Source organism: Bacillus cereus group sp. MYBK195-1, from assembly GCF_051916605.1.
GTDB classification, from domain to species: Bacteria; Bacillota; Bacilli; order Bacillales; family Bacillaceae_G; genus Bacillus_A; species Bacillus_A cereus.
Window position 1 is genome coordinate 1 of record NZ_JBQAGZ010000006.1, and the last position, 56,153, is coordinate 56,153.

The following is a 56,153-nucleotide window of genomic DNA, read 5'->3' on the forward strand; positions in this document are numbered from 1 at the left end:
CGCAGGTTCAAATCCTGTCCCCGCAACCAAATGGTCCCGTGGTGTAGTGGTTAACATGCCTGCCTGTCACGCAGGAGATCGCCGGTTCGACCCCGGTCGGGACCGCCATTTATGTTGGCTCGGTAGCTCAGTCGGTAGAGCAGAGGACTGAAAATCCTCGTGTCGGCGGTTCGATTCCGTCCCGAGCCACCATTTTTTTATGCCGGCTTAGCTCAATTGGTAGAGCAACTGACTTGTAATCAGTAGGTTGGGGGTTCAAGTCCTCTAGCCGGCATCATTTAGGGGCATAGTTTAAAGGTAGAACTGAGGTCTCCAAAACCTCCAGTGTGGGTTCGATTCCTACTGCCCCTGTAAAGTATATGGGCCTATAGCTCAGCTGGTTAGAGCGCACGCCTGATAAGCGTGAGGTCGATGGTTCGAGTCCATTTAGGCCCACCATATATTATTCCGCAGTAGCTCAGTGGTAGAGCTATCGGCTGTTAACCGATCGGTCGTAGGTTCGAGTCCTACCTGCGGAGCCATGGCCCGTTGGTCAAGTGGTTAAGACACCGCCCTTTCACGGCGGTAACACGGGTTCGAATCCCGTACGGGTCATACAAAAAAGAGTCAGCATTATGCTGACTCTTTTTTATTTTGTTAATCCTTTTTATTACGTTACTTTCCAGAAATAAATAAAGGAATTTTGGAAAAGCTATGGTATGTATAAAAAGGAGGAAATCATAATGACACGAGTTAGAGACTTAATGAGTACCCATATTGTACATTGTACACCGCTAGACAATGTATATGAGGCAGCTGTTAAAATGAAGGAAGAATCAGTTGGATTAATTCCTGTTGTTGAAAATGAGCAAGTTGTTGGGCTTGTTACTGATCGTGATTTAGTCGTTCGAGGGATTGCTGAAAAACATCCTGGATCTAATAAAATTACAAATGTAATGACAACAAATATTATCTCAGTTTCTCCAAATGATTCTATTGAAAAAGCTACAGAGCTAATGGCACAGCATCAAATTAGACGATTACCAGTAGTTGATAGTGGTCAACTTATTGGCATGTTAGCACTAGGAGATTTAGCTATAAGGGAATCAGCAGATGATCAAGCTGGATTTGCCTTGAGCGAAATCTCAGAGCATACAGAGTAAATTGAAACTTTAATTAACCGAGAGTCTAATGGTCACTCATAAAGAGCTAAATTATATATAAAGTTCAGATACATTATTCTAGCATATATGGATTAAACTAATATGTTAGCGTGATGTATCTGAGACATTATATAATAAGGATACGGTTAATAATTTCGACAGTTTTTTTTAATTTCTTATTCTTCATTTTTAATAAGAGAAAAGATGATATACTGATAGATATAAGTATTATGAGAGATTTTGAATATAACAATATTAATTTTTAGTGGTGCGATAATAAATTAATATTTCCTACATAGATGAAAAGGGAAGGGGAATTATATGAAGGCTGTACAGGGCGATCCAAATTGGAATTTGGTTACAGATACATATATAGAACCAAATAATTTCGCTGAATTATTTTCTTTGCTTGTACCTTGTCACCCAAAAGGTGAGGGGAAAGAACGAACTATATTAGTATGGAAAGAAAAAGAATTTTATAAAGAAGAAAATTTAGCGGCATTTATCGTATATGGCATGAATAAAGCAAAGAAATTACCGCAGTTTCATAAAGATGAAATTCCAACTTTAGTGCGTATTCTTCGCTTATGCCAAGAGATTGGTTGGTATGAAGAGGCAAATGATTTTATGATAGCGCAAGGATTAGCTGAGTTTGTTCATACTTCATTGGAATATGAAACATGGGATCTTTTGACACAATCAGTTGCTTTAAATTATTTAATTATTAAATATCGTATAGGTGAATTGACAGATAGGGATATTGAAATTTGGGATAGAGTTAAATTTAATGAGAAGTGTATAACCGATTGTAAACATTTATTATCTCATAAAGAAGTATTGGAATTTACATTCTTTTATATGTGCAAGAGAGCGAAATCATTATCAAAAGAGCAATTAAATAGTGATATGATGAGTTTAGCAATGTATTGTAATACTTTTGTATATGATTTGTATACACATGATTTATTACGGAAATATCGTAAGTGTACAGATTTCCTATCATATTATGGACCTAGTCAGGCAGTTTTAGCATGTCAAAGAGCTGTATTATCTCAAATTTCCGATCGCTTAGACCCATTAAAGACAACGCATGTAGATGATTATTTATATGTGATGAAAGAAATGATGGAGCATATGACGATAGGAGTAATGGATCGATACGGTCATTTTATTGGAAAGCTACTATCTTATGTGCCATTTTTCGAAATGATACAAGTTCCACAGCATGCATATTATTGTGAAGAATTACTGTATATTTGTAAGGGCATTGAATATAAAGAAGAAATACTACGCAATTATATATTTATACAATTACATGATTGTTTACCATCATTCTTTAGGCTATTTCTTAAAAATAAGCGTTACGCAACGATTCATGATATTCTTTTCTATTGGTGCGATGACGAACAAAGAATGAGCTTAGAGAAAAAATATAATCTGAGCTTTATTTATGAAAAATATGCTTGTGGATAAACAATATTTCCGATATGAAAAATTAATATAAATTAAAAAGGATCTCCAGTTTATGTGAGATCCTTTTTTGTTAGTAAAACAAGGAGAAAGTGATTAAGACAAGAAACAACATTCCATATAGGAGAAGTTGTTCAGTATAACTTCCTTGTATACCAAAAAAAGTATTGGCTTTCTTATACAAATTCAATATGTATTTTATTGGAGTATCTTTGAAAGATTGGTACACAGTGTCTCCTCTTTCTAAGCTTCTTGTTCTTGTTTTTGTTTATAAGGGACATTAATATATCTAGCTACAAATAATAAAACAGCCATAAAGAATACTGGAAATACAGTAGATAAATAAAAGCCATTACTAATTATATTTGTTATGAGAGCACTCAAAAGAAAAATAGCATTATAAATATGGGCAATTTTTTGTTTTAGTTGCACTTGAAATGATTCCATCATAATTTCTAATGCAACAAAAGCAATAATAATAGATAAAAATACAATGTTTGTATTGTAAATGATTAAACAGCAGATTAAACCTAAAAAGGCTACGTATTCAATTATAAGAGGTATATTGCGTGGCATACAATTTACCTAACTAAATATGGCAGTGGATTTACTGCATTTGTTTTTTCAAAATTCCATTCTCCATTATGTAATTCAAAATGAAGATGTTGCCCGTATGAATGACCTGTGTTTCCCATATGACCTATTAATTGTCCAGTTTGTACTTGATCACCAGCTTGTACAGTGCGATCCTTCATATGAGCATAAACAGTTGTATATAATTTCCCATTGATTTGATGCGCAATGAAAACAACATTGCCATAGCTAGCTGAATAATAAGATTTCACAACTTTACCTGCAGCAGCAGCATGGATAGAGACGTTTCCTGGAGCGGCAATATCTATACCATAATGCATTTGTTCCCAGCGTATATCAAAGGTTGAGCTAATTCTTCCTTGAGCAGGGAATTTGAAAGCAGCTGGAATTGATGAAGGTTGATCTGTTTTAGCTTGTGGTTGATTTTGTACTACATAGTGTTTTGCTACATATCCGTATCCTGTGCCAAAACGAATTTTATACCAAGTTCCTACAGTTTCTACTACTTGTACTTGTGTACCGTTTTGTAATGAACCGAGTAGAGCGCTACTTGTACTAGCGTTGCTACGTACATTTAGATTAGGTGTTGCAACAGTATATTTTGTATTATTTTGAACGGTGATTCCTTTTACTAAGGGTTGTGAACCATTAGAGATGAATGTTTTTTGTACGTAACCTGTTTGGCCATTATGCGATATTTTATACCATTCGCCTTGATCTTCTTGAACGGTAATAAACTTGCCATTTGGTAATACATCTAAAATGGAAGATTCTAAATTAGGTTCAGAGCGAACGTTTAATGCATTAGCATTAACGATGTATTGATCATTAGAATGAAGTTTGTTTTTTAGTAAAATAGCATCTTTTTGTACATAACCTACTTTATTATGAACAGATACTTTATACCACTCATTAGTTGTTTCAAGGATGTTCACTTTTGTATTAAAGCGAATTGTATCAATTGATGTGCTTTTTACGTTATCTTCTGTATGTAATGCTACTTGATCGACTTTGACATACCCAGTTTTAATATTAGATAATTGTTCAGCGTTTGCTTTTTGTACATTTGTTTCACCCATAGAAGGAAGTAAAGAAGCAATCGCTACAGTAGTTGCTGTTAAAGCAGCAGCTTTCATATTCATGGAATAGAGACCTCCTCTAGTTGTATAGTTGTAATTTTATTATAGTATAAAGATATAATATAGTGGGTGTATTCACATAAATGTAATATGAAATCAATATAAAAATAAATTTTTTGAGGATAATGATTCCTTTTTATACAATTAATTGGGGTTTTATTTTCTAAAATAGAATGTATGTATTGTATAACTTTGATATTTTGTTAATAATTAAGAAAATTAAAAAAGTTGATGATGTCTTATTAGGGTGTTATACTGACAGTGATAATTTTATAGTTTGCTAGGAGAGCTGGTGTTGCCAGCTGAGAGTAGGCCGTAAGCCTTTGATCCTTTTTATTACCTGATCTAGATTATGCTAGCGTAGGGAAGCAATTCGGACACTAACAATGAGTCCCCGTTTCTTTGCGTATAGAAACGGGGCTTTTTTATTTGAAAATTTCATATTGAAACCACTAGGGGTGCTTGATTTGCTGAGAGAGGAATAATCCTTAACCCTTACAACACCTGATCTAGGTAATACTAGCGAAGGGAAGTGGAACATCGAATAAATGTATAACTTTATTTGCTGTAACCACTTCTTATATATAGAAGTGGTTTTTTATTTAGATACATATATTGAAAGGGGATAGAGAAATGAAATTTTGCGATAGATTATTAGAAACTGTGCAACCGGTTTGGGAGATGAGTCATAATCATCCGTTTGTAGTGGGTATGGGAGATGGCACGTTAGAAAAAGATAAATTCCAGTATTATATTATTCAAGATTATTTATATCTGCTAGATTATGCAAAGTTATATGCGATTGGTGTTGTAAAAGCAACGAATCCACAAGTAATGGGAAAGTTCGCTGAACAAATTGATGGAATATTAAATGGCGAAATGACAATCCATAAACAATATGCAAAAAGACTTGGAATTTCTATAGAGGAGATAGAGTCTGCGAAACCATCTGCTAAAAATTTAGCTTATACAAATTACATGATGTCTGTATCTCAAAATGGCACACTTGCGGAATTAATAGCAGCGCTTCTTCCATGTATGTGGAGCTATTGGGAAATTGGAAAGCGTTTAAATGATATTCCTGGAGCAAGAGATCATGAGTTTTTTGGTGAGTGGATTCAAGGATATAGTTCGGAAGAATACGGTAATCTTTGTATTTGGTTAATAGATTTATTAAATAAAATGGCAGTTGGAAAGTCTGAGACAGAACTAGAAAGATTAGAGGAGATTTTCTTATATTCCAGTCGATTTGAATATTTATTCTGGGATATGTCCTATCGTAAGGAGATGTGGGGATTTGAGGAGCAAGAACATACTACAGTTTCATAATGTTTCTTTTCATTACGATGAGAAACCAATCATCCATGAATTAAATGCTTCTATACATGAGAAAGAGTTTGTCAGTATTATCGGACCGAGTGGATGTGGGAAAAGTACTTTATTTCGCCTTATTACAGGTCTAGAAAAGGTAAGTACTGGACAGATAGAACTGACAGAAACAAAGCACCATCCTGTAGGATATATGCCGCAAAAAGATATGCTTTTGCCGTGGAGAACAATTATTGAGAATGCTGCCCTGCCGCTAGAGTGCCAAGGTGTACAGAAGAAAGAAGCACAAGTAAAGGCAAAGGAACTGTTACATAAATTTGGTTTGCAAGGGTATGAGAAAAAATATCCGAAAGATTTATCTGGTGGTATGAGACAACGTGTATCTTTTATTCGAACTTTATTAACAGGCGGGGAAATATTGCTGTTAGATGAACCATTTAGTGCGTTGGATGCTTTAACGAAGACCTCTTTGCAAGAATGGTTGTTTGAACAATGGCAAGAGTGGGAAAAAACAATTTTATTCATTACTCATGATGTTGAAGAAGCGTTATTTCTTTCAAACCGAGTTTTAGTAGTGGAACAGCAGCCGATAACGACTTTGACTGAGCGGACTGTACCGCTTGATCATAACAGAACACGAAAAGATTTATATAAACCGGAAGTATTAGCGCTGAAAGATGAGCTTCTTAGTATGTTACAAAGGCAGGTACTTGTGTGATGAACCGATTGAAAGAATTAGTTCCTGCTATTACACTTTCTAGTATTTTACTAGCTGTGTGGGAAATAGGAGCAAGAATTGTAGATGAGATGTACATTTTACCGTCACCTTCTGCGATTGTAATGAAGATATGGAAACTAAAAGACATATTATTTACAGTTCATTTACCTGCAACGTTATACGTCGTTTTAATAGGTGTTGTTATCTCTATCGTATTAGGTGTAGGGCTAGCGATGTTAATGAATGCGAGTACATGGATGGAGAGAGCATTTTATCCATTATTAGTTGCTTCACAAACGATTCCGATTACTGCGCTTGCTCCGCTATTTGTTTTATGGTTTGGATACACAATTTGGAGTAAGGTTGTTGTCACAGTTTTAATTACGTTTTTCCCAATTGCGGTCAATACGTATGATGGACTGCGTAGTACGAAAAAAGAATGGGAGGAGCTCTTAGTTACATATGGAGCAACAAAAAGAGATATTTTTCTTAAATTAAAGTTGCCGTCTGCTCTTCCTTATTTTTTCTCAGCTTTAAAAATTGCAGTTCCGCTTAGTGTTATCGGAGCAGCAATTGGAGAATGGCTCGGTGCACAAGCTGGGCTTGGATATTTCAGTAAGAGAATGATGACGCAGTTAGATGGAGCTGGCGTATTTGCACCTATTGTATTGTTATCATTATTAGCTATTTTCTTCGTCGTAATTATTTCCATATTAGAAAAGAAATTCATTAGTTGGAGGAAGTATTCATGAAATTTTTAAAGCGCATCTTTGTGTTTACATTATTAATTGCAATAATTGCAGGATGTTCGAGTAATTCAGCATCAGACAAAAGTAAAAAAGAGAAAGAAATAACAGTCATGTTAGATTGGTATCCAAATGCGGTACATAGCTTTATCTATGCAGCAATTGAAAAAGGATACTTTAAAGAAGAAGGTGTAAAGGTAAATATTAAATTCCCTTCTAATCCGACTGATCCATTAACGCTGGCAGCAGCAGGGAAGGTGACAGTTGGCTTGTATTATCAGCCAGATGTTGTTATGGCGAGAGCGAATGAGCAAATTCCAGTGAAATCAATTGGAGCTGTCGTACGTTCACCATTAAATCATGTTGTATCACTGAAATCAGCGGGCATTCAATCACCGAAAGATTTAGAAGGAAAAACAGTAGGATACTCTGGAACACCTTTAAGTGAGATGTATTTAAAAACGATGGTAAAAGAAGCTGGTGGTAATCCTGATACAGTGAAAGTAGTTGATGTTGGCTTTGATTTAGTACCAGCATTAATTACGAAGAAAGTAGATGCGGTGACAGGGGCATATATTAACCATGAAGTACCTGTTATGCGTCATGAAGGCCATGAACCAGCGTACTTTAATCCAGCTGATTACGGAGTACCAAACTACCATGAGCTTGTGTTTGTAACAGGTGATAAAACGTTGAAAAAAGATAAAGAAGCGTTGCAAGCTTTCTTACGTGGTACGAAAAAAGGCTATGATTTCATGAAGAAAAACCCAGATGAAGCATTGAATATTTTATTAAATCATCAAGAAAAAGAAAACTTCCCACTTGTGCCAGAAGTTGAAAAGGAAAGTATGAAAATTTTATTAGAGAAGATGGAAACGAAAGATGAGCCATTTTTATCAGATTCAAAAGAATCTTGGGAGAAACAAAATAAGTGGCTGAAGGACAAAGGAATGACGAAAGAAACCGTCCCAGCCGATGAACTATTCGAAAATATTTTAAAGTAGGCGAATGAATATGAAAAATGAGCTCCACGTAATCTCAAATGGCCATATGCCATTCGAAGAGTTAGTGAATGTAGCGATGCAAATTGAGAGTGAGATTGATTATTTGCATATTCGTGAGCGTGAGAAGAGTACAAAGGAATTGTATGAAGGTGTGGAAAGTCTTTTGAGGAAAGGCTTTCCAGCATCGAAAATAGTGATAAATGACCGAATTGATATTGCTATTTTATTAAACATTCCGCGCGTGCAGCTAGGATATCGAAGCGCAGATGTAAGGTCAGTGAAAGAAAAGTTTTCTTATTTGCATGTCGGTTATTCTGTGCATTCTTTAGAAGAGGCGATCGATGCATTTAAGAATGGGGCGGATTCACTTGTCTATGGCCATGTATTTCCGACAGATTGTAAAAAAGGTGTGCCAGCGAGAGGGCTTGAAGAAATTTCAGACATTGCAAGGTGTTTATCTATACCGATTACAGCAATTGGAGGAATTACCCCAGAAAACACAGTGGATGTTCTTACTGACGGTGTAAGTGGTATAGCAGTTATGTCTGGAATTGTAAGTAGTAGTAACCCGTATAGCAAAGCGAAATCTTATAAGGAATCAATAAGAAAGTGGGCGGAAAAACATGTGTGAGAAGTATGATGTAGCGATTATTGGTGGTGGTGTAATTGGCAGTTCAGTTGCACATTTTCTAGCAGAAAGAGGACATAAAGTAGCGATTGTGGAGAAGCAAAGTATTGCATCGGAAGCTTCCAAAGCAGCTGCTGGTTTACTTGGTGTTCAGGCAGAATGGGATGTGTATGATCCGCTATTTGAACTTGCTAGAGAAAGCCGAGCTATATTTCCACAACTTGCAGCAGTTTTACGTGAAAAGACGGGTATTGATATTGGATATGAAGAAAAAGGAATTTATCGTATTGCTCAAAATGAAGATGAGAAGGAAAGAATTCTTCACATTATGGATTGGCAGCAGAAAACAGGTGAAGATTCTTATTTTCTAACGGGAGACCATGTGCGGGAAAAAGAGCCATATCTATCCGAATCTATTATAGGAGCAGTATATTATCCGAAAGACGGTCATGTTATTGCACCAGAGCTTACGAAAGCATTCGCACATTCTGCGGCAATTTCCGGTGCTGATATATATGAACAGGCAGAAGTATTTGATATCCGTATTGAAAATAATAAAGTGACTGGAGTTATTACAAGTGAAGGTATTGTCACATGTGAGAAAGTCGTTATTGCAGGAGGTTCATGGAGCACGAAGTTACTCAGTTATTTTCACCGTGATTGGGGTACATATCCAGTTAAAGGAGAAGTGGTTGCGGTAAGAAGTAGAAAACAACTTTTAAAAGCACCTATTTTTCAAGAAAGATTTTACATTACTCCAAAGCGCGGTGGACGTTACGTAATTGGGGCAACAATGAAGCCACATACGTTCAATAAAACTGTGCAGCCAGAAAGTATAACTTCTATATTAGAGCGTGCTTATACAATATTGCCAGCTTTAAAAGAAGCAGAATGGGAAAGCACGTGGGCAGGATTACGACCACAATCGAATCATGAAGCTCCTTATATGGGAGAGCATGAAGAAATAAAAGGTTTATATGCTTGCACGGGCCATTATCGAAACGGTATTTTATTAAGTCCTATTTCTGGCCAATATATGGCTGATTTAATAGAAGGAAAGCAAGAGAATCATTTGCTAGATTCATTGCTTTCTAGAAGAGTTTAGAAAGGGGATGGAAGTTTGAATTTAAAAATTAATGGTAACCAAATTGAAGTGCCAGCGAGTGTAAAAACAGTAGCTGAGCTACTTACACATTTAGAGTTAGATAACAGAATTGTTGTAGTAGAGCGTAATAAAGATATTTTACAAAAAGATGATCATACAGATACATCTGTTTTTGATGGAGACCAAATTGAGATTGTAACTTTCGTAGGAGGCGGTTGATTATGTTAAACATTGGACCATTTTCATTTCATTCTAGACTTTTATTAGGAACAGGTAAATTCCCTGATTTTGACGTACAGCAAAAGGCAATTGACGTTTCTGAAGCTGAAATTTTAACGTTTGCAGTACGTCGTATGGATATCTTTGATGCAAAGCAACCTAATTTATTAGAGAAACTTGATGTGAAAAAATATACGTTATTACCAAATACAGCAGGAGCAAAAAATGCTGAAGAGGCTGTTCGTATTGCAAAATTAGCAAAAGCTTCTGGGCTTTGTGACATGATAAAGGTAGAAGTTATTGGTGATGATAGAACGTTATTACCTGATCCGGTAGAAACGTTAAAGGCATCTGAAATGTTACTGGAAGAAGGATTTATCGTACTTCCGTATACATCTGATGATGTTGTATTAGCACGTAAATTACAAGAGCTTGGCGTGCATGCGATTATGCCAGGAGCATCTCCAATCGGATCAGGACTTGGTATTGTAAATCCATTAAATTTGGGCTTCATTATTGAACAAGCGACAGTACCAGTTATCGTTGATGCCGGTATTGGTAGCCCAGCTGATGCGACATTTGCAATGGAATTAGGAGCAGATGGAGTGTTATTAAATACAGCTGTATCAGGAGCAAAAGATCCTATTAAAATGGCACAAGCAATGAAATTAAGTATTGAAGCAGGCCGTTTAGGATTTGAAGCAGGTCGTATTGCACGTAAGCGTTGTGCAACTGCAAGTAGTCCTTTAGAAGGAATGAGCGTAGTTGAATAATCGATATTCTCGCCAAGAACTATTTTCTCCAATTGGAGAAGAAGGACAGCAAAAGATAAGAGAAAAGCATGTGCTTATTATCGGTGCAGGTGCATTAGGTAGTGCAAATGCAGAGATGTTTGTAAGAGCAGGTGTTGGCAAGATAACAATTGTTGACCGTGATTATGTAGATTGGAGTAATTTACAAAGACAACAATTGTATGCAGAGAGCGACGTAAAGAATAATCTTCCAAAAGCTATAGCGGCTAAAAAACGTTTAGAAGAGATTAATAGTGATGTAACAATAGAAGCTCTCGTTCAAGATGTAACAGCTGAAGAGCTAGAAGAACTTGTTACAAATGTTGATGTAATTATTGATGCGACTGATAATTTTGAAACACGCTTTATTGTGAATGATATAGCACAAAAATATTCTATTCCATGGATTTACGGTGCATGTGTAGGTAGTTACGGTCTTTCTTACACAATCCTTCCTAGTAAAACACCATGTTTATCATGTTTATTACAGTCGATTCCGCTTGGCGGGGCAACATGTGATACAGCGGGTATTATATCACCTGCTGTATCTCTTGTCGTTTCTCATCAAGTAACAGAAGCTCTTAAACTGTTAGTAGAAGATTACGAATCACTTCGAGATGGGCTTGTATCGTTTGATATGTGGAAGAATGAGTATTCATGTATGAATGTGCAAAAACTTCGCCAGCATAATTGTCCTTCATGCGGAGAGAATGCATTATATCCGTATTTAAATAAAGAGAACACATCAAAAACAGCAGTTTTATGCGGGCGAAATACAGTTCAAATTAGACCACCTTATAAAGATGAAATGAATTTTGAACAATATAAAGAGTTGCTGGAAGGTCGCGTGAATGATTTAAATATAAATCTATATTTATTATCATTTTCTGTTGAAGACAAGAGGTTAGTAGCCTTTAAAGATGGCCGTGTGCTCGTACATGGAACGAAAGATATAAGCGAAGCAAAAACGATTTATCATCGCTATTTTGGATAGAAAAGGATGAGTGGGATGAAAGTGAATAAAGCTTTAACAATTGCAGGGTCTGATAGCGGCGGCGGTGCTGGAATTCAGGCAGATTTAAAAACATTCCAAGAGCTTGGTGTATACGGAATGACGGCTATTACGGCAATTACTGCTCAAAACACGCTTGGCGTTCAAGGGGTATATCCTGTTCCGTTAGAAGGTATTACAGAACAGCTGAATTCAATTGGTACGGATTTAACACCAGATGCAGTGAAACTAGGAATGTTATTTAGTAGTGAAATAATTCAAATTGTTGCAGAACAAATTAAAAAGTTTGGCTGGAATAATATTGTGCTAGATCCCGTTATGATTGCAAAAGGCGGTGCATCATTATTACAGCAAGAAGCAGCTCAAGCATTAAAAGAATATTTATTACCAGTAGCAACTGTTATAACACCGAATGTCCCAGAAGCAGAAGTGTTAACTGGGATGGAGATTCATAATGTTGAAGATAGTAAGGAAGCTGCAAAAGTATTGAATGAATTAGGTGCTAAATATGTGCTTATGAAGGGCGGACATGCAGAATATCAAGGGAATGAAGTAATTGATTTCCTCTTTGATGGAGAAAAATTTATTGAGTTTAGAAGCGAGCGAATTCCTTCAAAGCAAACGCATGGAAGTGGGTGTACATTTGCTTCAGCGGTTACAGCAGGACTTGCGAAAGGATACTCAATTGAAGATGCTGTTCAAGAAGCAAAACGATTTATTAGTATAGCAATTGAAGAGCCATTGAATATTGGTAGTGGTCATGGACCGACGAATCATTTTGCATATAAAGTGAATAGAACGCGTGCATAGGTAAGTGAAAAGCCAGTTTTATAACTGGCTTTTTTTCTGTTTACTTTTTCAAAATACAGGAGTAATATATCAGCCAGAATACATTTTTTTGTAAACGCTGAGTCCAATTATATGGAGCGGAGGAACCAATTTGTGCGTAGGCACTAGGGGTGAATCTTTCAAGTTTGAAAGTAGGGCTACTCTCAAAGTCCGAATCCGACAGCTAACTTCGTAAGCGTCTTGAGAGAGGACGGTGCCATGATGGATACATCACTTCATCGATCTGATTAGTATAGGGGAATATCAATCTATGTTTGATTTCTTTTATACTAAGGAGGATGAGGTACATGGAACTAACACTTATTTGTGTTGGAGAAGAAAGTAAGGTAGATAGTTTAAGAGATCTAGTACCATTTCAACATAAGTTAATTATTTTTACAGCAAATGAAGAGATAGCGGCTGAAGTTAGGAATTGTGGGTTTGATTGGACTTATAGCTGCAGTAAGGAGCAGGACTTTACTAGTATTTGTGAGTGTATTAAGAAGGTGATTTTACTAGGGGATGAGCTTCCAATCGTTAGTTTTTTCACAGAACACATTCGCTTTTCTTTTCAAGCACCTATTACTGTTGTTACAAGGAATAAACGATATCCAGCGAGGCTCTATGAAACAATTGGAGCTAAGTTTGTCGTGTTTACAAATTGTGATAATATTTCTTTTTTATTTTTTGAATAGGGCGGGGGAAGAAATGATGAAGGTATTATTACTTGGAGATATAGCAAATCGTTGGGCAGTATCGGTAGAGCGAGTTCAAGAATTGGTTCAGATCGATCCCCTTTTTCCAGGGCCGTATATTATATTACCATCAAAAGATGCTTTGTATTTAGAGGTGGATATTACCGAGTATGAGCAGCTACATGCAGAATTGACACAAGTTTATATTCGCGGGAGAAATTTACGTGCATTTTTACGAGGAGAATAAAGGTTGAATAAAAAAGAGCGAATGCTGAGTGCAACAAGCTATGCACTTCATCTCATTCGCTCTTTTTATTTCATATTTAAAAGGTCATTTTTAAGAAAAGAGAAGAGAAATAAAGAAAATAGATGAAATAATAGTAATAATCTTCAATGTAAGCGTTTAAATGAATGTAAATATTATTATTTTCAGTAATTTAACCCTTTACAAGTGAAATATAGAGGAGTATATTTACTCTCATAAATCATTCATAAAATTTCCAAAAAAACCTAAAATCGCTGAGTTCCAGAAATGGAGCGGGGGAACCAATTTTGTGCATCGTCACTTGGGGTGAATCTTTCAGTTTTGAAAGTAGGGCTACTCTTTAGGCCCGAATCCGACAGCTAACCTCGTAAGCGTTTAGAGAGGAGGTTTACTTTTTGTTGTTCATTTTTTGAACACTGAGTAGAGCTCAGTGTTCTTTTTTAATATTTAGATGGTAAATTTTAACAAAAACAAAGCGAGGGATAGCTATGTTAGATGTTGTAATGGTCGGGATTTTTATTTTATTAGTTGCATCAATGGCAAGTCTTGCAAGTTGGTCAGATAAAGTTGTGAAAGAAGGAAAGCAATCATGATGATTGTCTTATCGGTTATTGTCGCAGCAATTACAGTGTATTTAGTGTATGCATTATTAAATCCAGAGAAGTTTTAATTAGGGGGAATCATTCATTATGATTTGGGTTGCAGTCATTATTACAATGCTCTTGTTTATTTTAGTAGCAAAGCCAATGGGGATTTATTTAGAAAAAGCTTTTCAAGGTAGCAAAATGCTAGATAAAGTATTCGGGCCTTTTGAAAAACTTATTTTTAAAATTATGGGTGTAAAAGAATACAATCAAACGTGGAAACAGTACGCATTATCATTAGTTTTACTCAACGGATTTATGATTGTTATTGTATATTTCATTTTCAGATTACAAGGTGTGTTGCCGCTAAATCCAGCGCATATTGAAGGGATGGAGCCTACGCTCGCTTTTAATACAGCGATTAGTTTTATGGCTGATACAAACTTACAGCATTATAGCGGTGAAAATGGTTTATCCTATTTATCACAATTAATCGGGATTACATTTTTAATGTTTGCGGCACCAGCAACGACATTGGCGCTCGTTATGGCTTTTATAAGAGGACTTGCTGGAAAAGAACTTGGTAACTTTTTCGTTGATTTTACGAGAGCGTTAACGAGAGTGTTTCTTCCTATCGCATTTATTGCGGCACTAGTTTTTGTTGCACTTGGCGTACCGCAAACGTTAGATGGGGCGGTTACAGCACAAACGATTGATGGGGCAAAGCAAAGTATATTACGTGGCCCTGTTGCATCATTCGTTTCTATTAAGGAACTTGGAAATAACGGCGGTGGATTTTTCGGAGCAAACTCTACGCATCCTTTTGAAAATCCAGGACAAATGAGTAATATTTTGCAAATGATGCTTATGATGTTATTACCAACAGCACTTCCATTTACGTACGGACGAATGGTAGGAAATAAAAAACAAGGTCGCATCCTTTTCGTGTCACTATTTATGGTATTTTTACTAGGGTTTATAACGATTACGACATCTGAACTAAACGGGAACCCGGCATTAAATGGAATGGGTATCGAACATGTACAAGGAAGTACAGAAGGGAAAGAAGTACGATTTGGAACAGTATTTTCTTCACTATACGCAACGGTAACGACAGCTGCTGAAACTGGGGCTGTTAATACGATGCATGATACGTTAACACCAATTGGCGGTCTAGTTCCACTTGTAAATATGATGTTAAATACAGTGTATGGCGGCGTTGGAGCAGGCTTTGTAAACATTATTATGTATGCAATTATTGCAGTGTTTATATCTGGGTTAATGGTTGGACGGACACCAGAGTTTTTAGGTAAAAAGATTGAAGGTAAGGAAATGAAATTAATTGCGGTCACGATTTTATTTCATCCATTGCTCATTTTAGGCTTTTCGGCATTAGCTCTTTCAACAAATTTAGGGACGGATGCTATTTCTCATTCTGGTTTCCACGGTTTAACGCAAGTTGTATATGAATATACATCGTCAGCTGCAAATAACGGATCTGGATTTGAAGGATTAGGAGATAATACACCGTTTTGGAATATTACGACTGGTTTAGTTATGTTTTTAGGACGCTACTTCAGTTTAATTACGATGTTAGCTGTGGCAGCTTCGCTGAAAGAAAAAACGGTAGTGCCAGAAACAGTTGGAACGTTCCGTACAGATAATAGTTTATTTGGTGGCATCTTCATCGGAACAATTGTAATTGTCGGTGCATTAACATTCTTCCCGATGTTAGTACTCGGTCCAATTGCAGAATTTCTTACATTGAAGTAATGGAGGGTAAATGATGAGACCGGTAGTAGTAAAAGAAAAACAATTAAATGAGTCACAAATACATGCTGTAGAAGATGAAGTTAGACAAGCGAAAACGATGGATCGTGATATCGTAACACATGCGATGAAGCAATCCGTTGCGAAATTGAATCCGAAAGTCATGATAAAGAATCCGATTATGTTCGTTGTGGAGATTGGATTTATCATTACGTTCATTTTATCTTTTCTTCCAAGTAGTTCTAGTAGTATACCAGATTGGTTTAATATAACAGTTTCTCTCATTCTATTATTTACAGTTTTATTTGCGAATTTTGCAGAAGCATTAGCAGAAGGTCGTGGTAAAGCGCAAGCCGATTCTTTAAAGCAGTCGAAGAAAGATGTGTTTGCAAATGTAGTAAAAGAAAATGGAGACATTGTCCAAGTTTCAGCAACTGATCTTAGAAAAGGTGACGTTGTTATCGTAAAACAAGGAGAAATGATTCCGAATGATGGCGAAGTAATCAAAGGATTAGCATCTGTAGATGAATCTGCAATTACAGGGGAATCAGCTCCTGTTATAAAAGAAGCAGGCGGTGATTTTTGTTCCGTAACAGGTGGAACGATGGTCGTAAGTGATGAAATTACAATTGTCATTACGAGTAATCCTGGTGAATCATTTATCGACAAAATGATTTCTTTAGTAGAAGGAGCTGCTCGTCAAAAAACGCCGAATGAGATTGCTTTAAATACAGTATTAACGAGCTTAACTCTTATTTTCTTGATCGTTGTTGTGACGTTGCCGATTTTTACAAATTATTTAGGGTTTCAAATTGATACTGCTGTGCTAGTTGCATTATTAGTTTGTTTAATTCCAACGACAATTGGTGGGCTATTATCGGCAATTGGTATTGCTGGGATGGACCGTGTGACAAAGTTTAACGTGTTAGCGATGTCGGGGAAAGCAGTAGAAGCTGCTGGCGATATTAATACAATTATTTTAGATAAAACAGGTACAATTACTTTTGGGAACCGGATGGCTCATACATTATTGCCTGTAGGAAATGAAACGATTGAGCAAGTTGGAAAGTGGGCCGCTATTAGTTCTGTTTTAGATGAAACACCAGAAGGTCGATCTGTTATCGAGTATGTGCAGGGAAAATCTATATCATACAATAGGGAACTTGCAGAACAAGGTGAGTTTGTTCCGTTTAAAGCAGAAACGAGAATGAGTGGTGTTGATTTACAAGACGGAACAAAAGTGAGAAAAGGTGCTGTAGGTGCCGCTATTGAATGGGTTGAGTCACAAGGCGGAATAATTCCGAAAGATGTAAATCAAAAAGCAGACTTAATTTCAAAAGAGGGTGGAACACCACTTGTAGTTGCAGTAGATAATCGTATTTATGGTTTAATTTATTTAAAGGATACAGTAAAACCGGGTATGCGTGAGCGTTTTGAACAGTTACGCCAAATGGGGATTAAAACGGTTATGTGTACAGGTGATAATCCGTTAACGGCAGCAACGATTGCAAAAGAAGCTGGAGTAGATGAATTCGTTGCCGAGTGTAAACCGGAAGATAAAATTGCTGTTATTAAAGCAGAGCAAGATAAAGGGAAACTTGTAGCAATGACAGGTGATGGTACAAATGATGCTCCAGCATTGGCACAGGCGGACGTTGGATTAGCGATGAACAGTGGTACGACAGCAGCGAAAGAAGCGGCCAACATGATTGATCTAGACTCGAATCCAACGAAAATTATTGAGGTTGTAGGAATCGGTAAGCAATTGTTAATGACGCGAGGTGCTTTAACGACGTTTAGTATTGCGAATGATATAGCGAAATATTTTGCAATCATTCCAGCAATGTTTACACTTGCGATTCCGCAAATGGAAGCATTGAACATTATGAAATTAACATCACCACTGTCAGCGATTTTATCAGCATTAATATTTAACGCTGTTATTATTCCATTACTCATTCCGTTAGCGATGAAAGGTATTGCATATAAACCGATGAGTTCTAATGCATTGCTTAGCCGAAACTTACTTATTTATGGGCTTGGTGGAGTTATCGTTCCGTTCATTGGAATTAAGGTAATTGATATGATTGTCGGCTTGTTTATATAAGGAAGAGGGGAAAAAGATGGAGAAGAAACAAAGTATACTATCACCAATTATCCGTATTACTTTTACATTTCTAGTATTGTGTGGACTTGTATACCCACTTATTGTTACTGGTATTGCACAAGCAGTGATGAAGGATAATGCGGATGGAAGTCTAATATATAATGATAAAAATGAAGTGATTGGTTCTAAATTAATTGGTCAAAACTTCACGGATCCACGTTATTTTCAAGGGCGTGTTTCTAGTATTGAATATAAGGCTGAAGCATCTGGTTCAAATAACTATGCACCATCTAATCCAGATTTAGCAAAGCGAGTAGAGAAAAGTATTGCGGACTGGAAGGAAAAAAATCCAGCTGTTCCAGTTACAGAAGTACCGATAGATTTAGTGACAAATTCAGGTTCAGGGCTTGATCCTGATATTAGTCCAAAGGCGGCCTCGGTGCAGGTGAATCGCATCTCAAAATTAACGAATATTCCGAAAGAAAAACTTAATCAATTGATTAAAGATCAAACAGAAGGTGCTGCGCTTGGTTTATTTGGAGAAGATCGAGTGAACGTCTTAAAGCTAAATTTGGCATTACAGAAATTAATGAAATAGTAACAGTGCTACCTCAATCTAATGGATTGAGGTAGCGTTGTTTCGAATGAAAGGTAGTGTTTATTTTGTATGCAGATGATTATGAACCGAAGTTTCAAAGGCGAACGCCAGAGGAATATTTAGAATATATTCGTCAGCAAAATCGCGGAAAGTTAAAGCTATATGTCGGAGCAGCTCCAGGCGTAGGAAAAAGTTATAAAATGCTCTTTGATGCAAGAGAAATGAAAAAAGATGGAATTGATATTGTAATTGGTTTAATTGAAACGCATGGAAGAAAAGAGACGGAAGAAGCAATTGCTGATTTAGAAAAAGTTCCTTTAAAAGAAATACAGTATAAAGGAAAGGTATTTTATGAGCTTGATGTGGAAGGAATAAAAAAACGCGCGCCGCAAGTAGTCGTAGTGGATGAACTTGCTCATAGTAATGTTCCTGGTTCTAAATATAAGAAACGTTATATGGATGTGCAGGAATTGTTAGAGGCTGGTATATCGGTATTATCAGCTTTTAATATTCAACATTTAGAAAGTGTTCATGATATTGTAGCTCAAATTACGAATGTAAAAGTAAGAGAACGAATTCCAGATTTTATTTTACAAAAAGCAAATGAAATTCAGCTCGTTGATGCAACGCCTGAGGTATTAAGGAAGAGACTAATAGACGGAAAGATATATAAAGAAGAAAAAATTCAGCAAAGCTTACAAAACTTCTTTACACTTAATAATTTAGGAGCACTTAGGGAATTATCACTTCGTGAAGTTGCTGATGATATGGACGAGAAAATTAGCCAAACAGTAATAGAACCAATTGGCGTAAAAGAAAAAATTCTCGTTTGTGTACAATACAGTTCAACAGCGGAGAAATTAATAAGACGGGGATGGCGCATGGCTGATCGATTAAATGCTGAATTGTACGTATTAAACGTTGAGAGGGAAAATATAGATTCTCTTTCAGCAGGTAAAAAACAAACAATTGAAGAGTGGAAATCGTTAACGAATCAATTTGATGCGAGTTTTGTATTAGAAGAGGCAAAAGGAAGAAAGCCAGCAGATGTTATTATTGAAGTCGCAAAAAGATTACAAGTAACGCAAATTTTACTTGGACAATCGGCTAGAACAAGATGGGAAGAAATACGAAAAGGCTCTATTGTAAATGAAATTATGAGACAAACAAAGTATATTGATATTCATATTGTTGCGGATCAAAGAGGGTAAAATAGAGCCGACCTTTTTGGGGGCTCTATTTTACTTTTTGTACAGAATGAAAACTTAGCATTTTCATTGCATATAAGATTACAAGTAAAAACATAATTGCGCCTAGGAAGAAAATCCAAAAGTAATTTTGGTTAAATAAAAGAAATCCACCTATAAGTGGCCCTGTACCCATACCAAGATAGCGGATGAAGTTGTATATACCGATAGCTGTTGCACGTTCTTGTACGAATTCTTCTGTTAATAAAGTAGTGTGAGTTGGCATAGAAAGTCCCATACTAAAACCGTACAAAGATGTAACGATAATGATGAAGGGGATATTGATGCTATATGTGAAAGAGAATAAAACGACACATATAATATTGAAGAAACTCGTAATAAATAAAGCTTGCTTTGTTGTGAGGCGTTTTTGCAAAAACTTGTAGCAAAAACTTCCTAGCATGATAGAAAGAGACATTGGTACAAACATAAGACCAATTTTATTTACAGTTAAATGAAATGAATTTGTTAAAATACTCGGTAAAAAAACGAGAAAGCAAAAGTAAATACAAAATTGAATGAAGCCAATAAGAGTAATAGAAAATCCAGTTTTATTTTTTAAGATAAGAGAGTAATTCTTTTGTGCTTTAGACTGCTTAATTACATTTGGCTTTGTTTCTGGAAGTAGTGAAATGTTTATCATTAATAAGATAATGCCAAGTGTAGATAAAAAGAGAAATACAGATAAGTGACCATTTATACTGCCAAGATAACCACCTATGAGAGGAGCCATTGCAGGTGCGAGGGCAAGTAACATTTGGTATAGGCTCATCGCTTCTCCGCGTTCTTTTCCTTCAAATAAATCGCCGATAATCGTTGCTGAAACTACAGGTATAGCCGCTATTCCTATAGCTTGAACAGCTCTAAAAAAGAGAAATAAATAAATGTTTGCCGAAAAAGCACATCCGATTGAAGCAATCGTACTAATAATTAAACTAGGAATAAGGACAGATTTTCTCCCTTTTGTATCAATTAAAGGGCCATATATGAGCTGCATAATCGCAAGAACGAATGTAAAAAGTGAAACTGTTACATTTACAAGATAAAGAGAAGTATGAAAAGAATTTTGAATCATCGGTAAGATAGGTGTGTAAATATTTTGAGCGAAGGAACCGAATAAGGCACTAATACAGATAACATATAAAATGAAATTTAGTTTAGATTTTTTCATCTTGTTAACCCCCTTGTAATTTAGTTTCCTAGGAAACTAAATTTATTTTAACATGATTTTCTCACTTGTAAAGATGAAAAAATAATTTTAAAATGGTATATAGTTAAATTGTTTCTTCGGAAACTTAGGAGGCGAACGGATTGAAGCATGCAACGAAGCAAATGGAAATACTGTCGGACATTCGTACACTTTTGCATAAAAAAGAAGAACATTTAAAACGACAAAATGAGAAGTTTCTTCGTGAGACAGGTGTAAGTAGTATGTCTTTATCTGAGTTACATGTAATCGAATGTATCGGAAAAAATGGTTTGATAAATGTAACGGCAATTACGACAGAAATGGGCATGACGAAGGGAGCAATCTCTAAAATTTGTACAAAGTTGTTTCAAAAGCAATTCGTTGAGAAGATGCAAATGTTAGATAATCAAAAAGAAATCTTCTTCCGCTTAACGGAAAGTGGGAATAAAATATATAAAGCTCATGAAAAATTGCATAAGCAAGCTGAAGAAAAGTGGTTGTTACTTTTAGATGGATATACGAAAGAAGAGCAAGATTTTATTCAAAGGTTTATAAAGGATGTCTCCGGTCATTTGGAAATATAATTGGAAGAAAAAACTCCTTTTTCTCAAGTCTTTTAAATATAATTTCTGAAAGAACTCATATATAATAGAAAAAGATACTTAACATGGTGAATAATTAAAGAGTCAATATATATAGAGGAGAGAGTAACATGCTTGAAAATACGGGGTTAGTATTAGAAGGCGGCGGTATGCGTGGTGTGTACACGGGCGGGATATTAGAATACTTTATGGAACAAGATTTATATTTTCCATATGTAATTGGTGTATCAGCTGGTGCTTGTCATGCAGCGTCGTATCTTTCCAGACAAAGAAATAGAAATAAAACGGTCAATATTGATTATGCATCACATCCGAAATATTTATCGTATAAAAACTTATGGAGAAAACGGCAGTTATTTGATATGGATTTCATTTTTCATGAAATTCCAGAAAAGCATGTGCCGTTTGATTTTGAAACATACTTTAATAGCCCAGAACGTTTCCTTGTAGGAACGACGGATTGTGAAACTGGGCAATCTGTTTATTTTGAAAAAGAAGGAACGAATGATGATGCGCTAAATTTATTACAAGCGTCTAGTTCATTGCCTTTCATTGCACCAGTAGTAAATTACCGTGGTAAGCAATTATTAGATGGTGGGATTTCAGATCCGATTCCAGTTCGTAAAGCACAGGAAGATGGATTTAAAAAATCAGTCGTAATTTTAACGAGAAATCATGGCTACGCGAAGAAAAAATCAAAGTTTGGATGGGTTGCTGCGAAAGCTTATAAAAAATATCCGAATCTTGTTAACACGATGCTAAATCGTTATGAAGTGTATAATGAAACACTTCACTACATCGAAAAAGAAGAACAAGCGGGTAATTTATTTGTTATTCGCCCAGAAGTGCCGCTTCAAGTAGATCGTATGGAAAAAGATACAGCAAAACTACAAAATTTATATGAGCAAGGCTATGAAGATGCAAAGAGACAGTTTGCAGATTTGCAGGCGTTTTTGCAAAAATAAGTACTAGGCTGCGGAGATGGAGTTCTCTGCAGCCTTTTTTTGTATTGCTTGCTTATCCGTTACTTTTTAAAAATGTATGAATGTTTAAGTGTTTAAAGAGTTTGTAAAACATCGGGGTTTCTTGTTGAGGAGAATTTATTTGAAGGATATTATGATGATGTAGCGCTACTAAACTATTAAATTTATGAGGTGATTGTTAATGAAAGGAAAAGTTTTTTCAATTACGACTTTAGTATTATTAGCAACATCAATCTCAACAAGTGCATTCTATCCAACTCTAAGCGGTCACAAAAGCGGTAACCTACTATCTTACAGAGCTCAAACTACTACGAATCAAAATGCATCTCGTTGTTCAGTAGCAATTTCTTTTATTAAATCAAATGGAAATAATTCATATATTGAAAGCGCTTCAGACAAATTAGGATCCCATGAATCTGGAAGAGTATTAAACGCAACTGTGAGTAATGGTGCATATAACGCCTTTGGTGCAAAAGGACTATACTCGGAGCATTATGCAAATGAGAATAATGACTATCAAGAAGATACACACAAAGGTACTTTTGATAGTAATGGTAACTTACGATTACAGTGGTAAAAAGCATTAAACAGTTGTCTTTATAAATATTTAGATAAGGAGAAGGGGATGTTCATCATCTCCTTCTTATTTAAAAGGAGCACAGACATGTACCTAGCTTTTAAAAATATAAAAAGCAATAAACTGTTTTTCTTAATTCTCCTTATGTCATTTTTTATTTCTTTTCTTTCTATATCAATAGCCGCACTTTTAACAGAGTCTAAACGAAACTTTATATCGGCTTTTCAAATCGGTTTTCCAGAGAAGAACCAAGTTTTAACTGTTCCGATAGCGAATGCAACTGAATTGGAAGAGATAATTCCTTTCATACAAGATACTTTTGTTAAAAGTGATATTTATGTAGAGCATTTAAAAGCATTAAATAGTTCAGGGGCAACAAAGATCATAGCTGTGAATTTAAAAGATGATTATTATTGGAAGCCATATATTTCTGAAGGACAATATTTTCATCGTGAAAATGTAAACGATATGGTTGTTGGCGATCAAACGAATGTAGAGGAGTTATATGAATTTGATGATACATATAAAAAAATAGGAACTATATCAAGAAAAGACAGTGACGTCGGTGTAGCAGGCATATACGTTCCACTTCAAAACTTACCTACTATATCTAAAAAAGGTATTATCGAGAGTAAACAATTACAATTAACAGTTGTTAATCCTACATCATCTATTCATAACGAAATAAAAAAGTTTATGGGTAGGAGTAAAGAAGTGCTTTCGGGAGATGTTCAAATGCTGAATGAACGAGATCTTCAAGAACTACATGTGACACATATAGATCCAGCAAATAAGTATTATTATAAATTTATTCTTGTTGCAATTGTTTCTGGCATTTCTGCGGTTTTATTTTGGATTTATAAAAAAGAAAGAGAGATTTCATTAAAAAAAGCAGTAGGTGCTTCTAATATATCTATCTACTGCGAACTATATATTCAAATTTTGTTTATTTCTCTAGCAGCGATGTTCTTAGTTTTTATTACGTTAGAAATATTTTCGGGAACAATTCATACTTATTTTCAGACATACTTAGTAAAACCGTTAACACTATATGTATTGATATGCAATGTTATTTTTATAATTTTTCTTACAATTTTTGTTACTGTAATTCCAATCAAGCACATTATAAATATATATCCCGGAAAACATTTAAGAACGTAGGAGGTCGTCATGTTTTTTATATTTGATTCTATACGGTCTGTGAAAAAACGGTTGTTACCAAGTTTGATTATAGTAATTTCTTTAATTATTGCATTTTCTTCAGCAATAGAATTTGTTAGTAATCTTTCGGGATATCGAAAAATGATGACGGTAGCAAATAATTTATCGACTCATAAAAATTTCTATGAACTTTATGCGACGCAAGATATAACCTTGTTTAGCGAAGAAAAAGCGAAAAATGATTATCAACATTTCATGCAAGGGTTATCTAATATGATACCAATAACAAATAAAACTAATTATCTGTTCCGTAACTATTCACTTAGTTTAAAAAAAGAAAATGGAACGATAAAGACTCTTATTGTTGATAAAGATATTAATAAGTACTTTCGTATACGAATTTCACAAGGAAGATATTTTGAGGAATCGGAATTTCATAAATCAGTATTTGATATTAGACCTGTTATATTAGGGGCTAATTATATAGAAAAGGTATCTATTGGTGATGTTATACCATCTGGAAAAATGAAGCTAAAAGTAATTGGTTTTTTAGAAAAAAATTCACCATTTACATATCCTCGAAGTGGTGAAATATCGGATAATCGTATTACATTATTAGATGACATGGCGATTTTACCAATTGGAACAGAAGAAATAGAGTTCTATAGTGTAGAACTTTTATACAATGGGTTAATTATAGAAACAAATGATAAGATAAATATAAATGAACTTCAAAAGAAAGTATTAAAGGTAACAGAAGGTAAGGGTTATTCGTATTATGTTACAAATCCGAATAAATTGTTAGAAAACGAAAAACAAGGTATTGATAATATGTCATACCCCTTATTATTAAGCGGTACAGTCTTATTTTTTTCATTTCTATCTATTGTATTAACATCAATGGCAGCACTTTATATGGAGCGTAAAAATATTTCTATTAGATCAGCGTTAGGTGCAAGCACTTTTCAAATATGTCTTCCATTTATTATTGAGTATATGTTGCTATTCGTTTTAGCGATATGTATAGGCATAATGTATTTTCAATGGGAGAATAGCGGAGTAATTGAAATTCAGAAAGGGCTAGAAAATAGTATAGTATCTTTCTTTGGAACGTTAAAAGTCTCTATAGAATCATTGGTTGTTATAGGTGCTTTATCAATTGTAATGATCCTCGTTATATATGCAATCATTTATTTCAATGTACTAAAAATAAAAAATACATATATGAAAGAGGTGTTATAGATGATTCAGCTCGCAAATGTGGCTAAGGGATACGGAAAGAGTAATTTTAGTGCTTTACAAGATATTAATCTTACAATAGAAAAAGGCGAAATGATAGCCATTATGGGACCATCTGGTTCTGGGAAATCAACCTTGCTTAACATTATTGGCTTAATTGATAGCCCCTCTACTGGAAAGTATTTTTTAGATGGAATGGATACGAGTACATTCAAGTCAAATTATCATAAGTATAGAAACACGGAAGTTGGATTTGTGTTTCAGAACTTTTCGCTATTAGATGATTATACAGTTGTTGAAAATGTAATGCTTCCGCTTATATATAGAAGAATTTCTCATAAGAAACGTATGCAAATATCAAAAGAAATGCTGAAAATGGTAGGGCTTGAGAGGCATATTAACAAATATCCTTACGAGTTATCAGGAGGAGAACAGCAAAGAACAGCAATAGCAAGGGCTTTAGCACAAGATACAAAAATTATACTTGCTGATGAACCGACTGGTGCTCTTGATCAAGAAAATGGGGAGAAAATTATGAGTATTTTACAAGAGATTAATAAAGAAGGAAAAACAGTGTTAGTTGTTACACATGATCAAAAGGTAGCTGCATATTGCCAGAGGACGATACGGTTACTTGATGGTTGTATGGTATAATATGGATAATGTTATGTGAAGAGGTGATACATATGGAAAATGTCTATAAAGGACTTAGGCATACTGGGTTTATTATGATGTTTATTTTTGGTAGCGTATTTTTACTTCGCTGGTTTATTCATGATGAAATGTTAATAGATCAACTTATTGGTTTTAGTGTGGGCATAGTAATGGTTATTTCATCAGTTTTCATTCAAAAGTATAGTAAAGAATTAAAGGTAGAAGAGAAGTATTAAAAGGTTATAACCTTCTTCATATTTTGGAGGTGCCTTTATAGTTTGAATGATTGTTGTAAAAGAAAAGTAGAGCATCGGATTTCGATGCTCTACTTTTTTAATGTGGTAAGAATATCAATTGATAAGCAAACAAAATTCCAAATACATATACAAGTGGGTGAACAGCACGGAATTTACCTTTTGCCACTTTCATAAGTGGATATGAAATAAATCCAAGTGCGATACCTGTTGCGATACTTGATGTAAGAGGCATGCTTAAGATTACTAAAAATGCTGGGAATGCTTCATCAAATGTGTCCCAATCGATGTGGCGAACTGAACCCATCATAAGACTACCAACGATAATTAATGATGGAGCAGTAATAGCTGATACACCAGAGACAGCACTTACTAATGGTCCGAAGAATGCTGCTAGTGCGAATAGAACAGCTACTGTAACAGTTGTTAAACCAGTACGACCACCAGCTGCAACACCAGCAGATGATTCAATGTAAGCTGTTGATGGTGTCGTTCCGAACATAGAACCAATAGTTGCTGAGAATGAGTCAGATAGAAGAGCTCGTCCAGCTTTTGGGAGTTTTCCGTCTTTCATAAATCCACCTTGTTGAGCTACCCCAAGTAATGTACCTGTTGTATCAAATAATGTAACAAGGAAGAATGAAAATACAACGCCGTATAATCCGTAGTTAATTACGTCAGATACAGCAGTAATTGGATTTGAAACGATAATTCCTTCTGGTAATCCAGGCATTGATGTAACACCGTTTGAGAATGTTAATTGTCCTGTGAAGAAAGCGATAATACCAGTTAATAGCATACCGATAAATAGTGCGCCATTTACATTTAAAGACATAAGGATAATAGTAATTCCAAGTCCAGCTAATGCTAGTAGAACTGGAGCAGAGTGAAGATCACCAAGTCCAACTAAGTTTGCATCATTTTTTGTAACGATACCTGTTAAACGTAAACCGATAAAGGCGATAAATAGCCCGATACCAGCAGTAATTGCATGTTTTAAGTTTTCAGGAATTGCTTCCATTAATTTTGTACGGAAAGATGTAAATGATAGCAAAATTAAAATCATACCTGCTACGAATACAGCAGAGAATGCAATTGCGAAAGTCATGCCTTCATGCGCTTTTACAACAGAGTAAGAGAAGTAAGCATTTAATCCCATACCTGGCGCGATTGCGATTGGTAAGTTTGTAAAGATTGCCATAAATAATGTTCCGACAACAGCAGCAATAATTGTTGCTGTAAATGCTTGTTCAAATGGAACACCTGCATCTCCAAGGATAACAGGGTTTACGACAATGATATATGCCATTGTTAAGAAGGTAATAATACCTGCCATAATTTCAGTTTTAATAGAAGTTTTATGTTTTGAAAGGTTAAACATATAAACATCCTTTCTGTTTACGAATAATTTTCACAACAGTTATATATAATATTCGTTTTTTATCTATTTTGCAATAGTTTTGCATAAAAAGTTTATAACAATTCATATTTTGTGTCTTAAATTCGAATATTAATCGTAAACCGATGTGTGAATTTCAGCTTTTTATTGTGCACATGCTAAGGAAAAGGAGTTGAAAGCAGCTATGCCACAGCAAAAAAACTTTATAACAATGCCTGCGCAACATCAAAATAAGCAGCCTGGTATTGAATCATTAATGAGCCCCCTTCCGCAGTTTGAAGATCCAAATTATCAAGGAAGTGAAAAGTTAAAAGGGAAGAATGTGTTAATTACGGGAGGAGATAGCGGAATTGGACGAGCAGTTTCCATCGCTTTTGCAAAAGAAGGAGCAAATGTTGCGATTGCTTATTTAGATGAGGAAGAAGATGCAAAAGAGACGAAACAACGTGTTGAAAAAGAAGGTGTAAAGTGTGTATTGTTGCCGGGGGATTTGAGTAATGAACAGCATTGTAAAGATATTGTGGAAGAGACCGCCCGGCAGTTAGGTAGTTTAAATATTTTAGTGAATAACGTTGCACAGCAATATCCGCAGCAAGGGCTAGAGTATATTACAGCAGAACAGCTAGAAAAAACATTTTGTATTAATATTTTTTCTTATTTTCACGTTACGAAAGCAGCCCTTTCTCATTTGAAGAAAGGGGATGTCATTATAAATACGGCATCTATCGTTGCATATGAAGGAAATGAAACGTTAATTGATTATTCCGCAACGAAAGGAGCAATCGTAGCTTTTACAAGATCACTTTCTCAATCGTTAGTGCAAAAAGGGATTCGGGTAAATGGTGTTGCACCAGGACCGATTTGGACACCGCTTATTCCATCGAGCTTTGATGAGAAGAAAGTCTCTCAGTTTGGGAGCAATGTCCCAATGCAAAGGCCTGGTCAACCATATGAGTTAGCGCCGGCATACGTATATTTAGCGTCTGGTGATTCTTCTTATGTTACTGGACAAATGATACATGTAAATGGGGGCGTTATTGTAAATGGATAGTTTTCATTTATAAGAGCAAAGTAATGTTAATTCCACTTATTATAGTGAGCGCTAGGGGGGATATAGCTGAAAAAGTTATGTTTCGTCATACTATTATTTTTCATCCTACCGGTTAGTGCTTTTGCTAATACAGATCATTTAATATTAGTGAATCTTACGACAAATCAGTTGTCTTTTTTTGAGAATGGAAATTATACAAAAACATTTCCAGTAACGACTGGAAGAGATCGTACACCTACGCCTGAAGGTAACTTTTGTATTATAACTAAATTTAAAAATAAAGAATACCATCGAAAAAAAATACCTGGGGGTGCACCGAATAACCCTCTCGGTACGAGGTGGCTTGGACTAGATAAGAATGAATATGCGATTCACGGGACGAACCGGGAATGGACGATTGGAAGTAGGGAATCAAATGGTTGTATTCGCATGCATGACAGGGATATACAATGGTTATATGACAGAGTACAATTACAAACAAAAGTAATCATTTCTCGTTTTCATACGAGCCCCGAATATGAAGCGAATAAGCTTGGTTATCGCGTTGTGAGCTGGAATGGTCGAAAAATAGAAGAAGAACAAATTGGAGTACTAACGCTAGTAGACCGCGCGGATATATATTGGCAAGAACCAAATGGACAGTTAACGAAAGTGAAAACGGTATTGCCAAATGAAAGATATCCAGTGTACTCAAAACGAAAAGATGGAATATATTATATAGGAAACAATTCGTATATTATAGATGAAACAGGAGAGAAAATTCGTTACGAGCAAATTCCTTCTTCGATTTTAAGTAATATATATAAACGGAAATACAATGTTCCGTAATGGCTACCGTATTATAGACGGTAGCTTATTTATACTTGGAGTTTAACTGCAACTATTGTATTTTGCTGAATATAATACAGTACAGATAGGGGGCGGTTATATTATGAAAAGTGAATTTGCGTTTAAAGTTTTTTTAGTAACGACCTGTTTATTTATCGTGTATTTATATGCGTTTCTCGTCTTTTCTTTTTATGTTCCATATGTTGATTTAATATTGTTCTTCGGATTTATTTGGGCGTTTGTGAAAGCGAGGGAAGGAGAGAAGAGTATATATCGGCGCATTACCTTATGCGGGACGGCCGTTCTCGTTATTTTGTACTTTTTTATTATGCATGATTTTTGGAGGGGAATGTAAAAAAGCATACGATTAATCGTATGCTTTTATATCTGTTAATGATGGAAGAGAGGCAATTGCACCGTAATTTGTACATGTGATAGCGCCTACTTTATTTGCAAAGGAGATAAACGCTGTTAAGTCTTTGAAATGATACGAAAGTGTATGTTCACTTTGGGCAATCTGATATAACATTGCTCCAACGAAAGCATCACCAGCACCAGTTGTATCGACTTGTTGAATGGAAATAGAAGAGACAATGGTTTGACCTTCATTTGTCGCAAGAAGTGTACCGTCTTTTCCAAGTGTAATAGCTACTACTTTTGCGCCATAATTTAATAATTTGAGTGCAGCTTGTTGTAAATCACTCTCTTTAGAGAGCATAGTAGCTTCCTCTTGACTTACTTTTACGAAGTGTGCATGTTTTATAAAGGTTAGACAATCTTGAGAGAATTGTTCTGTATTTGTAATGAGTGCACTTCGATAATTTGGATCAAAAGAAATAAAATGGCCGTTATCTTTCGCATATTGTAACAACTGAAAATACGTTTCTTTTAATGGGCTTGATAGTAAAGCTGTCGCTGAACCGAAATGTATTAAATCATTCGTTTGTATTTTTGATAAATCAATGCTATTGAATTGATATTCACCATCTGCACCACGCATAAAAGTAAAATCACGTTCGCCATCTTGATCGATGGATACGAATGCAAGTGTTGTTTGTTTATCTTTTATGAGCATGGATGTATCGACTTGCGCACGCTGTAAAGTTTGTTCAAGAAACTCACCAAATGGGTCATTTCCTACTTGCCCCATAAATGTAGCGTGTCCACCTAATTTTGTAATCGCAGCAGCAACGTTAGCGGGTGCTCCACCAGCTTTTTTTTCGAAATCTGAACCGTTTACTAAAGAAACGTTAGTATTTCGGCACACAAAATCAATTAATAGTTCACCTATACAAAAGACATTTCTCATACAATCCCTCTTTTCAGCTTATATTGTGTGATGATAAAGTTTAGTTTTGCATCTGAAAAGATTGCGATATGATGTTTCATGTCTTTTCGAGGAAAAACTCGGGACGTAAAGACTGTTGAACCATCGTATAAGAAAATTTCCACGATGCTTTTATCTACAAATATTTGTAGTTCTATCGTATCTTGAATATCGATTTTTTTACAGCGTTCAAATCCATATTCTCCGCCAAATTGATGGTAGAAGTTGCCCCTGTCTATAGAAATAGTACCTTGTTCCCGATTAAATGTAATGGGGAAACATTCCTCCTCATTGTGGAAGAGAGAAAGCCCAAAACGCTTTGCATCTTCTGTTTTAAGTGTAACAATTAATTCATAGGAGCCTTTATCATCAAGCGTTGATAATACATTTAATCCAGCTGTTATATCTCCTGAAATTTCTTTTTTTGTTGTTCGTAGTTTTGTTAATTCTGAAACTGGTTTTTGTTTTAAGATGTTATCTTCTAATGTTAATTCACGTGGAAGTGTTAGGCAATGAGCCCACATATAATCATCAGAAGGATATGTGATTTCACTTGATCCTGCCCAAGCAAACAATAGGCGACGACTAGTAGAGTCTTCTAAAGTTTGAGGGGCATAAAAATCGAATCCTTTATCAGCTTCGTAATAGGAATCAACATGGAAATATAAATTTTTAATATCGAAATGGCCTATGGCATAAACGACATTGTATATATTGTGAAAGTTTTCGCCGTCTTTTTCAATTCCTTGCGGTGAAAAGAGAAGTACATCTTTCCCTGATAATTGGAAGTAATCGGGGCATTCCCACATAAATCCGAATTCTTTTAAATTTGTTGTAATTTCGCCTTGGAAATGCCAATTGTATAGGTCTTGTGATTTGTATAGTAATAGAGTTCCTGTTTTATTTTCACGTTGGGCACCGAGTAACATATAGTACATATCATTATGTTTCCAGACTTTTGGATCACGTACATGTTTTGTATATCCGTCAGGAATTATATCAATAACAGGATTATTACTATATTTCGTCATCGTATATTGTGAATCCATTGTTGCCATACATTGTTTTGCATCACGGGAATCATCAGGCTTTTTTATATTCCCTGTATAAAGTAAATGAAGAAGGCCATCTTTTACGATAGCACTACCAGAATATGCACCGTGTGATTCATAGCTTTCAGTAGGGATGATGGCTACAGGCATACGCTCCCAGTTAATAAGGTCTTTTGACTTCACATGCCCCCAATGCTTCATTCCATGAATGGGACCAAATGGATACCACTGATAAAAAACGTGATATTCATCATTGTAGTAGGATACACCGTTAGGATCATTCATTAATCCAAATGGTGGGTGGATATGATAAATTGGTTTCCATGAATCTTGGTTTGCAATTTCATATAAAGAATGTAATTCGTCTTTATTAGATTGCAGTATTGTTTTATATTTTGACATAGGTTTTCACCCCGTTATTATTTACTTTCTTTATATAAAATGAATGTGGCAACAAAAGCAGTGATAACTGCAATAGCGAAACCAATTATATAGTGAATCATGTTCATCATGCCAAGAGGTGCAACAATTGTAAGCATCGGAATACCTGTTAAACCGTATGCATTAGCCGCCACTTGCATCCAAACAACGTAAGCGCCGCCAATTGCGCCGCCAATAGCTGCTGCAATAAATGGTTTACCAAGTTTTAAATTGACACCAAAAATAGCTGGTTCTGTAATTCCTAAAAATGCTGAAGCTGCGGCCGGAATTGCAATTTCTTTCGTTTTTTTGTTTTTTGTTTTGAAATAGACAGCTAAAGTAGCACCGCCCTGTGCAACGTTCGCCATTGACCAAATAGGGAGTAAGAAATTGACACCGATATCTTTATTTGCGAGTAAGCCTGCTTCAATAGCGTGGAAGCTATGGTGTAAGCCAGTAAGAACGATTGTTGAATACAATCCGCCGAATATAAGTCCAGCTACTGGTCCTGCAAATTGATAGATTGTATTTAAAAGGTACGTAATGCCGTCACCGATTTTATATCCAATTGGTCCGATAATAATAAGTGATAAAAAGCCAGTTATAATAATTGTTAAGAATGGTGTAACTAATAAATCTAAAGAGTTCGGAACACGTTTTCGAAGTTCTTTTTCAATTGTACTCATAACATATACGCATAATAAAATAGGTAAAACAGTACCTTGATAGCCAATCATATCAATATCCATACCAAAGAAATGTAAAACAGTTGGTTTTGCATTTGAAAGAGTCCAAGGATTTGTTAAGCTTGGGTGAGTTAATATACCACCAACAACTGCACCTAAGAAAATGTTTCCACCAAATTCTTTAGCGGCACTAACTCCAATTAAAATAGGTAAAATAATGAAAGCTGCACTTGAGAACATATCAAGTAATTGGATAAGTGAGTGATCTCCAGGAACTAATTTAAACGCTTTCAACATTCCGAGTAGACCCATAAGTAAACCGCTTGCGACGATAGCTGGAATAATTGGAACAAAAATATTAGATAGTGTCTTTGCTAGGCGGGCGATAGGATTCATTTTTTTCTTAGGTATATCGTTTGATGTTGTAGAATCTAGTTCGGCTATTCCAATTAGTTTTGAGAATTCATCATATACTTTGTTTACTATGCCAGTTCCAAAAATAATTTGATATTGCTCGGTCGTTGCGAAAGCACCTTTTACTCCATCGATGTTTTCGATTTCTGCAGCGTTTATTTTCGTATCATCCTTTAATATAAGACGAAGGCGAGTCGCGCAATGTGTGGCACGGACAATGTTTTCCTTTCCACCAATGTTCTGTATTACTTGAGTTGCAATTTGTTTCATATCCATAAAAATTCCCCCTTACTATAAATTTTCTTGTATGGAACCGGTTCCTTAAGGAACTAAAATAAAAAACAGGGAAATGATGTTGAAAATCCTGTTTTTAAAATGTGGAACCGGTTTTAATTTTATTATAGAGCGCCTTTATATTTTGTCAACGCTTTCTTGGATTTTTAATGTATAACGAGAGTGTAATATTTTTGGTATAGTTTTGTTTTCAACAAGCTGTGAAAGAGAAGTGGCAGCAAGCTTTCCGGCATACTCATAGTCAAACGCAATTGTCGTTAAACTAGGGTGTACCATTTCTGAAATATCATATCCACCGAATCCTGTTACAGAAATATCACCTGGTACAGAAAGGGAGTGGGAGTGAATGACTTTCATTGCGCCAAGAGCGATGTTATCTGTAGCACATACGATAAGAGTTGGGCGATTATTATCTAAAATATGTTGTACTTGTTTCATGGCATCTTCTATGCGGAAAGTTGTTTCGTAATATGAAACGTTGCAAGTTGGTTCTAAATTTTCAATTGCTTTTTGAAAACCATTTTTTCGATTTATTCCAACAGAAATATCATCTTTTCCTATCCCTAAATAGGCAATATGTCGATGGCCTTGTGATAAAACGTATGCCCCTAACTCATACGCTGCATCATAATCATCGTGAACGAGGCAATATTGATTTTTATATTCTTGCCCGACGAATAAAATAGGGATGTTTGAATTAGCCATAATTTTTTGATGTTCATTCGTTAATGTTTTTGTTAATAAAATAATGCCAGCTACCTTTTGTTTTATAAAGTTTTCAATTGCTTGTATTTCAGTTTCGGTTGTTTGATTTGCATTTGCTACAAGCATTTGATAGTTATTTTCCTGTAATGTTTTATCGATCCCGATAAGTGTTTTCATTGTAGCGAAGGAGTCTAATCGGGGGATGATGACACCAATTAAATTTGTTGTTTTTGCTTTTAAACTTTGAGCAAATGTATTGGGAGAGAAATTTGTTTCCTGAATAATACCTTCGATTTTAAGTTTTGTTTTATCACTTACATATCCGCCGTTTAAGTAACGAGAGACTGTGCTTTTTGCAACTCCAGCCAATTTGGCGATATCTGCAATTGTTTTAGCCATAGTATTTCACCTTCGTATTCATAAAAATGTTAACTTTATTATAGGGAGAATTAGAGATGACGTAAACAAGAAGAGGGAAAGAAAAAACCACCTCACGTATATGAGGTGGAATAATTGTTAATATTTAGGATTAAATGTATGACAACAAGTCTCTACACTCGTTGCTACAGAACTTTCTAGTGTCTCGTTTGTTAAAACAGCAGCTGTATATGAATCATTTTCAGTTTGACCAGTTTCATCTGCATCAGGCTGAACGATGATCGCACTTGCTTGACAAAAGTTACCTTGTCCCCAAAAAGAACAGTTGGAAACAGAACATCTTACTTCTGGCATAAAACCCCCTCCTTATACATTAGTGTGGGATTTTACACCCATTTCATGTGTAGAAGGAGTTTCCTTTTCTCGTTACTTTTTCGTTTGCTCAAGCCATTCTTTTAATTTATCTTTCGGCTGTTCACCGCTAATACGGCTCACTTCTTTGCCACCTTTAAAATGAATGATTGTTGGTGTTCCTTGAATTTTATATTCATCCCAAGGAGCATCTAATTTTTCAATATCCATAACTTTCATATCAACGTTTAAGTCTTTAGCCATTGGCACTAGGACAGGGGATAATTTTTGGCAATGAACGCAGGATGTTTGATAAAAGTATACTGTTTCTTCTTTTTTCTCTTTTAAGTTCTTTTGAAGATCTGAAAGAGAAATTTTATTTGTGTAGTAGTCAGGACCGTTTGTCTTACTTTCAGTAGGATTATCAATCTTTTGGCTAGTAGCATTTTTTTCTTCCATTTGTGTGACCGCGAAAATTGCTACGAACAAGGCGATAATAATACCACCAAATATAAGCATTTTTTTCATTCTTTCATCTCCTTATTTGTTTTTGATGACAATAAAGCTACAAACAGCGATTGTAATAAAGCCGATAAGTGCTAAAAACGGGATTGTAATAAAACCAAACCAGTTTATAAATTCTCCGGTGCAGGGTACACGACCGCAAGCTGCTCCAGCAGCTGAAAACGCTGGGACTTTTTGAATTGCATAGTGATATAAAGAAATACAAGCACCAATACTTGCAATTGGTAAAGAATAACTTGCGATGCGATAATCTTTTTTTGCTACAGCGATACCGAGCCATAAAACGAATGGATACATAAAAATACGTTGATACCAACAAAGAACACAAGGCTCAAATTTCATGATTTCGGAAAAGTACAGACTTCCTAGTGTAGCGATAAAAGAAGCTCCCCATGCGGTAAGTAAAGCATATTCTTGCTTTTTTTCTCGTCCCATATTTTATACCTCTCTTATAATAGTTACATACTAAATTATAGTATGAAGTGGTATGGAAAAGAAAGAAAAAATATGTTTATCAATAAAAGTTTTATAAGAGGGAACTTTTATTAGTATTAATATTAATAAAAGCGCTACCCTCCTAAAGAGAATAGCGCTATATTTTACATTTGAATTTGTTCTACTTCTTCTACATGCGACTTTTGGGATGCGTGGTCAATATATTGAAATAGGAGCTGCAATTGTTTATCAACTTCTGGTAGTTCTTTACTGTATTGATAAGCGTGTAAAAAATGCTCAATACGCTTAGAAAATAATTGATCGTTCGTTTGAACCATGAGAACGAGTAATTTATCCCAATTACAGCAATACGTGTAATAGAGAGCTTTATCATAGTCGTTATATGTTTGCACTGTATACCCTCCTTACCGAGAGTTATATATAGTGTGTGATAAGTAAGGGGAAATACACTTGAAAGAATTTGTTAAGAAAAAAAGTGAATGAAAAGAAAAAACGAGGAGTTTCCTCGTTTTTTAAGCTTTTGGCATTGGCGTAGGTGTTGGTTTGCCATAGCCTTCCTTGTATTTATTATCGATATAGTTGCGAATTTCAAGCGTTGATTTTCCTTTTTGTTTCATGGAAGCAGATTCAACTGCGATTTCTAGGCAATTGACGCAAGTCGTTGCGTGGGAATCCCAAACAACTTCACCATTCTTTTTAATTTCACGGATAAAGCAGTTTTTATTATTTTTATGTCCTACACTTTCACCGCAACCACAATAGCATGGAATCCAATCTAATAGCTCTGCATTTTGTCCAGCGACGGTGTAGATATCTTTCATTTGTGGATCAAGCTTATCTAGGAAGGTTGGAAGTGTGTCGATTCCTTTTGTTTTCTCTTGAATGTCAGCTTGCTGAGTGTGCGATGCGTGGTCATGTTCTTCTTGTTTTGATTCAGAAGATTTTTGGTCATTTGTACCTGTACTTCCGCATCCAGCAAGAATTAAGCTTAGTACTGCAAGTAAAGAAAATACATACTTTTTCATTCGCTTGTCCCCTTTACAAATGTATTAATCAAATTGTATCAGACTAAGGGACACCTAGGGAGAAGTTTTTTTTGAACGATTTTTGAAGTGCCATCTTAGTGAATGAAACAAAAATAAAATCGGGATATAAGCGTATACAATATATAAACCCGCTTGAGATAGTACGGTATTTAATGTATTGATACTTTCACGGTTTGTGAAAAACAGAGAAGCTGAAAATATGATGAAAATAAAAAACGGTAATGTAAATTTAAATGAAATATGAAAGGAACGCTTCATCGTTTGACATGATGACCAAATGGTTAAGCAAAGGTTTGGTAAAATAATTAAAAACCAAACGAAAATAATAATATATTCAAAGCGCTGAATAAAAGGAACTTTAATTATTTTTAACATCGTTAAAGTAGGCCAAATAGTACGGTTTAATTGTCCCTCGCTATAATACATAAAAGATACGATAGCTAAAATCACATAAATTAAAGTGCTAAAAGCAATTCCAGCATGGGCCCATCGCTTTAAAGATTTTCCTTTTTCAATAAAGGGATAAAAGATAAGAATTGTTTCAAATCCCAGAAATTCCAATGCGGAGTGTTTTGCAGATATAAGCATGTCAAAAGGTGAATGCGTAAAAATAGGTAAAATATTACGAAAATGTGCATACTTCATCGGATAGATTAAAAAGAACACAACGAAAATAGGCAGCACAATACCCCAAAAGCATATCCCTGTCACAGAGCGAAAGCCGCCTTTTATAATGTAGTAAGTGACTAATAAAAACATAAGCGTAAGTTTCCATAACTTAATGGTAGGGAAAATCCAAACTTGTATTACTTCCATATATGTCCGAAGAACAGTAAGGCAAAATAATAAGCAATAAAGAGTGAAAATTACAGAAAATATAGAGCCAACCCATTTTCCAAAAGTTGTTGTATGAATGCTAATTAAATCTCCGTCTTTTTCAAGCATTTTTAACATACAAAATAGTACAATATGAGTTGCAATCCCCGCAATAATAAGAGAAATCCAAGCATCATAACCTGCATTTTTCAAAATTACACGTTGATATCCGAGAATTCCTATGCCGATTTGGAGAGAATGCAATAAAATAAATGCAAAATATGGAGAGACAGTTTTTGTCTTATTCATTGTATTCATTGCTCATTTCACCTCACTATTCTCCGATTCCAGATTGTACAATATTAAGATCTAAATTTATATCTACCGCTACATTTTTATACATATTTCGAATTTGTTTTATATTCCATTTTCTCGTATGGCTTCTAATTTCATCTCGTATTCCTAACGGATCAATTTCCTTTTCTTGAAATTGTTTTATTAAATCTTCACAGTCTTTTTCGACATTTCGTTCAATTTGTTTTTTTATATAATTGATATTTGTTTTTTTTCTTAGATCAATCCAATTAGGAGAGTTTTTAATTAATCCATTTAATTTTAAATTGATTTTTACTTTTGGTATGTCGCCAGTTTGATCTATATCATACTTATTTTCTCCGGCTAAGTTTTGTATAACAACCATACCTTTATGCTTATCCTTTTTTATTGCTGCTTCGTAACGTCCATTTTTCGTAGGATTAATAAGTAATTTTGCTAAAACAGAATGTCTTTTATCCGTATACATGACGACTTTATCGCCTTTTAAAAAGGCAAGTCCTTTGACAGCGACGGAATGATTATCGTCCATTTTAATATAAGGAACATAGGCATCACATACAGAAGAGTAATAATTATATAAAAAAATGTTTAATTCAGTTTGTGGAATGTTCTCATTTCTTATATTTTGCTCGAGTAAATCAGCAATATATAAAGACCCATTTTTTTTTCCGTAATTTAAAAGCTCTTCAGCCGATCCATCTACAATTGCTAGTTGTACATCACGCCCGATATTTGGGTCACGTTGTAAGTTAGTAATAATCTCTCCCATTCCGCGTTCTCCTAGAGCCTTTCCAAATAGGACGACACGCATTTGACCTACAACAACATTGTGAGGAGATTTCGCATTCAATCGTGAAGCAATTGTTTCAAGTGAACGGGCAGATGTTGTTTGAGTCTCTGGCTTAGACTTTACACCATGTGTGTACTCTGGGAACAGAATAGTTCCTTGGAATCCTTTGTTTTTTGTGATGTCAAATCCAGCAATATGAATAATACGCTGTGCATCCACTATATACGTTTGTGTACAGCCAGTTTGTAAAACGAAGAAGATAATGATAAGGTGCAATAAAATTTTCTTCATTCATTCTCACCATCACGTTTTTGCTTCGATTTGTTTGGATTGTAGCGCCATTTTGATTTTGGTCTAAGAAAAGAAGGTCTTTGAGCCGTTTGGCTAAATGGTAATCGAAGAAAACCTTCTGCTGTACCTAAACCACGAAATGGATATAAAGGTAATAAATAAGGTGATCCAAGTGATTTTAATTTAATTAAATGAGCTAAAATAAATACAAATCCGACAGCGAGGCCTAATCCTCCGAATGCACCAGCTAAAAGAATAAGCGGAAAGCGTAACAACCGGATAGTAGAAGACATCTTTACAGTCGGTGTTGTGAAAGATGCAAGGGCGGATAAAGCAACTGCAATTAATAAAATTGTACTTGTTAAAGCTGCTTCAACAGATGCTTGTCCAATTACAATCCCCCCAACAATCCCAATCGTTTGTCCGACTTTTGTCGGTAAACGCGCTCCAGCTTCACGAAGCAATTCAATTGTAATTTCTAAAAAGAGTGCTTCTAGAATAGGAGGGAAAGGTACGTTAGCTCTCGAGAAAATAATAGGACCTAGTAAATCGGCAGGAATCATTTGATAATGATATGTTAAAGCCGCTGTATAAATAGCGGAGGAAAAAAGAGAAAATATAGCTCCGAAAAAACGAATAATACGAAAGAACGATCCAATCATCCACGGTAAATAATAATCTTCTGGTGAAATGAAAAAATCCAGTAACGTTGTTGGTCCTGATAAAGCATATGGAGAGCCATCTGTTAAAATTAAAACTTCCCCGTTAATTAATGCAAATACAGCTCGATCTAATCGTTCTGTAGGTAATAGAACAGGAAAAGGTGAATTGCTATTATCACTAATAAATTGCTCAATCATAGTTGAATCAAATGGGACATCAAAGTCAATGTCTTCTAGCCGTTGAAGTGCGGTGTTGACAAATTGTTCATTTGTAATTCCTTCTATATAAGCAACTGCTACTTTCGTTTTTGATATAGATCCGACGGTAACTTCTTTAAAAATGAGTTGCTCCGTTACGATATTTCGGCGTAATAAGTGGATATTTGTATCAAGGTTTTCAACGAAACCGATTTTAGGCCCGATTACGCTATACTCATTTTCTGTATCGTTATATAATCGTTTTCCTAAAACAGTACTTTCGGCACGAATTAAAGCATATTGATCAGGATTCGAATTGTTTTTTAAGCGTATTAAAATATATCCACCTAATAATTTTTCACGAATATCATCAATAGAAGGGGAGGTAATAATGTCTTCAATAGAGATGATATTACATAAATCAGAGATGTTTTGGATTTGTTCCGATTCCTTTTTTATAGGAGTTAAAATGAATTGTTTAATAATAAGTGCTTCCACGACAGATTTATAATAAAATAAGCACAACGTTTCACCTTTAAGTATGTTATAAGAGACAAAATCGCTTGATTCTTTCATGGTTTGTATAAATTCTGGGATAGAACAAAGTGTTTTTGTATTAGTCTTTTTTGATTTCTTAGATGATAAACCGAACATTTTCTCACCCCTAACTTACATCATTTACTTGTGTTAGTTTTTGGGAAAGACGGGAATTTATACTTAAAAATTGAAAGTTCATAAAGAAAAGGAAGAGTGGTGAATGGCTCTTCCTTTTTAGCATTTTAATTTGTTTTTTGTTCTTTAATAGACTTCACTAATTTCATCATTTCCGCTCGTATATCTTCTCTTTTTACATTTAATTTTTCGGCAATTTGTTTAATGTCCATTCCATCTTTTTTCATTTTTAATACATCATCAAGAGGGGTATTGCTTTTTTGAGAGATGATTGTTAACACAGTAAGATGACGCAATTTGATGTTATATTCTTTCATTTTTTGCTTTAGCTGATCCGGTGTGGATTTTTGTATAGTTGCTAACTGTTGTAGCAGTGCTTGCTTTGTTTCTTTACTCATATGATGCTTTTTCAGCTTACTTGGATCTACACCGAAATGCTCGGCTGTTTTCTCCCAAGATTTATTTTGCTTATAGTAAGATAAAACATCTTTTATTTCTTGTTTACTGATTCTTGCAATGTGAGCAGCTTTCCAAATTTCATGTTTGTTATAGCCGAGCTTTTCTAGCGACTGCATTTCTTCTTCTGAAATTGGTTTATGGTGATGCATTGTTACTTCTTTCGGTGTGGCAGCGGAAGCCGGGAAGATAATTGCTCCGCATAATAATGCTGTCATAGTCATACTTACCGCGATTTTTTTGTACATGTAAACTCCTCCTAGATGGATAGTGTGGAAAACTGTACACATATCATTTCCATAAAATGTGAAATACTTGTGAACAAGTTAAGTTTTTTTATTCACAGCATGGAATGACGTTTTTAGAAGTTTTCCAACATAAAACATTGATTAATAGTAAAAAACTAAGGTATAATCGAAATTGAAAATCAATATCAATAATGAAGATAAAATTATACATATAGATAAAAATAAGGGAGAGATAAATATGACTACATATACTTCCATCGCTAATGTGATTAAAGAAAGGCGCTCTGTTCGTACATTTACAGACAAAGCAGTAGAAAAAGATCTATTAATTGAACTATTAAACGATGCAACATGGGCACCAAATCATAAGCACCGTGAACCATGGAATTGTAAACTATACATCGGAGAAGGCCGCAAGAAATTAGTAGATGCAGTATTAAACTCTTTCACAGAAGAAGAAAGAGCGAAACGCGGTAAAATTTTATCAGATCGTTTCTTAAACACGCCTGCACAAATCGTTGTATATATAAATGAAGATCCGCGTCAAATTCAACGTGATGAAGATTACGCTGCAACATGTGCATTTATGCAAAACTTCCAACTTCTTGCTTGGGAACGCGGATTAGGTTGCGTTTGGAAATCAGGCGGATTAAACTACAATCCATTATTTATAGAAGGAATCGGTTTAACAAGAGGTCAACGTATCGTTGGAATTCTTCACCTGGGCTATTTCGATAAAGCGCCAGAAGGAAAAGCTCGTACTCCGATTACGGAGAAGATGGAGATTATTGAAGGTTAATAGATGAGACATTCTCGTTTTTGCGGGGGTGTCTTTTTATTATGCAATCAATCCTCATGAAAGCTTGTTCTTCATCATACACTTTCTTAAGGGAAAGTGTAAGGAGGGAAAATAATGAGAGCAAGTGACGATAAAGCACTGCAATATGCGATTGCGGAAATTACGGAAATTGCGACTGGATTTGGGCTTGATTTTTATCCGATGCGTTATGAAGTATGTCCAGCGGAAATTATTTATACATTCGGTGCATATGGGATGCCGACGAGGTTTTCACATTGGAGTTTTGGAAAACAGTTTTTCAGAATGAAATTACAATACGATTTAGGTCTTAGTAAAATATACGAACTCGTTATTAACTCTGATCCATGTTACGCCTTTTTATTAGATACGAATTCTTTAATTCAAAATAAATTAATTGTAGCGCACGTTTTAGCGCACTGTGATTTCTTCAAAAATAATATTCGTTTCTCTAATACGAAACGCGATATGGTGGAGAGTATGGCAGCGACAGCAGATCGTGTGAAGGCGTATGAACATAAGTATGGAAGAGAAGAGGTAGAAACGTTCTTGGATGCAGTACTTGCCATTCAAGAACATATTGATCCATCGCTTATGCGTCCGAAACTTGCTTGGAGTATTGGAGATTTAGAAGAGGATGTAAAAAAGAAGAAGATATCACAGTACGATGATTTATGGAATTTAGATGATCGAAACAAAAAGAGGGAACGACCTAATATGCATAAAAAGAAGAAAATCCCACCGCAGCCAGAAAAAGATTTACTCCTCTTTATTGAAGAATATAGCCGTGAGCTAGAAGAGTGGCAGCGCGACATATTAACGATGATGCGCGAGGAAATGTTATATTTCTGGCCACAGCTTGAAACGAAGATTATGAATGAAGGCTGGGCTTCCTTCTGGCATCAACGCATACTCCGTGAAATGGACTTAACATCTTCTGAAGCGATTGAATTTGCAAAGCTTAATGCAGGTGTAGTTCAACCATCAAAAACAAGCATTAACCCATACTACCTCGGTATTAAAATGTTTGAAGATATAGAGGAGCGCTACAACAACCCGACAGAAGAAATGAAACGACGCGGTGTAAAACCAGGATCTGGTCGAGACAAAATTTTTGAAGTACGTGAAATTGAGTGGGACGTATCGTTCTTAAGAAACTACTTAAATAAAGATCTTGTTATGCGAGAAGATATGTACTTATTCCAGCGCCAAGGAAAAGAATATAAAGTAATAGATAAAGAATGGGAGAATGTGCGTGATCAACTCGTAAATATGCGGACAAATGGTGGGTTCCCGTACTTAGTAGTAGAAGATGGAGACTACTTAAAGAACGGAGAATTATACATTAAACATAGTTACGAAGGAATCGAGCTCGATTTAAAATACTTAGAAAAAGTACTGCCATATCTTCATCAATTATGGGGAAGAACGGTGCATATGGAGTCCATTGTGGAGAGTAAGGGCGTTGTGTTTTCTTATGATGGGAAGATGGTGCATCGGAAGTATGTGTGAGGGGAAGAACGGACATAGGATACTGTGTCCGTTCTTTTTTATTTAAAATAGGAAAAATATTCCATTCTTGAAAAAAGGGAGTTATATAGAGAAATGGAGCGATTAAAATGAGCAAAGTAGGGGTATGCAAGGTTGATATTACGCCGCCTGTAGGTATTGATTTTGTCGGATATCATAGAGAGACAGGAATAAATAATATTGAAGAGCGTATTTATGGGACAGTTTTTGTATTTGAAAAAGATGAAATGAAAACTGTGTTTATAAGTATTGATAATATTGGAATGTTAGTAGAAGATACGAATATGATTCGTGAGCGAGTAGCAAGTAGGCTTCATGTTCCATTTGAGCGAATAACAGTTGTTTATACACATACCCACTCTGGTCCAGAAACGGTCGGTGATAATTCGCTCGTACAGTCGTATAAAACGATTTTAGTAAATAATGTGGTGCAAGGTGCTGTTACTGCTAATAAAAACTTGAAGCGATGTGAAGTTGGCTGGAGTGTTACGACAGGTGATATTGGGGTCAATCGAAGAGAGAGAACATCTGATGGAAAAGCGAAGATGGGAACAAATATAGATGGTGTTGTAGATAAACGAATTGGTATGTTAGCAATAAGAGATGCTGAAACGAAGGAGTTATCTGGGGTTTTAGTATTTTGTACTGCGCATCCGAATGTTTTAAAAGGTGATAGCGATGTATTATCAGCAGATTATCCTGGAATGACGAGAGAGATTCTTGAGAAAATCGTAAACTGTCCTGTTATTATTGTGCAAGGAGCTGCTGGTAATGTAAATGCAAAGTATCGCGGTTCAAGTGAAGCGTTAAAACAAATGGCTTACATACTTAGTGGACATATATTAACGATGTTGCCAGCAGTTACATATAGCCCAATTTTAAATTTAAGGACAGTTTCAAGTACGGTGCAAATGAAGTTGAATGATATTCCTGAAATTGATGAGATACGAAGCATGGCTCGATTAGCTGAGAAGCAGTGGGGCGTAAATACGGAAGAATGGCTTACTATCGTTTTAGAGAAATATAGGCAAGGTATTCGGCGGTTAAGTATTGATTTAGAAGTGCAACTGTTTCAAGTTAATGATGGTATGTTTTTAGGTATACCGATGGAACCTTTTTCAGAAACTGCCTTAGAAATGAAAGAGAGCCTTCAAAATGAATTGGCTTTCTTTGGTGGATATATGAACGGATATCTTGGTTATTTACCGACAAAAGACGAATATGCATATGGCGGATATGAAGTAGAATTAAGTCCTATTGTGTATGGAACAGTTACAAATTTGTTAATGCCACCGGGAGAGAATACTGCGGAGTTGATTGTGAAAAAGGTTATGGATTTATGTAATATGGTGAAACTTTAATGAGACAGATTTTTGAACGCAGAGTAAAGAATATGACTAATTGTGTGATTTTGTTAAGTCAACGTAATTAATAATGATTATCATTATTAATTACGTTGACTTTTAAAAAAAGAAAAACTAGAATTTATAAAGGGATCTTCAATTGTTCGCTATCATTTGTATAGGAGGTAAGTTATGTTGTATAGCTTTATTTCTATAAGATGTAGGTTGGCTCTTTATAGTTTTGGTGTTCTTTTTATCTTTTTTTGTATAGTATTTTTGGTGAATCAGAAGGTGTATGCAGAAGATGTACCGTGGACATCAGTTTCAAATGAGGGAGAACGTGTACTTTTTCAAGAACAATCTTTGTATAGTAATGATCGAAGGGGAGAAGATCTTGTTTCACCTTCATTTGAAGGGCGTAAACATGGTGGGGAAGATTGGGGATACTTATTAAGAGACAGTAATTTTAATTATCCATCTAATATCCTTACACATTCTATAATAGGAAGAGATGATCGAATTAGAGTTACTGATACAACTTTGTATCCTTATAGGGCTATAGTACACATAGTAATTCAATTTAATGGACAAGAGGTTTATGGGTGTACAGGAGCGCTAATTAGTAAAGATACAGTATTTACAGCTGGGCACTGTGTTTATAATAAAAAGCTTGGTGGATGGGCAAAAAATGTTATTGTGACTCCTGGTAGAAATGGAAACCAAGCACCGTATTTGCCTTATAGTTGGACAAAGCTTTATTCAGTAAGTGGATGGACTGATGATGGAGATTCGGAATTTGATTATGGAGCCATTAAATTAAATGGATCTCCTGGAGATTATACAGGGTGGTTAGGATATAGAACTACTAATGTAGAGTCTCCAAAGGGGTTACTCGCAGTAGTTCCAGGGTATCCGTGTGATAAAGTAGGAAATGAAAAATATACTATGTGGACAGATTATGGACCAATTGAAGGCACTAGTCCTAGAATTTTAACATATAGGATGGACACTTATGGATGTCAAAGTGGAGCACCCGTATATCATGACTATTCTCGCACGGGTGTAACAATAATAGCTACCCATACAGTAGGAAGTAATTCTTGGAATTCTGGAAACCGGGTGACAGACGATGTTTTTAATAATCTTAAAAAATGGTCTGAATAAATATAATAAGCTTTTATGGATTTTATGTTGTGTACTGGTCATAATCATAATGTCTAGTTCTATAGCAAATAATGAAAAGAAGTTTAGTAAGGTTGTTAATTCTGTAACTTTTCACGTAAAAAATAAAGAAAAACAGCCAATAAAAGATTTTGAAATTATACTTATGAAAGACGAATCACCTGAACCCAGTAAAGAAATTGGGATCTCAATAGGGAAAACAGACGAAGAAGGAAAAGTTATTTGGAGGAATGTGAGAACGGGAAAATATATCGTATTTTTGCCAAATAACGAGATACAGATGGTTATGATTAATGATAGAGGTGCAACGAAAAAAATAAATATATCATTGTAGAAAAAGAGTCCATTGGGATTCGTTTTCTCAGGTTGTGGCATTAAAGAATTTTACGTGGAATGGATCTAACCTTATGTGAAGAAGCTATTGATTTTGAAAATTTAAATACAGGTGTATTTAAATTTTCAAAACACGTATTTATACATTGGTTTAATCGTACAGAAAGTTATAGAACTATACGTAAAAGAACTTGGAGATATCTAAGTTCTTTTTTATCTCGCTATTTGCCGGGCAGTAAGACCCCCACCTCAAAATTCAGCGGAAGCAAAGAAGTTAGGTGGGGGATTAACTGTCCGTAAAAGCCCGATTGGTGAGGGATGATTAAAGTTCCACTTTATTTGTTTCAAATTTGTGAAAGAAAGACATATTGATTGAAATTAAATTTTTTATACTCTATCATATACCCATACAGGTATAGGTTTTTGTTTAATGCATGAGGAAATCAAATAATAAATAACATGGAGGTTTGAAATATGTCTAGAAAAATTGTTGTAGTAGGCGGAGTTGCTGGCGGGGCATCAGTAGCTGCAAGGCTTCGTCGTTTAAGTGAAGAAGATGAAATTATTATGGTGGAGCGCGGTGAATATATTTCATTTGCAAATTGTGGCTTACCATACTATATTGGCGGTGTTATTACAGAAAGACAAAAGTTATTAGTACAAACTGTTGAAAGAATGTCAAAGCGCTTTAATCTAGATATACGTGTATTGAGTGAAGTAGTAAAGATTAATAAAGAAGAGAAAACAATTACGATAAAGAATGTAACTACAAATGAAACATACAACGAGGAATATGATATTTTAATTCTTTCACCAGGGGCGAAACCAATTGTTCCACCTATTCCGGGTATTGAAGAAGCGAAGGCGATGTTTACGTTACGAAATGTACCTGATACAGATCGTATAAAAGCGTATATTGATGAGAAGAAACCACGTCATGCGACGGTTATTGGTGGCGGATTTATTGGAGTGGAAATGGTTGAAAACTTAAGAGAACGAGGAATTGATGTTACTCTTGTAGAGATGGCGAATCAAGTAATGCCACCAATCGATTATGAAATGGCAGCATACGTACATGAACATATGAGAAATCACAATGTTGAGCTTGTTTTAGAAGATGGTGTAGATGCGTTAGAAGAAGACGGGGCTATTGTACGTTTAAAAAGTGGCTCAGTTATAAAAACAGATATGATTATTTTAGCAATTGGTGTACAACCAGAGAATAGTTTAGCGAAAGAGGCAGGATTAGCATTAGGAGTTAGAGGAACGATAAAGGTAAATGAGAGATTTCAAACATCAGATCCACATGTATATGCAATTGGTGATGCGATTGAAGTGAAAGATTTTGTTACAGAAACAGAAACGATGATTCCTTTAGCGTGGCCAGCTAATCGTCAAGGTCGCATGTTAGCAGATATTATTCATGGCCATACGGATTCTTTATATAAAGGTACGATGGGAACTTCTGTAGCTAAAGTTTTTGATTTAACAGTTGCTTCGACTGGAGTGAATGAGAAAATATTAAAACGATTAAATATACCCTATGAGGTAGTACATGTACAGGCGAATTCGCATGCAGGATATTATCCGAATGCTACGCCAGTGCTAATAAAATTAATTTTTAATAAAGAAAGCGGAAAAATGTATGGGGCGCAGGCGTTAGGGTGTGACGGTGTAGATAAACGTATTGATGTTATCGCAACGGCAATGAAGGCAAACTTAACTGTAATCGATTTGCCGGATTTAGAATTATCATATGCCCCGCCCTATTCTTCTGCAAAAGACCCAGTAAACATGGTGGGGTATGCAGCAAGTAATATAGTAGATGGTTTCGTGGACACAGTACAATGGCATGAAATAGATCGTATTGTTGAAAATGGTGGGTATCTTATTGATGTTCGAGAGCCGAATGAACTCAAACAAGGAATGATGAAAGGTTCTATTAATATTCCGTTAGATGAATTACGTGATCGATTGGATGAAGTGCCAATGGACAAAGAAATATATATCACTTGCCAACTTGGTATGAGAGGGTATGTTGCAGCGCGCATGTTAATGGAAAAAGGATATAAGGTAAAGAACTTAGATGGTGGCTTTAAATTATACGGAACAGTAGTACCAGAACGTGTTGTATATTAATATTTTTTCATCTTCCACTTCAAAATTTGGTGGAAGATGAAAGCCTATATAGTAAGGTTTCACTTCTTGTTTTGTGAACATATAAGATAAATATTAAAAATAGGGGTTTACAAAATACCCTATAGGGTATAATATATTGTCATAGGTTATAAATAGTGACATAATGGTAATGAGGTGATTATAGGATGGAATATAATCAAGATATGAAAAATAGATTGAAACGTATTGAAGGTCAAGTTCGTGGTGTACTTCGTATGATGGAAGAAGGAAAAGATTGCCGAGAGGTTATTACACAGTTAACGGCATCTCGTTCTGCACTTGATCGTACAATTGGACTTGTTGTTGGGACAAATTTAGAGCAATGTTTGCGTGAGCAGTTTGAAAGCGGTAATGCTTCAAATGAAGAGTTAATTAAAGAAGCTGTTCAATTACTTGTAAAAAGCCGATAATCTGTCAGACATAATTGTTGACAGATTTTCAAAAACATTTTAATATACCCCTACAGGTATATGTATATAAATTATGGAGGAATCGACTATGAATATAAAAGTGGATATGAGTTTAGATTGTAAAGGGTTGGCTTGTCCGATGCCGATTGTGAAAACGAAGAAGGCGATAGAAGGATTAGCACCAGGGCAAGTGATTGAAGTTCAGGCAACAGATAAAGGATCTACGGTAGATATAAAAAGTTGGGCGGGTAAAGTAGGACATCAATATATCGGGACGAAACACGAGGATAATGTATTGGTGCATTATGTTAGGAAAGCAAACGAGCATGAAGTGAATGAAATTGTGAAATATCCTCATACAATTACGAATGCTGAATTGGAAGAGATAGTATTAAGTGGTGAAGAGTGTATTATAGTAGATGTTCGTGAAGCGGCGGAATTCGCTTTTGGTCATATTCCATCGGCTATTTCAGTTCCATTAGGCGAACTTGGTAGTGCGGAATTAGATCAGACGAAGCAAATTTACGTCGTTTGTCGAACTGGTAACCGTAGTGATGTAGCTTGTCACATGTTGAAAGAGAAAGGTTATGCAAATGTGAAAAATGTCATCCCAGGCATGTTAGAGTGGAAAGGGAATGTGGAAAAATAAAATTTTTTAAATAAAAATATACCTACGGGGGTAATGAGATGAATGTTAAAGCATTACAAGCAAAAGATGTTGCAGAGAAAGTTTTATTCGGAGAGTTGTTTATTTTAGATGTTCGTAATGAGGCGGATTATGAAGGTTGGAAAATTGAAGGAAAAGAAGTTACTTCAATGAATGTGCCGTACTTTGATTTATTAGAGGGTGTAGATCGTATTGTCAGTGAACTACCTAAAGATAAAGATGTTTTAGTAGTATGTGCAAAAGAAGGGTCTTCTATATTTGTAGCAGAGCAATTAACAGAGGCTGGATTAGAAAATATTTACTATTTATCTGGTGGTATGAAGGCTTGGAGTGAATATGTAAAGCCTATAAAAGTGGGAGATTTAAAAGATGGCGGAAGTATGTATCAGTTTAACCGTCTTGGAAAAGGTTGCTTATCATATATGGTTATTTCAAACGGTGAAGCAGCAGTTATTGATGCAGTAAGAACAGTTGAAGCGTACGAAGAGTTTGCGAAAGAGCATGGCGTTACGATTACGAATGTAATGGATACACATTTACATGCAGACCATATTTCTGGCGGACGTAAGTTAGCGGAAAAAGTAGGTGGTACGTATTGGTTACCGCCAAAAGATGCAGAGGAAGTTGTGTTCTCATATAAACCACTTGTTGAAGGATCTGTTATTACGGTGGGGGGTACTAAAATTGAAATTGATGCATTATACTCACCGGGGCATACGATTGGAAGTACGTCATTTATTGTAGATGATTCCTATTTATTATCAGGTGATATTTTATTTGTAGATTCAATTGGACGTCCAGACCTTGCTGGGAAAGCTGAAGATTGGGTAAGTGATTTACGTACTACTTTGTATAGCAGATATAAAGAACTATCTCAAAACTTAGTTGTGTTACCGGCTCATTATTCAAAAATAAGTGAAATGGACGAGAGTGGTATTGTTAGTGCTAAATTAAAAGATTTATTTGCGTATAATGCAGGATTAAATATTGAGGATGAGGGAGAGTTTCGTAAAGTTGTAACGGAGAATTTACCACCTCAACCGAATGCATATCAAGAAATTCGTCAAACAAATATGGGGCGATTAAATCCAAGTCAAGACGAAGAGCGTGAAATGGAGATTGGTCCAAACCGTTGTGCTGTTCATAATTAATTCGATTTCAAATGTAATAAAAATAGGAGGTATATAAGATGAAAGTGAAAGAAGTATTAGATGTAAAAGGATTAGCATGTCCAATGCCAATTGTAAAAACAAAGAAAGCAATGGAAGCATTACAATCGGGGGAAGTGTTAGAAGTACACTTAACAGATAAAGGTGCGATTAAAGATATTCCAGCATGGTCACAAAAAGGCGGTCATGAGGTGTTAAAGCATACAGAAGAAGAAGGCGAATTAAAGTTCTGGATTAAGAAAGCTTAATTATAAAAATAGGAGGCAAACAAGATGAAAGTGAAAGAAGTATTAGATGTAAAAGGATTAGCATGTCCAATGCCAATTGTAAAAACAAAGAAAGCAATGGAAGCATTACAATCGGGGGAAGTGTTAGAAGTACACTTAACAGATAAAGGTGCGATTAAAGATATTCCAGCATGGTCACAAAAAGGCGGTCATGAAGTGTTAAAACACACGGAAGAATCTGGTGAATTAAAGTTCTGGATCAAGAAAGCATAGCGGTTCAATAATAAGTGGAAGATTACATCCTCTGCTTATTATTGAAAGTAAAGAGGATAATCATATATGTCTTATATAGTTATATCTCTAATAGTATCGATGCTAGGAAGTTTAGTAAAACGTTACATTCCGGTTTTAAATGTTGCATATATTTCGTTAGAACAAGTAAGGAAAATGGAAAGTGTTGTTGTAGATGTACGCAATTATACAGAGAGTCACAGTGATAACACTTCTAGAATTATGTGTATACCGTATGCGTATTTAAAACGGTATTATCATGAAATACCAAATAAGCCTTTGCATCTTATTGTTCATAATAAAGTGGATCGGAATTTAAGTGTTCGTTTTTTAAGAAAGAAAGGGTTCCATATTCAAAGCTATAGTATATATTTGGACGGGAAAAAGGCATAGAAGGAGTTTAAATAGTTTTATGGATGTAAAGACAATATTGAATGTAATCTTAATTGTACTTGTATCGTGGTTTATTATTTCTCGCTTCTTACCAGTTAGAGGAGTAAAAAATATTTCAGGAAAAGATTTAAAACGTATGATGGGGCAAAAGAATAAACAATTTATCGATGTACGTACAGTAGGTGAGTATAGAGGGAATCATATGAAAGGGTTTCAAAATATCCCACTAAATGAGTTAGCGAGTAAGGCAAATCAGTTAGATAAAAATAAGGAAGTAATTGTTATTTGTCAGAGCGGGATGAGAAGTAAGCAAGCAGCAAAGGTATTAAAGAAATTAGGATTTCAGCACGTTATCAATGTTTCAGGCGGTATGAATGGTTTGTGAGGAGGGAATTTAAAATGAAAGAAATGACAGTAAAAGAATTGGAAGAAAAATTGTTACGTAAAGAAGCAGTAAATATCGTGGACGTACGTGAAGTAGAAGAAGTAGCCGAAGGGAAAATTCCAGAAGCGTGTAATATTCCACTAGGACTATTAGAGTTTCGTATGCATGAGTTGGATAAAAAGAAAGAGTATATTATCGTTTGTCGTTCTGGCGGAAGAAGTGCACGAGCAGTTCAGTTTTTAGAGAGCTACGGTTTTCAAGCAATTAATATGGTAGGTGGTATGTTAGCATGGGAAGGTAAAGTCGTATAGTACAGAGATACATGATTTGAACCTTTTTATAAATGATGAAATACCCCTATAGGTAATCGGAGGGAGAACAACATGGAACAACAGAAGAAAACAACAATCGTTTTATTTAGCGGAGATTATGATAAAGCAATGGCTGCTTATATTATTGCAAATGGTGCAGCGGCGTATGATCAAGAGGTAACTATTTTTCATACTTTTTGGGGATTAAATGCTTTAAGGAAAGATGAGCATGTGAAGGTAAAGAAACCTTTTATAGAAAAAGTGTTTGGAAAAATGATGCCACGCGGTGCGGATAAGATGGGATTATCAAAAATGAATTTTGCAGGTATGGGACCAAAGATGATTAAAGGTATTATGAAAAAACATAATGCGATGCCTTTACCAGATTTAATCGATTTGGCGAAAGAACAGGGGATTAAACTTGTCGCTTGTCAAATGACAGTAGATTTATTAGGGTTAAAAGAGGAAGAGATTATGGAAGGGGTAGAGTTTGCAGGAGTAGGAGCTTATTTAGCAGATGCTTCGGATGGAAATGTAAACTTATTCATTTAATTCATCTTCTTTCTAGAAGGGAGGGGATGTAAGATGAGCTTAGTCGTATTACTTTTTATAATTGGATTTATAGGATCGTTTATATCAGGAATGGTTGGAATTGGCGGTGCGATTATTAATTATCCGATGATCTTATACATTCCGGTATTGCTAGGATTTTCTGGCTATACATCACATGAAGTGAGCGGTATTACAGCGGTGCAAGTATTCTTTGCAACTTTTGCAGGGGCATGGGCCTATCGGAAAAGTAATGATATGGATAAAACGCTAGTTGTATATATGGGAGCTAGTATATTAATAGGAAGTTTCATAGGGAGTTTTGGTGCTAACGTATTAGCGGAACATACGGTCAATGTTGTTTATGCAGCTTTAGCCACAATTGCTGCTATTATGATGTTTGTACCGAAGAAAAATAATAGCGGAGCAGTTCATTATAATAAATGGTTAGCAAGTTTGTTAGCATTTATTGTAGGAGGTGTTTCCGGTATTATTGGAGCTGGCGGTGCATTTCTTTTAGTTCCTATTATGCTAGTTATTTTAAAATTACCATTGCGCATGACGATAGCAACATCTATCGCTATTACGTTTATTTCCTCAGTAGGGATTACGACTGGAAAAGTGATTACTGGGCAAGTAGTTGTGATTCCAGCTCTAATTATTGCGGTTGCAAGTATATTTGCTGCGCCACTTGGAGCGCGAGTCGGGAAGAGGATAAATCAAAAAGTACTACAATATATGTTATCGATTTTAATTGTCGGCACTGCTGTTAAGATGTGGATCGATATGATATCAAAATAAAAGGACGGTGCTGCTTACAGCCCGTCCTTTTATTTATTGCCCGTAAACCTCACGGATTATAGTTTTACTTTATGCCCAAATAACTTTCATTAAGTTTTTATATTCGTCATTCGCTAATTTATATAGCATTCTCGTATGTTCAAAGACAAGTGCTGGATTAAAGTTTGGTTCTGAGAATGCAAGAGATGTTGAAATATCAATTGCATTTTGCTTATTTAATGTGAATTTTGCAAAGCGATAAGATGTATTTAATTCATTAATGAGATGTAAAATATCATTTGTTGATGTTGCATCAGGCACGTGAGCAACATTGAAGCAGTATATATCCACCGTAGGATGTTCGTTTTGGAAAGCAGCGATAAGTTGAATTTTTGCGCCAGCTTCTGTCTCTAATCCTACTGAAAAATGAACAGAGCCATCATTTTCATCTATATTTTCTTCCATGTATATATCGTTGGATTTTAAGTAGTCTTTAAAATCTGAGATGTTATGTTTTACTGCAGCTTTCATATGTATGAGCCCCCTGATAATTGGAATAGATTGCTACTATTTATTATAATTTAAAAATATTGAAAAAGATAGTTAGAAAGTTCTGATTTTTGATTCTGACGAAATAAAAAGAAGCAGTACTCTACCTCCATAGAGTACTGCTTCTTTACTATTCATTGTCGTTAGACGATGTTTCTGTATCTTCACTGCTATTTTTGTTCTTATTTTTCACTTCATTGTTACTTGATTCGCGCTCACTTGAATTTTCAGACTTAGATTCTTTTGTCTTTTTCGAATCAGAGTCTGAGCCAGACTTTGTATATGCAGGTAGCCCAAGATGAGTACGAAGTTCATTTGTAACATTAGCTAATTCTTTTTTATCTGGATTGTAGTAGTAAGTTCGACCACCACCAGCAGATTTGCTACAAGTATCGTCACCTTTTGCCATATAGCAATCATCACCTTGGATTTGTAATTTCTCAATTTCCGAATCCGATCCATATTTATAGAATGAAAGCATATCATCAAATGTTAAGTTTGTAACGAATTGTCCGTTAATATCATCAATGATGTTACCAACTTTTGTTACAGAACCAACACTTGTTAGTTTCTTTAAAATAGCCTCGATAACGAGTTGTTGACGTTGTCCACGCATGGCATCACTATCGATGTGTCTTGTTCTAGCAAGAGCAAGAGCTTCTTCGCCATTTAGCTTTTGAACACCTTTTTCTAGGTGAATAGCCTCAGCATTATCATTGCTATCTTGCTCAGTAAATTCAACTGGTACATCAACTTCAACACCGCCCAAGTCATCGACGATTTTTATAAATGATTTAAAGTTGAATTTTACAAAATAATCGACAGGAACATTCATTAATTTTTCAACTGCATCAATGCTTGCTTGTGGTCCACCATTTTTTCCGTTTTTAGCAGAACCGAATGCATGAGCGTGTGTAATTTTATCTTTTTTCTTTTCTATTGGAATATAAGTATATGTGTCACGTGGGATACTTAATAGTTTAACAGT

At 35.3% G+C, this 56,153-nt stretch carries 65 protein-coding genes, 7 tRNA genes and 4 riboswitches (1 of these 76 running past the window's edge); of the genes, 53 read left to right on the forward strand and 19 right to left on the reverse strand.

From position 1 onward, the window contains the following. Nucleotides 1-32 precede the first annotated feature (32 nt). The 9 genes from ACTFRY_RS21560 to ACTFRY_RS21600 all read left to right on the forward strand — a co-directional run bounded on the left by ACTFRY_RS21560 (nt 33) and on the right by ACTFRY_RS21600 (nt 2,615). A tRNA-Asp gene (locus ACTFRY_RS21560) sits at nt 33-108 on the forward strand. A gap of 8 nt (nt 109-116) precedes the next feature. Continuing rightward, nucleotides 117-192: transfer RNA gene (locus ACTFRY_RS21565), tRNA-Phe, on the forward strand. Between the two features lie 9 nt (nt 193-201). Beyond that, nucleotides 202-274 (forward strand) — tRNA-Thr (locus ACTFRY_RS21570). Between the two features lie 6 nt (nt 275-280). Then, nucleotides 281-351 (forward strand) — tRNA-Trp (locus ACTFRY_RS21575). 10 nt (nt 352-361) lie between these two features. Further along, nucleotides 362-438 (forward strand) — tRNA-Ile (locus tag ACTFRY_RS21580). A gap of 8 nt (nt 439-446) precedes the next feature. Beyond that, nucleotides 447-521, forward strand: a tRNA-Asn gene (locus tag ACTFRY_RS21585). Between the two features lies 1 nt (nt 522). Continuing rightward, a tRNA-Glu gene (locus ACTFRY_RS21590) sits at nt 523-594 on the forward strand. A gap of 128 nt (nt 595-722) precedes the next feature. Continuing rightward, entirely contained in the window at nt 723-1,142 is a 420-nt protein-coding gene (locus ACTFRY_RS21595) for a CBS domain-containing protein (RefSeq protein ID WP_000199010.1), read from the forward strand. A 321-nt stretch (nt 1,143-1,463) separates the two neighbouring features. Beyond that, nucleotides 1,464-2,615, forward strand: a complete 1,152-nt coding sequence (locus tag ACTFRY_RS21600) for a DUF3965 domain-containing protein (RefSeq protein WP_000648911.1) — start codon at nt 1,464-1,466, stop codon at nt 2,613-2,615. 240 nt (nt 2,616-2,855) lie between these two features. On the opposite strand, the gene ACTFRY_RS21605 is transcribed toward ACTFRY_RS21600, so the two are convergent. Both ACTFRY_RS21605 and ACTFRY_RS21610 read right to left on the reverse strand, forming a co-directional pair. After that, nucleotides 2,856-3,188, reverse strand: coding sequence for a hypothetical protein (locus ACTFRY_RS21605; RefSeq protein ID WP_001137821.1), 333 nt, complete (start codon nt 3,186-3,188; stop codon nt 2,856-2,858). A 5-nt stretch (nt 3,189-3,193) separates the two neighbouring features. After that, complete coding sequence (locus ACTFRY_RS21610; RefSeq protein ID WP_098616997.1) at nt 3,194-4,348, reverse strand: SH3 domain-containing protein; 1,155 nt, start codon at nt 4,346-4,348, stop codon at nt 3,194-3,196. A 269-nt stretch (nt 4,349-4,617) separates the two neighbouring features. Then, nucleotides 4,618-4,729: riboswitch (TPP riboswitch) on the forward strand. Between the two features lie 60 nt (nt 4,730-4,789). Further along, a riboswitch (TPP riboswitch) is annotated at nt 4,790-4,893 on the forward strand. A gap of 85 nt (nt 4,894-4,978) precedes the next feature. Between ACTFRY_RS21610 and tenA the strand changes: the two genes are divergently transcribed. From tenA to kdpDN, 18 genes are all read left to right on the forward strand, one after another. Then, nucleotides 4,979-5,674: a thiaminase II gene (tenA, locus tag ACTFRY_RS21615; protein WP_000666830.1), complete on the forward strand. Its 696-nt coding sequence runs from the start codon at nt 4,979-4,981 to the stop codon at nt 5,672-5,674. After that, nucleotides 5,643-6,392 (forward strand): ABC transporter ATP-binding protein, encoded by a 750-nt coding sequence (locus ACTFRY_RS21620; RefSeq protein ID WP_001256793.1) that lies wholly within the window; start codon nt 5,643-5,645, stop codon nt 6,390-6,392. The genes tenA and ACTFRY_RS21620 overlap by 32 nt, the downstream gene beginning before the upstream one ends. Then, entirely contained in the window at nt 6,392-7,144 is a 753-nt protein-coding gene (locus ACTFRY_RS21625; protein WP_001080856.1) for an ABC transporter permease, read from the forward strand. The genes ACTFRY_RS21620 and ACTFRY_RS21625 overlap by 1 nt, the downstream gene beginning before the upstream one ends. Then, nucleotides 7,141-8,142, forward strand: a complete 1,002-nt coding sequence (locus ACTFRY_RS21630; RefSeq protein ID WP_000670416.1) for an ABC transporter substrate-binding protein — start codon at nt 7,141-7,143, stop codon at nt 8,140-8,142. Before ACTFRY_RS21625 ends, ACTFRY_RS21630 begins: the two co-directional genes overlap by 4 nt. A gap of 10 nt (nt 8,143-8,152) precedes the next feature. Then, complete coding sequence (tenI, locus tag ACTFRY_RS21635; protein ID WP_086391540.1) at nt 8,153-8,773, forward strand: thiazole tautomerase TenI; 621 nt, start codon at nt 8,153-8,155, stop codon at nt 8,771-8,773. Then, complete coding sequence (gene thiO, locus ACTFRY_RS21640) at nt 8,766-9,875, forward strand: glycine oxidase ThiO (RefSeq protein WP_000333315.1); 1,110 nt, start codon at nt 8,766-8,768, stop codon at nt 9,873-9,875. Before tenI ends, thiO begins: the two co-directional genes overlap by 8 nt. A 15-nt stretch (nt 9,876-9,890) precedes the next feature. After that, nucleotides 9,891-10,094: a sulfur carrier protein ThiS gene (gene thiS / locus ACTFRY_RS21645; protein ID WP_001049502.1), complete on the forward strand. Its 204-nt coding sequence runs from the start codon at nt 9,891-9,893 to the stop codon at nt 10,092-10,094. 2 nt (nt 10,095-10,096) lie between these two features. Further along, nucleotides 10,097-10,867, forward strand: coding sequence for a thiazole synthase (gene thiG / locus ACTFRY_RS21650; RefSeq protein ID WP_098616996.1), 771 nt, complete (start codon nt 10,097-10,099; stop codon nt 10,865-10,867). Beyond that, nucleotides 10,860-11,879 (forward strand): thiazole biosynthesis adenylyltransferase ThiF, encoded by a 1,020-nt coding sequence (gene thiF, locus ACTFRY_RS21655; RefSeq protein ID WP_001065423.1) that lies wholly within the window; start codon nt 10,860-10,862, stop codon nt 11,877-11,879. The genes thiG and thiF overlap by 8 nt, the downstream gene beginning before the upstream one ends. A 15-nt stretch (nt 11,880-11,894) precedes the next feature. Continuing rightward, on the forward strand, nt 11,895-12,707 hold the full coding sequence (gene thiD, locus ACTFRY_RS21660) for a bifunctional hydroxymethylpyrimidine kinase/phosphomethylpyrimidine kinase (protein WP_098616995.1): 813 nt from the start codon (nt 11,895-11,897) through the stop codon (nt 12,705-12,707). An 85-nt stretch (nt 12,708-12,792) separates the two neighbouring features. Next, a riboswitch (cyclic di-AMP (ydaO/yuaA leader) is annotated at nt 12,793-12,940 on the forward strand. 93 nt (nt 12,941-13,033) lie between these two features. After that, nucleotides 13,034-13,420 carry a hypothetical protein gene (locus ACTFRY_RS21665; protein ID WP_000424066.1) on the forward strand — a complete coding sequence of 129 codons (387 nt, stop codon included), beginning with the start codon at nt 13,034-13,036 and terminating at the stop codon, nt 13,418-13,420. Nucleotides 13,421-13,433: 13 nt separating this feature from the next. Further along, the gene (locus ACTFRY_RS21670) at nt 13,434-13,667 is read left to right on the forward strand and encodes a hypothetical protein (RefSeq protein ID WP_001985933.1); all 234 of its coding nucleotides are present in this window, start codon (nt 13,434-13,436) and stop codon (nt 13,665-13,667) included. Between the two features lie 260 nt (nt 13,668-13,927). Next, nucleotides 13,928-14,073: riboswitch (cyclic di-AMP (ydaO/yuaA leader) on the forward strand. Nucleotides 14,074-14,173: 100 nt separating this feature from the next. Further along, nucleotides 14,174-14,278: a SipW-dependent-type signal peptide-containing protein gene (locus ACTFRY_RS21675; protein ID WP_000887894.1), complete on the forward strand. Its 105-nt coding sequence runs from the start codon at nt 14,174-14,176 to the stop codon at nt 14,276-14,278. Further along, nucleotides 14,278-14,355 carry a K(+)-transporting ATPase subunit F gene (kdpF, locus tag ACTFRY_RS21680; protein WP_223153441.1) on the forward strand — a complete coding sequence of 26 codons (78 nt, stop codon included), beginning with the start codon at nt 14,278-14,280 and terminating at the stop codon, nt 14,353-14,355. The genes ACTFRY_RS21675 and kdpF overlap by 1 nt, the downstream gene beginning before the upstream one ends. A gap of 19 nt (nt 14,356-14,374) precedes the next feature. Continuing rightward, nucleotides 14,375-16,042 (forward strand): potassium-transporting ATPase subunit KdpA, encoded by a 1,668-nt coding sequence (gene kdpA, locus ACTFRY_RS21685; RefSeq protein WP_000638317.1) that lies wholly within the window; start codon nt 14,375-14,377, stop codon nt 16,040-16,042. 13 nt (nt 16,043-16,055) lie between these two features. Further along, complete coding sequence (gene kdpB / locus ACTFRY_RS21690; protein ID WP_141541496.1) at nt 16,056-18,146, forward strand: potassium-transporting ATPase subunit KdpB; 2,091 nt, start codon at nt 16,056-16,058, stop codon at nt 18,144-18,146. 16 nt (nt 18,147-18,162) lie between these two features. After that, nucleotides 18,163-18,744: a K(+)-transporting ATPase subunit C gene (gene kdpC, locus ACTFRY_RS21695; RefSeq protein WP_016117185.1), complete on the forward strand. Its 582-nt coding sequence runs from the start codon at nt 18,163-18,165 to the stop codon at nt 18,742-18,744. A gap of 56 nt (nt 18,745-18,800) precedes the next feature. Then, nucleotides 18,801-19,955, forward strand: coding sequence for a KdpD-like non-kinase potassium sensor (gene kdpDN, locus ACTFRY_RS21700; RefSeq protein WP_086391542.1), 1,155 nt, complete (start codon nt 18,801-18,803; stop codon nt 19,953-19,955). 25 nt (nt 19,956-19,980) lie between these two features. Here the strand turns inward: kdpDN and ACTFRY_RS21705 are convergent, their stop codons facing one another. Next, complete coding sequence (locus ACTFRY_RS21705) at nt 19,981-21,162, reverse strand: MFS transporter (RefSeq protein ID WP_086391543.1); 1,182 nt, start codon at nt 21,160-21,162, stop codon at nt 19,981-19,983. A gap of 140 nt (nt 21,163-21,302) precedes the next feature. Here ACTFRY_RS21705 and ACTFRY_RS21710 point away from each other — a divergent pair, with 140 nt between their 5' ends. The 7 genes from ACTFRY_RS21710 (at nt 21,303) to ACTFRY_RS21740 (ending at nt 26,632) form a co-directional block, all read left to right on the forward strand. After that, nucleotides 21,303-21,764 (forward strand): MarR family transcriptional regulator, encoded by a 462-nt coding sequence (locus ACTFRY_RS21710; protein ID WP_000679676.1) that lies wholly within the window; start codon nt 21,303-21,305, stop codon nt 21,762-21,764. Between the two features lie 128 nt (nt 21,765-21,892). Beyond that, complete coding sequence (locus ACTFRY_RS21715; RefSeq protein WP_000892677.1) at nt 21,893-22,747, forward strand: patatin-like phospholipase family protein; 855 nt, start codon at nt 21,893-21,895, stop codon at nt 22,745-22,747. Between the two features lie 199 nt (nt 22,748-22,946). Further along, nucleotides 22,947-23,342 (forward strand): hypothetical protein, encoded by a 396-nt coding sequence (locus tag ACTFRY_RS21720; protein WP_000676984.1) that lies wholly within the window; start codon nt 22,947-22,949, stop codon nt 23,340-23,342. An 87-nt stretch (nt 23,343-23,429) separates the two neighbouring features. Further along, nucleotides 23,430-24,503, forward strand: coding sequence for an ABC transporter permease (locus tag ACTFRY_RS21725; RefSeq protein WP_000280228.1), 1,074 nt, complete (start codon nt 23,430-23,432; stop codon nt 24,501-24,503). Between the two features lie 9 nt (nt 24,504-24,512). After that, nucleotides 24,513-25,745 (forward strand): ABC transporter permease, encoded by a 1,233-nt coding sequence (locus ACTFRY_RS21730; protein WP_016117188.1) that lies wholly within the window; start codon nt 24,513-24,515, stop codon nt 25,743-25,745. Continuing rightward, entirely contained in the window at nt 25,746-26,396 is a 651-nt protein-coding gene (locus tag ACTFRY_RS21735; protein WP_000615295.1) for an ABC transporter ATP-binding protein, read from the forward strand. It abuts the gene before it with no gap. A 32-nt stretch (nt 26,397-26,428) separates the two neighbouring features. Beyond that, nucleotides 26,429-26,632, forward strand: coding sequence for a hypothetical protein (locus ACTFRY_RS21740; RefSeq protein WP_000432806.1), 204 nt, complete (start codon nt 26,429-26,431; stop codon nt 26,630-26,632). A 97-nt stretch (nt 26,633-26,729) separates the two neighbouring features. Here the strand turns inward: ACTFRY_RS21740 and ACTFRY_RS21745 are convergent, their stop codons facing one another. Then, nucleotides 26,730-28,031, reverse strand: a complete 1,302-nt coding sequence (locus ACTFRY_RS21745) for an NCS2 family permease (RefSeq protein ID WP_000482711.1) — start codon at nt 28,029-28,031, stop codon at nt 26,730-26,732. A gap of 202 nt (nt 28,032-28,233) precedes the next feature. On the opposite strand from ACTFRY_RS21745, the gene ACTFRY_RS21750 reads away from it, so the two are divergent. The 3 genes from ACTFRY_RS21750 (at nt 28,234) to ACTFRY_RS21760 (ending at nt 30,283) form a co-directional block, all read left to right on the forward strand. Continuing rightward, the gene (locus ACTFRY_RS21750; protein ID WP_044796305.1) at nt 28,234-29,100 is read left to right on the forward strand and encodes an SDR family oxidoreductase; all 867 of its coding nucleotides are present in this window, start codon (nt 28,234-28,236) and stop codon (nt 29,098-29,100) included. Nucleotides 29,101-29,166: 66 nt separating this feature from the next. Continuing rightward, nucleotides 29,167-29,928 carry a L,D-transpeptidase gene (locus ACTFRY_RS21755; RefSeq protein ID WP_033682769.1) on the forward strand — a complete coding sequence of 254 codons (762 nt, stop codon included), beginning with the start codon at nt 29,167-29,169 and terminating at the stop codon, nt 29,926-29,928. Between the two features lie 103 nt (nt 29,929-30,031). Next, nucleotides 30,032-30,283 (forward strand): hypothetical protein, encoded by a 252-nt coding sequence (locus ACTFRY_RS21760; RefSeq protein WP_000834195.1) that lies wholly within the window; start codon nt 30,032-30,034, stop codon nt 30,281-30,283. Between the two features lie 12 nt (nt 30,284-30,295). Here the strand turns inward: ACTFRY_RS21760 and ACTFRY_RS21765 are convergent, their stop codons facing one another. The 13 genes from ACTFRY_RS21765 to ACTFRY_RS21825 all read right to left on the reverse strand — a co-directional run bounded on the left by ACTFRY_RS21765 (nt 30,296) and on the right by ACTFRY_RS21825 (nt 42,051). Then, the gene (locus ACTFRY_RS21765; protein ID WP_001246642.1) at nt 30,296-31,237 is read right to left on the reverse strand and encodes a carbohydrate kinase family protein; all 942 of its coding nucleotides are present in this window, start codon (nt 31,235-31,237) and stop codon (nt 30,296-30,298) included. After that, a complete protein-coding gene (gene scrB, locus ACTFRY_RS21770) occupies nt 31,234-32,709 on the reverse strand; it encodes a beta-fructofuranosidase (protein ID WP_000049743.1) in 1,476 nt (491 codons plus the stop codon). Before scrB ends, ACTFRY_RS21765 begins: the two co-directional genes overlap by 4 nt. Nucleotides 32,710-32,726: 17 nt before the next feature. Next, nucleotides 32,727-34,103, reverse strand: a complete 1,377-nt coding sequence (locus ACTFRY_RS21775; protein WP_000367319.1) for a sucrose-specific PTS transporter subunit IIBC — start codon at nt 34,101-34,103, stop codon at nt 32,727-32,729. Nucleotides 34,104-34,238: 135 nt separating this feature from the next. Continuing rightward, nucleotides 34,239-35,225, reverse strand: coding sequence for a LacI family DNA-binding transcriptional regulator (locus ACTFRY_RS21780; RefSeq protein ID WP_001140398.1), 987 nt, complete (start codon nt 35,223-35,225; stop codon nt 34,239-34,241). Between the two features lie 117 nt (nt 35,226-35,342). Then, on the reverse strand, nt 35,343-35,558 hold the full coding sequence (locus ACTFRY_RS21785) for a DUF1540 domain-containing protein (RefSeq protein WP_044796311.1): 216 nt from the start codon (nt 35,556-35,558) through the stop codon (nt 35,343-35,345). 72 nt (nt 35,559-35,630) lie between these two features. Beyond that, entirely contained in the window at nt 35,631-36,083 is a 453-nt protein-coding gene (locus ACTFRY_RS21790; protein WP_044796312.1) for a thioredoxin family protein, read from the reverse strand. 12 nt (nt 36,084-36,095) lie between these two features. Beyond that, the gene (locus ACTFRY_RS21795; protein WP_000532264.1) at nt 36,096-36,515 is read right to left on the reverse strand and encodes a disulfide formation protein C; all 420 of its coding nucleotides are present in this window, start codon (nt 36,513-36,515) and stop codon (nt 36,096-36,098) included. Between the two features lie 164 nt (nt 36,516-36,679). Continuing rightward, complete coding sequence (locus ACTFRY_RS21800) at nt 36,680-36,928, reverse strand: YhdB family protein (RefSeq protein ID WP_001195459.1); 249 nt, start codon at nt 36,926-36,928, stop codon at nt 36,680-36,682. 120 nt (nt 36,929-37,048) lie between these two features. Further along, entirely contained in the window at nt 37,049-37,561 is a 513-nt protein-coding gene (locus ACTFRY_RS21805; RefSeq protein ID WP_000761028.1) for a PCYCGC domain-containing protein, read from the reverse strand. 54 nt (nt 37,562-37,615) lie between these two features. Further along, a complete protein-coding gene (locus ACTFRY_RS21810; protein WP_001095036.1) occupies nt 37,616-38,716 on the reverse strand; it encodes a GerAB/ArcD/ProY family transporter in 1,101 nt (366 codons plus the stop codon). A gap of 16 nt (nt 38,717-38,732) precedes the next feature. After that, nucleotides 38,733-39,815: a Ger(x)C family spore germination protein gene (locus ACTFRY_RS21815; RefSeq protein WP_000722243.1), complete on the reverse strand. Its 1,083-nt coding sequence runs from the start codon at nt 39,813-39,815 to the stop codon at nt 38,733-38,735. Then, nucleotides 39,812-41,329, reverse strand: coding sequence for a spore germination protein (locus tag ACTFRY_RS21820; protein WP_098616991.1), 1,518 nt, complete (start codon nt 41,327-41,329; stop codon nt 39,812-39,814). Before ACTFRY_RS21820 ends, ACTFRY_RS21815 begins: the two co-directional genes overlap by 4 nt. Nucleotides 41,330-41,454: 125 nt before the next feature. Then, nucleotides 41,455-42,051 (reverse strand): hypothetical protein, encoded by a 597-nt coding sequence (locus ACTFRY_RS21825; RefSeq protein ID WP_141541495.1) that lies wholly within the window; start codon nt 42,049-42,051, stop codon nt 41,455-41,457. Between the two features lie 238 nt (nt 42,052-42,289). Here ACTFRY_RS21825 and ACTFRY_RS21830 point away from each other — a divergent pair, with 238 nt between their 5' ends. From ACTFRY_RS21830 to ACTFRY_RS21905, 16 genes are all read left to right on the forward strand, one after another. Continuing rightward, complete coding sequence (locus tag ACTFRY_RS21830) at nt 42,290-42,850, forward strand: nitroreductase family protein (protein WP_000214816.1); 561 nt, start codon at nt 42,290-42,292, stop codon at nt 42,848-42,850. Nucleotides 42,851-42,964: 114 nt separating this feature from the next. Continuing rightward, nucleotides 42,965-44,380: a stage V sporulation protein SpoVR gene (gene spoVR, locus ACTFRY_RS21835; RefSeq protein WP_098616989.1), complete on the forward strand. Its 1,416-nt coding sequence runs from the start codon at nt 42,965-42,967 to the stop codon at nt 44,378-44,380. A gap of 107 nt (nt 44,381-44,487) precedes the next feature. Beyond that, nucleotides 44,488-45,759: a neutral/alkaline non-lysosomal ceramidase N-terminal domain-containing protein gene (locus ACTFRY_RS21840; protein WP_098616988.1), complete on the forward strand. Its 1,272-nt coding sequence runs from the start codon at nt 44,488-44,490 to the stop codon at nt 45,757-45,759. A gap of 174 nt (nt 45,760-45,933) precedes the next feature. Then, complete coding sequence (locus tag ACTFRY_RS21845) at nt 45,934-46,905, forward strand: trypsin-like serine peptidase (protein WP_000966972.1); 972 nt, start codon at nt 45,934-45,936, stop codon at nt 46,903-46,905. Beyond that, nucleotides 46,871-47,257, forward strand: coding sequence for a DUF2606 family protein (locus ACTFRY_RS21850; RefSeq protein ID WP_000478585.1), 387 nt, complete (start codon nt 46,871-46,873; stop codon nt 47,255-47,257). The genes ACTFRY_RS21845 and ACTFRY_RS21850 overlap by 35 nt, the downstream gene beginning before the upstream one ends. Before the next feature lie 473 nt (nt 47,258-47,730). Next, a complete protein-coding gene (gene cdr, locus ACTFRY_RS21855; protein ID WP_098616987.1) occupies nt 47,731-49,395 on the forward strand; it encodes a CoA-disulfide reductase in 1,665 nt (554 codons plus the stop codon). Nucleotides 49,396-49,580: 185 nt separating this feature from the next. After that, nucleotides 49,581-49,844: a metal-sensitive transcriptional regulator gene (locus ACTFRY_RS21860; protein ID WP_000456205.1), complete on the forward strand. Its 264-nt coding sequence runs from the start codon at nt 49,581-49,583 to the stop codon at nt 49,842-49,844. Between the two features lie 73 nt (nt 49,845-49,917). Beyond that, complete coding sequence (locus ACTFRY_RS21865; protein ID WP_001999122.1) at nt 49,918-50,493, forward strand: sulfurtransferase TusA family protein; 576 nt, start codon at nt 49,918-49,920, stop codon at nt 50,491-50,493. Between the two features lie 38 nt (nt 50,494-50,531). Next, the gene (locus ACTFRY_RS21870) at nt 50,532-51,662 is read left to right on the forward strand and encodes an MBL fold metallo-hydrolase (RefSeq protein ID WP_001101019.1); all 1,131 of its coding nucleotides are present in this window, start codon (nt 50,532-50,534) and stop codon (nt 51,660-51,662) included. 38 nt (nt 51,663-51,700) lie between these two features. Further along, complete coding sequence (locus ACTFRY_RS21875; RefSeq protein WP_016117195.1) at nt 51,701-51,928, forward strand: sulfurtransferase TusA family protein; 228 nt, start codon at nt 51,701-51,703, stop codon at nt 51,926-51,928. A gap of 24 nt (nt 51,929-51,952) precedes the next feature. Continuing rightward, the gene (locus ACTFRY_RS21880) at nt 51,953-52,180 is read left to right on the forward strand and encodes a sulfurtransferase TusA family protein (RefSeq protein ID WP_000864996.1); all 228 of its coding nucleotides are present in this window, start codon (nt 51,953-51,955) and stop codon (nt 52,178-52,180) included. A 66-nt stretch (nt 52,181-52,246) separates the two neighbouring features. Further along, nucleotides 52,247-52,591 (forward strand): hypothetical protein, encoded by a 345-nt coding sequence (locus tag ACTFRY_RS21885; protein ID WP_000120509.1) that lies wholly within the window; start codon nt 52,247-52,249, stop codon nt 52,589-52,591. Nucleotides 52,592-52,610: 19 nt separating this feature from the next. After that, on the forward strand, nt 52,611-52,976 hold the full coding sequence (locus ACTFRY_RS21890) for a rhodanese-like domain-containing protein (RefSeq protein ID WP_000382694.1): 366 nt from the start codon (nt 52,611-52,613) through the stop codon (nt 52,974-52,976). Between the two features lie 14 nt (nt 52,977-52,990). Continuing rightward, the gene (locus ACTFRY_RS21895; RefSeq protein ID WP_000661816.1) at nt 52,991-53,287 is read left to right on the forward strand and encodes a rhodanese-like domain-containing protein; all 297 of its coding nucleotides are present in this window, start codon (nt 52,991-52,993) and stop codon (nt 53,285-53,287) included. Nucleotides 53,288-53,359: 72 nt separating this feature from the next. Continuing rightward, complete coding sequence (locus ACTFRY_RS21900) at nt 53,360-53,839, forward strand: DsrE/DsrF/DrsH-like family protein (protein ID WP_016117197.1); 480 nt, start codon at nt 53,360-53,362, stop codon at nt 53,837-53,839. A 33-nt stretch (nt 53,840-53,872) separates the two neighbouring features. Beyond that, nucleotides 53,873-54,637: a sulfite exporter TauE/SafE family protein gene (locus ACTFRY_RS21905; protein ID WP_098616986.1), complete on the forward strand. Its 765-nt coding sequence runs from the start codon at nt 53,873-53,875 to the stop codon at nt 54,635-54,637. A gap of 69 nt (nt 54,638-54,706) precedes the next feature. On the opposite strand, the gene ACTFRY_RS21910 is transcribed toward ACTFRY_RS21905, so the two are convergent. Both ACTFRY_RS21910 and ACTFRY_RS21915 read right to left on the reverse strand, forming a co-directional pair. After that, complete coding sequence (locus ACTFRY_RS21910; protein ID WP_000642360.1) at nt 54,707-55,147, reverse strand: YbjN domain-containing protein; 441 nt, start codon at nt 55,145-55,147, stop codon at nt 54,707-54,709. A gap of 148 nt (nt 55,148-55,295) precedes the next feature. After that, nucleotides 55,296-56,153, reverse strand: the 3' portion of a protein-coding gene (locus ACTFRY_RS21915) for an LCP family protein (protein ID WP_000437393.1). The gene runs 342 nt beyond the window's last position; only the last 858 of its 1,200 coding nucleotides appear in the window; its start codon lies off the right edge, out of view; it ends in the stop codon at nt 55,296-55,298.

Excerpts from the sequence above, each read along its gene's own strand:
- ACTFRY_RS21595 (WP_000199010.1), top strand. The coding sequence starts at position 723 with ATGACACGAGTTAGAGACTTAATGAGTACCCATATTGTACATTGTACA.
- ACTFRY_RS21600 (WP_000648911.1), top strand. The coding sequence starts at position 1,464 with ATGAAGGCTGTACAGGGCGATCCAAATTGGAATTTGGTTACAGATACA.
- ACTFRY_RS21605 (WP_001137821.1), bottom strand. The coding sequence starts at position 3,188 with ATGCCACGCAATATACCTCTTATAATTGAATACGTAGCCTTTTTAGGT.
- ACTFRY_RS21610 (WP_098616997.1), bottom strand. The coding sequence starts at position 4,348 with ATGAATATGAAAGCTGCTGCTTTAACAGCAACTACTGTAGCGATTGCT.
- tenA (WP_000666830.1), top strand. The coding sequence starts at position 4,979 with ATGAAATTTTGCGATAGATTATTAGAAACTGTGCAACCGGTTTGGGAG.
- ACTFRY_RS21625 (WP_001080856.1), top strand. The coding sequence starts at position 6,392 with ATGAACCGATTGAAAGAATTAGTTCCTGCTATTACACTTTCTAGTATT.
- ACTFRY_RS21630 (WP_000670416.1), top strand. The coding sequence starts at position 7,141 with ATGAAATTTTTAAAGCGCATCTTTGTGTTTACATTATTAATTGCAATA.
- tenI (WP_086391540.1), top strand. The coding sequence starts at position 8,153 with ATGAAAAATGAGCTCCACGTAATCTCAAATGGCCATATGCCATTCGAA.
- thiO (WP_000333315.1), top strand. The coding sequence starts at position 8,766 with ATGTGTGAGAAGTATGATGTAGCGATTATTGGTGGTGGTGTAATTGGC.
- thiG (WP_098616996.1), top strand. The coding sequence starts at position 10,097 with ATGTTAAACATTGGACCATTTTCATTTCATTCTAGACTTTTATTAGGA.
- thiD (WP_098616995.1), top strand. The coding sequence starts at position 11,895 with ATGAAAGTGAATAAAGCTTTAACAATTGCAGGGTCTGATAGCGGCGGC.
- ACTFRY_RS21665 (WP_000424066.1), top strand. The coding sequence starts at position 13,034 with ATGGAACTAACACTTATTTGTGTTGGAGAAGAAAGTAAGGTAGATAGT.
- ACTFRY_RS21670 (WP_001985933.1), top strand. The coding sequence starts at position 13,434 with ATGATGAAGGTATTATTACTTGGAGATATAGCAAATCGTTGGGCAGTA.
- ACTFRY_RS21675 (WP_000887894.1), top strand. The coding sequence starts at position 14,174 with ATGTTAGATGTTGTAATGGTCGGGATTTTTATTTTATTAGTTGCATCA.
- kdpF (WP_223153441.1), top strand. The coding sequence starts at position 14,278 with ATGATTGTCTTATCGGTTATTGTCGCAGCAATTACAGTGTATTTAGTG.
- kdpA (WP_000638317.1), top strand. The coding sequence starts at position 14,375 with ATGATTTGGGTTGCAGTCATTATTACAATGCTCTTGTTTATTTTAGTA.
- kdpB (WP_141541496.1), top strand. The coding sequence starts at position 16,056 with ATGAGACCGGTAGTAGTAAAAGAAAAACAATTAAATGAGTCACAAATA.
- kdpC (WP_016117185.1), top strand. The coding sequence starts at position 18,163 with ATGGAGAAGAAACAAAGTATACTATCACCAATTATCCGTATTACTTTT.
- ACTFRY_RS21705 (WP_086391543.1), bottom strand. The coding sequence starts at position 21,162 with ATGAAAAAATCTAAACTAAATTTCATTTTATATGTTATCTGTATTAGT.
- ACTFRY_RS21715 (WP_000892677.1), top strand. The coding sequence starts at position 21,893 with ATGCTTGAAAATACGGGGTTAGTATTAGAAGGCGGCGGTATGCGTGGT.
- ACTFRY_RS21720 (WP_000676984.1), top strand. The coding sequence starts at position 22,947 with ATGAAAGGAAAAGTTTTTTCAATTACGACTTTAGTATTATTAGCAACA.
- ACTFRY_RS21725 (WP_000280228.1), top strand. The coding sequence starts at position 23,430 with ATGTACCTAGCTTTTAAAAATATAAAAAGCAATAAACTGTTTTTCTTA.
- ACTFRY_RS21730 (WP_016117188.1), top strand. The coding sequence starts at position 24,513 with ATGTTTTTTATATTTGATTCTATACGGTCTGTGAAAAAACGGTTGTTA.
- ACTFRY_RS21735 (WP_000615295.1), top strand. The coding sequence starts at position 25,746 with ATGATTCAGCTCGCAAATGTGGCTAAGGGATACGGAAAGAGTAATTTT.
- ACTFRY_RS21740 (WP_000432806.1), top strand. The coding sequence starts at position 26,429 with ATGGAAAATGTCTATAAAGGACTTAGGCATACTGGGTTTATTATGATG.
- ACTFRY_RS21745 (WP_000482711.1), bottom strand. The coding sequence starts at position 28,031 with ATGTTTAACCTTTCAAAACATAAAACTTCTATTAAAACTGAAATTATG.
- ACTFRY_RS21750 (WP_044796305.1), top strand. The coding sequence starts at position 28,234 with ATGCCACAGCAAAAAAACTTTATAACAATGCCTGCGCAACATCAAAAT.
- ACTFRY_RS21760 (WP_000834195.1), top strand. The coding sequence starts at position 30,032 with ATGAAAAGTGAATTTGCGTTTAAAGTTTTTTTAGTAACGACCTGTTTA.
- ACTFRY_RS21765 (WP_001246642.1), bottom strand. The coding sequence starts at position 31,237 with ATGAGAAATGTCTTTTGTATAGGTGAACTATTAATTGATTTTGTGTGC.
- scrB (WP_000049743.1), bottom strand. The coding sequence starts at position 32,709 with ATGTCAAAATATAAAACAATACTGCAATCTAATAAAGACGAATTACAT.
- ACTFRY_RS21775 (WP_000367319.1), bottom strand. The coding sequence starts at position 34,103 with ATGGATATGAAACAAATTGCAACTCAAGTAATACAGAACATTGGTGGA.
- ACTFRY_RS21780 (WP_001140398.1), bottom strand. The coding sequence starts at position 35,225 with ATGGCTAAAACAATTGCAGATATCGCCAAATTGGCTGGAGTTGCAAAA.
- ACTFRY_RS21785 (WP_044796311.1), bottom strand. The coding sequence starts at position 35,558 with ATGCCAGAAGTAAGATGTTCTGTTTCCAACTGTTCTTTTTGGGGACAA.
- ACTFRY_RS21790 (WP_044796312.1), bottom strand. The coding sequence starts at position 36,083 with ATGAAAAAAATGCTTATATTTGGTGGTATTATTATCGCCTTGTTCGTA.
- ACTFRY_RS21795 (WP_000532264.1), bottom strand. The coding sequence starts at position 36,515 with ATGGGACGAGAAAAAAAGCAAGAATATGCTTTACTTACCGCATGGGGA.
- ACTFRY_RS21805 (WP_000761028.1), bottom strand. The coding sequence starts at position 37,561 with ATGAAAAAGTATGTATTTTCTTTACTTGCAGTACTAAGCTTAATTCTT.
- ACTFRY_RS21810 (WP_001095036.1), bottom strand. The coding sequence starts at position 38,716 with ATGAATACAATGAATAAGACAAAAACTGTCTCTCCATATTTTGCATTT.
- ACTFRY_RS21815 (WP_000722243.1), bottom strand. The coding sequence starts at position 39,815 with ATGAAGAAAATTTTATTGCACCTTATCATTATCTTCTTCGTTTTACAA.
- ACTFRY_RS21820 (WP_098616991.1), bottom strand. The coding sequence starts at position 41,329 with ATGTTCGGTTTATCATCTAAGAAATCAAAAAAGACTAATACAAAAACA.
- ACTFRY_RS21825 (WP_141541495.1), bottom strand. The coding sequence starts at position 42,051 with ATGTACAAAAAAATCGCGGTAAGTATGACTATGACAGCATTATTATGC.
- ACTFRY_RS21830 (WP_000214816.1), top strand. The coding sequence starts at position 42,290 with ATGACTACATATACTTCCATCGCTAATGTGATTAAAGAAAGGCGCTCT.
- spoVR (WP_098616989.1), top strand. The coding sequence starts at position 42,965 with ATGAGAGCAAGTGACGATAAAGCACTGCAATATGCGATTGCGGAAATT.
- ACTFRY_RS21840 (WP_098616988.1), top strand. The coding sequence starts at position 44,488 with ATGAGCAAAGTAGGGGTATGCAAGGTTGATATTACGCCGCCTGTAGGT.
- ACTFRY_RS21845 (WP_000966972.1), top strand. The coding sequence starts at position 45,934 with ATGTTGTATAGCTTTATTTCTATAAGATGTAGGTTGGCTCTTTATAGT.
- ACTFRY_RS21850 (WP_000478585.1), top strand. The coding sequence starts at position 46,871 with ATGTTTTTAATAATCTTAAAAAATGGTCTGAATAAATATAATAAGCTT.
- cdr (WP_098616987.1), top strand. The coding sequence starts at position 47,731 with ATGTCTAGAAAAATTGTTGTAGTAGGCGGAGTTGCTGGCGGGGCATCA.
- ACTFRY_RS21860 (WP_000456205.1), top strand. The coding sequence starts at position 49,581 with ATGGAATATAATCAAGATATGAAAAATAGATTGAAACGTATTGAAGGT.
- ACTFRY_RS21865 (WP_001999122.1), top strand. The coding sequence starts at position 49,918 with ATGGAGGAATCGACTATGAATATAAAAGTGGATATGAGTTTAGATTGT.
- ACTFRY_RS21870 (WP_001101019.1), top strand. The coding sequence starts at position 50,532 with ATGAATGTTAAAGCATTACAAGCAAAAGATGTTGCAGAGAAAGTTTTA.
- ACTFRY_RS21875 (WP_016117195.1), top strand. The coding sequence starts at position 51,701 with ATGAAAGTGAAAGAAGTATTAGATGTAAAAGGATTAGCATGTCCAATG.
- ACTFRY_RS21880 (WP_000864996.1), top strand. The coding sequence starts at position 51,953 with ATGAAAGTGAAAGAAGTATTAGATGTAAAAGGATTAGCATGTCCAATG.
- ACTFRY_RS21885 (WP_000120509.1), top strand. The coding sequence starts at position 52,247 with ATGTCTTATATAGTTATATCTCTAATAGTATCGATGCTAGGAAGTTTA.
- ACTFRY_RS21890 (WP_000382694.1), top strand. The coding sequence starts at position 52,611 with ATGGATGTAAAGACAATATTGAATGTAATCTTAATTGTACTTGTATCG.
- ACTFRY_RS21895 (WP_000661816.1), top strand. The coding sequence starts at position 52,991 with ATGAAAGAAATGACAGTAAAAGAATTGGAAGAAAAATTGTTACGTAAA.
- ACTFRY_RS21900 (WP_016117197.1), top strand. The coding sequence starts at position 53,360 with ATGGAACAACAGAAGAAAACAACAATCGTTTTATTTAGCGGAGATTAT.
- ACTFRY_RS21905 (WP_098616986.1), top strand. The coding sequence starts at position 53,873 with ATGAGCTTAGTCGTATTACTTTTTATAATTGGATTTATAGGATCGTTT.
- ACTFRY_RS21910 (WP_000642360.1), bottom strand. The coding sequence starts at position 55,147 with ATGAAAGCTGCAGTAAAACATAACATCTCAGATTTTAAAGACTACTTA.